General features: G+C 68.6%; 42 protein-coding genes, 1 tRNA gene and 1 pseudogene (1 of these 44 running past the window's edge). 25 read left to right on the forward strand and 19 right to left on the reverse strand.

The window, feature by feature from the left end; genetic code table 11:
- Positions 1-237: 237 nt before the first annotated feature.
- The gene (locus VI480_RS04305) at positions 238-1,611 is read right to left on the reverse strand and encodes an ammonium transporter (protein ID WP_323671584.1); all 1,374 of its coding nucleotides are present in this window, start codon (positions 1,609-1,611) and stop codon (positions 238-240) included.
- Positions 1,612-1,802: 191 nt separating this feature from the next.
- Positions 1,803-3,296 (reverse strand): choline-sulfatase, encoded by a 1,494-nt coding sequence (betC, locus tag VI480_RS04310; RefSeq protein WP_323671585.1) that lies wholly within the window; start codon positions 3,294-3,296, stop codon positions 1,803-1,805.
- Positions 3,297-3,507: 211 nt separating this feature from the next.
- On the opposite strand from betC, the gene VI480_RS04315 reads away from it, so the two are divergent.
- Positions 3,508-4,608: a glycine betaine ABC transporter substrate-binding protein gene (locus tag VI480_RS04315; protein ID WP_323671586.1), complete on the forward strand. Its 1,101-nt coding sequence runs from the start codon at positions 3,508-3,510 to the stop codon at positions 4,606-4,608.
- Between the two features lie 114 nt (positions 4,609-4,722).
- Complete coding sequence (gene betA, locus VI480_RS04320; protein ID WP_323671587.1) at positions 4,723-6,405, forward strand: choline dehydrogenase; 1,683 nt, start codon at positions 4,723-4,725, stop codon at positions 6,403-6,405.
- On the opposite strand, the gene VI480_RS04325 is transcribed toward betA, so the two are convergent.
- The gene (locus tag VI480_RS04325) at positions 6,357-7,061 is read right to left on the reverse strand and encodes a TetR/AcrR family transcriptional regulator (RefSeq protein WP_323671588.1); all 705 of its coding nucleotides are present in this window, start codon (positions 7,059-7,061) and stop codon (positions 6,357-6,359) included. The two genes, betA and VI480_RS04325, sit on opposite strands and share 49 nt — an antisense overlap.
- Before the next feature lie 76 nt (positions 7,062-7,137).
- Between VI480_RS04325 and VI480_RS04330 the strand changes: the two genes are divergently transcribed.
- Positions 7,138-8,166 carry a glycine betaine/L-proline ABC transporter ATP-binding protein gene (locus VI480_RS04330; RefSeq protein ID WP_323671589.1) on the forward strand — a complete coding sequence of 343 codons (1,029 nt, stop codon included), beginning with the start codon at positions 7,138-7,140 and terminating at the stop codon, positions 8,164-8,166.
- 58 nt (positions 8,167-8,224) lie between these two features.
- A complete protein-coding gene (locus VI480_RS04335) occupies positions 8,225-10,219 on the forward strand; it encodes an ABC transporter permease (RefSeq protein WP_323671590.1) in 1,995 nt (664 codons plus the stop codon).
- 49 nt (positions 10,220-10,268) lie between these two features.
- On the opposite strand, the gene VI480_RS15575 is transcribed toward VI480_RS04335, so the two are convergent.
- From VI480_RS15575 to VI480_RS04350, 4 genes and pseudogenes are all read right to left on the reverse strand, one after another.
- Positions 10,269-12,377, reverse strand: a complete 2,109-nt coding sequence (locus VI480_RS15575) for a sodium-translocating pyrophosphatase (RefSeq protein ID WP_416246639.1) — start codon at positions 12,375-12,377, stop codon at positions 10,269-10,271.
- Positions 12,378-12,413: 36 nt separating this feature from the next.
- Positions 12,414-13,694, reverse strand: a pseudogene (gene nhaA / locus VI480_RS15580) (Na+/H+ antiporter NhaA); the annotation flags it as partial.
- Between the two features lie 77 nt (positions 13,695-13,771).
- Positions 13,772-14,137: an STAS domain-containing protein gene (locus VI480_RS04345; RefSeq protein ID WP_323671592.1), complete on the reverse strand. Its 366-nt coding sequence runs from the start codon at positions 14,135-14,137 to the stop codon at positions 13,772-13,774.
- A gap of 60 nt (positions 14,138-14,197) precedes the next feature.
- On the reverse strand, positions 14,198-15,322 hold the full coding sequence (locus VI480_RS04350; RefSeq protein WP_323671593.1) for an LLM class flavin-dependent oxidoreductase: 1,125 nt from the start codon (positions 15,320-15,322) through the stop codon (positions 14,198-14,200).
- Positions 15,323-15,475: 153 nt separating this feature from the next.
- On the opposite strand from VI480_RS04350, the gene VI480_RS04355 reads away from it, so the two are divergent.
- Positions 15,476-16,183 carry a TetR/AcrR family transcriptional regulator gene (locus VI480_RS04355; RefSeq protein ID WP_323671594.1) on the forward strand — a complete coding sequence of 236 codons (708 nt, stop codon included), beginning with the start codon at positions 15,476-15,478 and terminating at the stop codon, positions 16,181-16,183.
- 19 nt (positions 16,184-16,202) lie between these two features.
- Here the strand turns inward: VI480_RS04355 and VI480_RS04360 are convergent, their stop codons facing one another.
- The 3 genes from VI480_RS04360 to VI480_RS04370 all read right to left on the reverse strand — a co-directional run bounded on the left by VI480_RS04360 (position 16,203) and on the right by VI480_RS04370 (position 19,953).
- Positions 16,203-18,236, reverse strand: coding sequence for a hypothetical protein (locus VI480_RS04360; RefSeq protein WP_323671595.1), 2,034 nt, complete (start codon positions 18,234-18,236; stop codon positions 16,203-16,205).
- Positions 18,237-18,335: 99 nt separating this feature from the next.
- A complete protein-coding gene (locus tag VI480_RS04365; RefSeq protein WP_323671596.1) occupies positions 18,336-19,799 on the reverse strand; it encodes a sigma 54-interacting transcriptional regulator in 1,464 nt (487 codons plus the stop codon).
- Positions 19,800-19,885: 86 nt separating this feature from the next.
- A tRNA-Tyr gene (locus VI480_RS04370) sits at positions 19,886-19,953 on the reverse strand.
- A gap of 105 nt (positions 19,954-20,058) precedes the next feature.
- Between VI480_RS04370 and VI480_RS04375 the strand changes: the two genes are divergently transcribed.
- From VI480_RS04375 to VI480_RS04405, 7 genes are all read left to right on the forward strand, one after another.
- Positions 20,059-20,637 carry a hypothetical protein gene (locus tag VI480_RS04375; RefSeq protein WP_323671597.1) on the forward strand — a complete coding sequence of 193 codons (579 nt, stop codon included), beginning with the start codon at positions 20,059-20,061 and terminating at the stop codon, positions 20,635-20,637.
- On the forward strand, positions 20,634-20,996 hold the full coding sequence (locus VI480_RS04380; protein ID WP_323671598.1) for a hypothetical protein: 363 nt from the start codon (positions 20,634-20,636) through the stop codon (positions 20,994-20,996). Before VI480_RS04375 ends, VI480_RS04380 begins: the two co-directional genes overlap by 4 nt.
- 165 nt (positions 20,997-21,161) lie before the next feature.
- Entirely contained in the window at positions 21,162-22,001 is an 840-nt protein-coding gene (locus VI480_RS04385) for a succinate dehydrogenase cytochrome b subunit (protein ID WP_323671599.1), read from the forward strand.
- 1 nt (position 22,002) lies between these two features.
- Positions 22,003-23,958, forward strand: a complete 1,956-nt coding sequence (locus VI480_RS04390; protein WP_323671600.1) for a fumarate reductase/succinate dehydrogenase flavoprotein subunit — start codon at positions 22,003-22,005, stop codon at positions 23,956-23,958.
- 35 nt (positions 23,959-23,993) lie between these two features.
- Positions 23,994-24,755 carry a succinate dehydrogenase/fumarate reductase iron-sulfur subunit gene (locus tag VI480_RS04395; RefSeq protein WP_416246640.1) on the forward strand — a complete coding sequence of 254 codons (762 nt, stop codon included), beginning with the start codon at positions 23,994-23,996 and terminating at the stop codon, positions 24,753-24,755.
- Positions 24,756-24,799: 44 nt separating this feature from the next.
- On the forward strand, positions 24,800-27,157 hold the full coding sequence (locus VI480_RS04400; protein WP_323671602.1) for a hypothetical protein: 2,358 nt from the start codon (positions 24,800-24,802) through the stop codon (positions 27,155-27,157).
- Positions 27,158-27,209: 52 nt separating this feature from the next.
- Complete coding sequence (locus tag VI480_RS04405) at positions 27,210-29,609, forward strand: hypothetical protein (protein WP_323671603.1); 2,400 nt, start codon at positions 27,210-27,212, stop codon at positions 29,607-29,609.
- 126 nt (positions 29,610-29,735) lie between these two features.
- Here the strand turns inward: VI480_RS04405 and VI480_RS04410 are convergent, their stop codons facing one another.
- A complete protein-coding gene (locus tag VI480_RS04410; protein WP_323671604.1) occupies positions 29,736-31,160 on the reverse strand; it encodes a PQQ-dependent sugar dehydrogenase in 1,425 nt (474 codons plus the stop codon).
- A 64-nt stretch (positions 31,161-31,224) separates the two neighbouring features.
- Between VI480_RS04410 and VI480_RS04415 the strand changes: the two genes are divergently transcribed.
- The 3 genes from VI480_RS04415 (at position 31,225) to VI480_RS04425 (ending at position 33,903) form a co-directional block, all read left to right on the forward strand.
- Positions 31,225-31,716: a pyridoxamine 5'-phosphate oxidase family protein gene (locus VI480_RS04415; RefSeq protein WP_323671605.1), complete on the forward strand. Its 492-nt coding sequence runs from the start codon at positions 31,225-31,227 to the stop codon at positions 31,714-31,716.
- A gap of 98 nt (positions 31,717-31,814) precedes the next feature.
- Positions 31,815-32,363 (forward strand): hypothetical protein, encoded by a 549-nt coding sequence (locus tag VI480_RS04420; RefSeq protein ID WP_323671606.1) that lies wholly within the window; start codon positions 31,815-31,817, stop codon positions 32,361-32,363.
- Between the two features lie 73 nt (positions 32,364-32,436).
- On the forward strand, positions 32,437-33,903 hold the full coding sequence (locus VI480_RS04425) for a flotillin family protein (protein ID WP_323671607.1): 1,467 nt from the start codon (positions 32,437-32,439) through the stop codon (positions 33,901-33,903).
- Here VI480_RS04425 and VI480_RS04430 read toward each other — a convergent pair.
- Together VI480_RS04430 and VI480_RS04435 are read right to left on the reverse strand one after the other, a co-directional pair.
- A complete protein-coding gene (locus VI480_RS04430) occupies positions 33,900-34,754 on the reverse strand; it encodes a TerC family protein (RefSeq protein ID WP_323671608.1) in 855 nt (284 codons plus the stop codon). The two genes, VI480_RS04425 and VI480_RS04430, sit on opposite strands and share 4 nt — an antisense overlap.
- 11 nt (positions 34,755-34,765) lie before the next feature.
- Entirely contained in the window at positions 34,766-35,653 is an 888-nt protein-coding gene (locus VI480_RS04435) for an HDIG domain-containing metalloprotein (protein WP_323671609.1), read from the reverse strand.
- Between the two features lie 145 nt (positions 35,654-35,798).
- Between VI480_RS04435 and dnaE the strand changes: the two genes are divergently transcribed.
- From dnaE to VI480_RS04460, 5 genes are all read left to right on the forward strand, one after another.
- Positions 35,799-39,419, forward strand: coding sequence for a DNA polymerase III subunit alpha (dnaE, locus tag VI480_RS04440; protein ID WP_323671610.1), 3,621 nt, complete (start codon positions 35,799-35,801; stop codon positions 39,417-39,419).
- A 168-nt stretch (positions 39,420-39,587) separates the two neighbouring features.
- A complete protein-coding gene (locus VI480_RS04445; protein ID WP_323671611.1) occupies positions 39,588-39,767 on the forward strand; it encodes a hypothetical protein in 180 nt (59 codons plus the stop codon).
- A gap of 107 nt (positions 39,768-39,874) precedes the next feature.
- Positions 39,875-41,944, forward strand: coding sequence for a threonine--tRNA ligase (thrS, locus tag VI480_RS04450; protein WP_323671612.1), 2,070 nt, complete (start codon positions 39,875-39,877; stop codon positions 41,942-41,944).
- Between the two features lie 13 nt (positions 41,945-41,957).
- Positions 41,958-43,142 carry a zinc-dependent alcohol dehydrogenase gene (locus VI480_RS04455; protein WP_323671613.1) on the forward strand — a complete coding sequence of 395 codons (1,185 nt, stop codon included), beginning with the start codon at positions 41,958-41,960 and terminating at the stop codon, positions 43,140-43,142.
- Positions 43,126-43,800 (forward strand): MIP/aquaporin family protein, encoded by a 675-nt coding sequence (locus VI480_RS04460; protein ID WP_323671614.1) that lies wholly within the window; start codon positions 43,126-43,128, stop codon positions 43,798-43,800. The genes VI480_RS04455 and VI480_RS04460 overlap by 17 nt, the downstream gene beginning before the upstream one ends.
- A 66-nt stretch (positions 43,801-43,866) precedes the next feature.
- On the opposite strand, the gene hemB is transcribed toward VI480_RS04460, so the two are convergent.
- Positions 43,867-44,847: a porphobilinogen synthase gene (gene hemB, locus VI480_RS04465; protein WP_323671615.1), complete on the reverse strand. Its 981-nt coding sequence runs from the start codon at positions 44,845-44,847 to the stop codon at positions 43,867-43,869.
- A 127-nt stretch (positions 44,848-44,974) separates the two neighbouring features.
- On the opposite strand from hemB, the gene VI480_RS04470 reads away from it, so the two are divergent.
- From VI480_RS04470 to VI480_RS04490, 5 genes are all read left to right on the forward strand, one after another.
- Positions 44,975-45,157 (forward strand): hypothetical protein, encoded by a 183-nt coding sequence (locus tag VI480_RS04470; RefSeq protein ID WP_323671616.1) that lies wholly within the window; start codon positions 44,975-44,977, stop codon positions 45,155-45,157.
- The gene (locus tag VI480_RS04475; RefSeq protein ID WP_323671617.1) at positions 45,141-46,070 is read left to right on the forward strand and encodes a DNA-formamidopyrimidine glycosylase family protein; all 930 of its coding nucleotides are present in this window, start codon (positions 45,141-45,143) and stop codon (positions 46,068-46,070) included. Before VI480_RS04470 ends, VI480_RS04475 begins: the two co-directional genes overlap by 17 nt.
- Positions 46,071-46,116: 46 nt before the next feature.
- Complete coding sequence (locus VI480_RS04480; RefSeq protein WP_323671618.1) at positions 46,117-46,785, forward strand: nitroreductase family protein; 669 nt, start codon at positions 46,117-46,119, stop codon at positions 46,783-46,785.
- 1 nt (position 46,786) lies between these two features.
- Positions 46,787-47,569 (forward strand): glucose 1-dehydrogenase, encoded by a 783-nt coding sequence (locus VI480_RS04485; RefSeq protein ID WP_323671619.1) that lies wholly within the window; start codon positions 46,787-46,789, stop codon positions 47,567-47,569.
- A 62-nt stretch (positions 47,570-47,631) separates the two neighbouring features.
- Positions 47,632-48,420 carry an SDR family NAD(P)-dependent oxidoreductase gene (locus VI480_RS04490; protein WP_323671620.1) on the forward strand — a complete coding sequence of 263 codons (789 nt, stop codon included), beginning with the start codon at positions 47,632-47,634 and terminating at the stop codon, positions 48,418-48,420.
- Positions 48,421-48,441: 21 nt separating this feature from the next.
- Here VI480_RS04490 and pyrE read toward each other — a convergent pair whose 3' ends face one another.
- The 5 genes from pyrE to VI480_RS04515 all read right to left on the reverse strand — a co-directional run.
- Positions 48,442-49,020, reverse strand: a complete 579-nt coding sequence (gene pyrE, locus VI480_RS04495; RefSeq protein ID WP_323671621.1) for an orotate phosphoribosyltransferase — start codon at positions 49,018-49,020, stop codon at positions 48,442-48,444.
- A gap of 246 nt (positions 49,021-49,266) precedes the next feature.
- Positions 49,267-51,984 carry a cell wall-binding repeat-containing protein gene (locus tag VI480_RS04500; RefSeq protein ID WP_323671622.1) on the reverse strand — a complete coding sequence of 906 codons (2,718 nt, stop codon included), beginning with the start codon at positions 51,982-51,984 and terminating at the stop codon, positions 49,267-49,269.
- Positions 51,981-53,588 carry a sigma-70 family RNA polymerase sigma factor gene (locus VI480_RS04505; RefSeq protein WP_323671623.1) on the reverse strand — a complete coding sequence of 536 codons (1,608 nt, stop codon included), beginning with the start codon at positions 53,586-53,588 and terminating at the stop codon, positions 51,981-51,983. Before VI480_RS04505 ends, VI480_RS04500 begins: the two co-directional genes overlap by 4 nt.
- 116 nt (positions 53,589-53,704) lie before the next feature.
- Complete coding sequence (locus tag VI480_RS04510; protein ID WP_323671624.1) at positions 53,705-56,005, reverse strand: cell wall-binding repeat-containing protein; 2,301 nt, start codon at positions 56,003-56,005, stop codon at positions 53,705-53,707.
- 1 nt (position 56,006) lies between these two features.
- Positions 56,007-57,671: the 3' portion of a cell wall-binding repeat-containing protein gene (locus VI480_RS04515; protein ID WP_323671625.1), read on the reverse strand. Its footprint extends 981 nt past the window's final position; only the last 1,665 of its 2,646 coding nucleotides appear in the window; its start codon lies off the right edge, out of view; the stop codon is at positions 56,007-56,009.

Raw genomic sequence — 57,671 nt, forward strand, 5'->3', positions numbered from 1 at the left:
ATCGAACCGAAACTACGACATGGGTGGAGAAACAGACGAACGAGCTGCGGAGGCGGCAGGAGACTCGGCGACGTTGCGACCTGCCGGATCGCTGGTCGCCGAGGGTTCTGCCGCCTCCGCAGCGGGCGCACCCAGGTGAGCGATCTCATAGACGCGGAGAGTCCCCGGGCGATAACCCGGGGACTTCCGCTGACAGCAGAGAAGGTGCCGCGAGGCGACTCAGCCCATGGCCGAGTGTCAGCCGCTCGAAACCACGTCGTCCAGCGCCATTCCGGGGCCCCCGTGTTCGGAAACGTCGAGGCCCACCATTTCCTCCTCCGCCGACACTCGCAGTCCGATGGTGGCCTTCAGGATCCCGAACAGGATCACCGAGGTCCCGATGACCCACACGGCCACGATCACCACCATCAGGAACTGCACGATCAGCTGCTCGATGCCGCCTCCGTAGAACAGGCCGGCGTTCTCCCGGCCCAGGAACGCATCGTCGTGCGTGGCAAACAGGCCGATGGCGAGCGTGCCCCAGATGCCGGCCGCGCCGTGGACGGCGAAGGCCCCGACCGGGTCGTCGATCTTCAGCTTGCGGTCCACGAAGCCGACCACGCCCACCACGATCAACCCGGCGATGAAGCCGGTGACGATGGCGGCCCAGGGCTCCATCGTGCCGCAGCCTGCAGTGATGCCGACCAGGCCTGCCAGCGCGCCGTTGCCTGCCATCGGCACATCGGGCCGGCCGGTGCGCAGCCAGTTCAGCGCCGTGGCACCGATGGTCCCGGCGCATGCTGCCAGCACGGTGTTCAGCGCCACGAACATCACGTTGGCGCTGGCTGCCAGCTCGGAGCCCGGGTTGAAGCCGAACCAGCCGAACCACAGGATGAACACGCCGAGGATGGCGAGCGTCACGTTGTGGCCCGGGATGTTGCGCGAGGTGCCGTCGGCCGCGTACTTGCCGATGCGAGGTCCGAGCATCCAAGCACCGACGAGGGCGATCCAGCCGCCCACGCTGTGCACGATGGTGGAGCCGGCGAAGTCGCTGTAGACGGCGTCGCCGATGGAGATGTTGGCGATGAGCCCGCCGCCCCACGTCCAGTGGACCACGATCGGGTAGATGATCGCCGTGGTCACGAGGCTGAAGATGAGGTAGGTGCTGAACTTGGTGCGCTCCGCCATGGCGCCCGAGGCGATGGTGACCGCCGTGGCGGCGAACACGGCCTGGAAGAAGAAGTTGGTGGAACCCGACAGGCCCTCGGAGATGTCGAACAGGTCGACGCCCGACAGGGCGAACGAGCCCCAGCCGAACGCGCTGTTGCCGTCGCCCCCGTAGGCCAGTCCGTAGCCGACGAGGAAGAACGCCCCGATGCCGATCGATGCGTCGGCGAGGTTCTTGGCCATGATGTTGGCCACGTTCTTCGAGCGGGTCAGGCCCGACTCGAGCATGGCGAAGCCGGCCTGCATCAAGAAGACGAGCACGCCGGCGATGAACACCCACAGGTTGTCCATGACGGCCTGCACCATCTCGGCGGACAGCGAGTCGTCCTGCGCGCCGGCTGGTCCGGCGAACAGGAACAGGCCGCCGAGGGCGCCCGCGACGGTGACGAATAGCTTGCGTTTCATGAAGATCCTCCCGTTGGCTGGCTGATGTGGGGGAACCTAGAAACGACGTGTTGCGCGGGAGTCACCCCGACATGACCGCTCGATGCACAGCGCGGGTCGGGGCTGTTGCCGAGATGTTTCGACTGGGTTTCCCGCTCCTGTTCCCCGTTCCCATGCGATTGGGCTCCCGGGCGAGTCGGAGCGCTTGCGGCCTAGTTCGCGGGGTAGCGGAGCTTGGGGCCGGCTTCGGCCCAATCCATGTGGTCGCGGATGTATTCGTTCGCGGGATCTCGGAGCGGCGAGTAGTCCCAGCCCTCACCGGCGGCGGCATGGACCACCCGGCGGGCGCGCTGGGAGGCCACCACTTGCTCGCGGATCGCGGCAGAGTCCCAGCGCTGGATGACCTCCGCGGCAAACGCAGCCGACAGGTCCGCCAGCTCGGGCGAGCCCGCCAGGTTCCGATGCTCCGCCGGATCTGCCGAGATGTCGTAGAGCAGCGGCGGATCGGTGTCGCAGTGGATGTACTTGTACTGGCCGCGGCGGATCATGAACACGGGATGCGAGGTCAGCTCGCCCATGTACTCGCCCACGGTCTCATCCACGGGATCGTCGCTCCCGGTCGCCGCGGGCCAGAGGCTGCGGCCGTCAAGCGGTGCGCTCAGCTCAGCCGGCGGACCTCCCGCGATGTCCATCAGCGTGGGGGCCAGATCCAGCAGGGAGCACACGTTGGGCACCGTTCCCACGGCGACGTCAGGCCCGGCCATCACCAGCGGGACGCGGGCCGAACGCTCGAAGAACGACATCTTGAACCAGGAACCTCGGTCGCCGAGCATGTCACCGTGATCGCTGGTGGCGATCACCACCGTGTCGTCGGCTCGGCCGGTCTCGTCCAGCACTCCCAGCAGCTCGCCCAGCCACCAATCGAAGTAGCTGGTGTTGGCGTAGTAGGCGTGGCGGGCGGTGCGGCACTGCTCCTCGGTCCATCCCCGGGTGTCGGCCTCGATGCCGGCGCGGATGCGCACGGTGTGCGGATCGAACTCAGCGGGCACCGGTCCCGGCAGGTCGATCTGGTCGTGGTCGTAGAGGTTCCACCACTCGGGCCGCGCCACATAGGGGTCGTGGGGGTGGATGAACGCCACCGCCAGGAAGAACGGGCGGTCGTCGGGCTCGCGGGCCAGGTCGTACAGGCAGCGGCGTGTGGCGAAGCCGACCTCGTCGTCGTAGTCGATCTGGTAGGTGGCGAGCGCCTGGCCGGCCTCAGAGAGGCTGTCCATGTTGTGGTACCACTTGCCGATCCGCTCGCCGGCCGCATCCCAGTCGGGCGTCCACGCGAAGTTGGCCGGGTAGATGTCGGTGGTGAGGCGCCGGCCAAAGCCGTGCAGCTGGTCGGGCCCGACGAAGTGCATCTTGCCCGACAGCACCGTCCGGTAGCCCGCCAGGTTCAGCCAGTGGGCGATGGTGGGGGCCGCGGCACTCCACTCCGACGCGTTGTCCCAGGCGCCGATCTGTGATGCTGCTCGGCCGGTCATCATCGAGTACCGCGACGGCGCGCACAACGGCGAGTGGCAGTACGCGGCATCGAACCGCACGCCACGCTCCGCGAGCGAATCCATCGACGGCGTCTGCACCACGGGGTGGCCGTAGGTGCCGGTGAAGTACGGCGCAAGCTGATCCGCCATGACCAGCAGGACGTTGGGTGCGGTCATCAAGTCGAACAGTACGCCCACCCGAACCCAACGCGCACCAGCGCGCGGTCAAGGCCAATTTCGGGCGTGCTAGTGTGTTGAAAACCGTCTAAATGGCCTGTTTTGATCAGGGACGGCTGGGACAGCCGGACCGGCGGCGGGCCGAGCGCCCTCGGGGAGGGCTGCCGGCACCTGCCGGCGACAGGCGGGAAACACACACCGGGGGGTGCCCATGTCCGAAACACGCAAATCCGGCGAACGAACTCGCCTGTCACGACTGCGCCAGAAGCGAGGACCCAGCGGCTGGCAGCTGCTCATCGCGCTGCTTGCAGCCATCGGGCTGCTCGCAGCGGCATGCACGGGCGACGACGGCGACGGCGCAGCCGAGGAGCCGGCCGCCACCACCGAGGCGATGGCGGAAGAAGAGCCGACCGAGATGCCGGCCGATGAGGGTCCGGACCTGGGCTCGCAGACCACGATCACCCTGGCCGCGAATCCCTGGAACGGCTCGGCCCTGAACGTGGCAGTCGCAGCCCAGCTGCTCGAGAGCGAGCTCGGCTACGACGTCGAGATCGTCGACATCGACGAGAACGCCCAATGGGCCGCGATCAACACCGGCGACATCAGCGCATCGCTCGAGGTGTGGCCGTCGGGCCACGCGCAGAACGTGATCGACTTCATCGACAACGCTGATGCCAACGTGGACCACGCGGGCCTGCTCGGCCCGGTCGGCAAGATCGGCTGGTTCACGCCGACCTACATGATCGAGCGCCATCCGGAGCTGGCGACCTGGGAAGGCTTCGCCGATCCGGCGCTGGCCGGCCTGTATGCCACAGCCGAGACCGGCGACCTGGGGCAGTTCCTGGGCGGTGATCCCAGCTTCGTCCAGTACGACGAGGACATCATCAACAACCTGGGCCTGCCGATGCAGGTGGTGTACGCCGGGTCGGAGGCTGCCATCCTGGCCGCCGTCGACGCTGCCTACAGCCGGGAGGATCCGATCCTCGTGTACCTGTGGACACCGCACTCGGCGTTCAACAGCTACGACCTCACCAACGTGCTGCTGCCCGAGTACAGCGACGACTGCTACGCCACGGCAGACGCCGGCGGCGTCAACTGCGACTATCCGGCCGATGTTCTGTTCAAGATCATCGATGCGAGTCTCGCCGAGAATGCCCCCGCAGCTGACGCCTTCCTGCGAGCCATGAACTACGACAGCGCCGACCAGATCTCCATGCTGGCCGCCGTCGAGGGCGAAGGCATGTCAGTCGACGATGCCGCTGCGGCGTGGATCGCAGACAACGAGGCAACCTGGAGCACCTGGCTTCAATAGCCCGTCAGCACTCAGATCCTCCTCCCAGGGCGCTGACCCGTCGGCGTCGGCCAACAGGCCGGCGCCGGCGGGGCCCGTCCTGCGGCTCCTTGAGGCTGTACCGCAGGTGATCCGGTGACTGAACCCCTGTACGACTTCATCATCGTCGGCGGCGGATCGGCCGGCTGCGCGCTCGCCAACCGGCTGAGTGCGGATCCCGCCAACAAGGTGCTCGTGCTCGAGGCCGGTCGCCGCGACTACCGGTGGGACGTGCTCATCCACATGCCGGCCGCGCTGGCCATGCCTATCGGCAACCGCTTCTACGACTGGCAGTACGAGACCGAGCCGGAACCGCACATGGGCGGGCGGCGGGTGTATCACGCCCGCGGCAAGGTGCTCGGCGGTTCCAGCTCCATCAACGGGATGATCTTCCAGCGCGGCAACCCGGCCGACTACGACAAGTGGGCCAGCCGGCCCGGCATGGCGACGTGGGACTACCGGCACTGCCTGCCGTACTTCAAGCGGATGGAGACCTGCCTGGCGGGCCCCGATGACTGGCGCGGCGGCGACGGCCCGCTGGTGCTCGAGCGGGGCCCGGCCACCAGCCCGCTGTTCGAGGCCTTCTTCGACGCCGTGCAGCAGGCCGGCTATGAGCTGACCGACGACGTGAACGGATTCCGCCAGGAAGGCTTTGCGGCGTTCGACCGCAACATTCACCGCGGCCGGCGCCTGTCGGCCTCGCAGGCCTACCTGCACCCGGTGATAAGGCGCCCGAATCTGGACCTCCGCACCGGCGCGCTGATCAGCCGGGTGCTCTTCGACGGCAACCGGGCGACCGGTGTCGAGTACCGGCAGAAGGGCCGGCGGGGCCGCACGCGGGCCGCTCGGGGCGGCCACGTGATCCTGTGCGCGGGGGCGTTCGGCTCGGCGCAGCTGCTGCAGCTCTCCGGCGTGGGCTCCCCCACGCTGCTGGGCCAGCACGGCATCGGAGTGGTGTCGCCCCTGGAAGGCGTCGGCGAGAACCTCCAGGACCATCTGGAGGTGTACATCCAGTACGCCTCGAAGCTGCCGGTGTCGATGCAGCCTCACCTGCGGCGCTGGCGCCGGCCCTGGATCGGCCTGCAGTGGCTGGCACGGCGGGGACCGGGGGCCACCAACCACTTCGAGGCCGGCGGCTTCGTGCGCAGCAACACCGATGAGGCCTACCCCAACCTCATGTTCCACTTCCTGCCGCTGGCCGTGCGCTACGACGGCTCGGCGCCGGTCAGCAAGCATGGCTACCAGGTGCATGTCGGGCCGATGTACTCCGATGCCCGCGGCTGGGTGCGCATCGGCTCAACCGATCCCGCCGTCAAGCCGGCGATCCGGTTCAACTACCTGTCCACTGCCCAGGACCGGCGCGAGTGGGTCGAGACCGTGCGTGTCACCCGTCACATCATGAACCAGCCGGCCTTCGCGGCCTACAACGACCGCGAGCTGTCGCCCGGCCCCGGCACCCAGTCCGACGACGAGATCATGGACTGGGTGGCACGCGACGCCGAGACGGCGCTGCATCCGGCGGGCACGGCGCGGCTTGGCACCGACGAGCTGGCCGTGACCGACCCGTCGACCATGAACGTGCTGGGCACCTCGGGCCTCAGCGTGGTGGACGCCTCGGTCATGCCCACAGTCACCAACGGCAACATCTACGCGCCGGTCATGATGATTGCCGAGAAGGCCGCCGACCTGCTGCTCGGGAACGAGCCGCTCGCGCCGCTGGATGTGCCGGTCTACGGCCGCGCGTGCGGGGGTTCCGCGCCGGGCGCGCCGCTGTCGTGACTGGCATCGTGATCGGAGATCATCGCCGAGACGAGGTCGAGCACCTCGTGGCGCTCCGCCTTGGTCGGGGGTGCGAGGCCGAACAGGTCGATGAGCCAGAGCCCGTCGCCCACGATGCGTGCGAGCAGGCCGGCGGTCTCGGCCAGCTTGTCGTCATGCATGAGGCGCTCCTGCCAGCGCTCGAACGTTGCCCGAGTGTTCGCCAGCAGCTCGTCGTCGAGCGCCGCGGCCGCCAGGATCGACGCCGAAGTGTCATCGGCGGCCTTGTACGGCTCGCGCACGTAGTCGAGGTAGGCGAGCGCGAACGTGCCGCGGGCCGCGGGGTCGGCGGCCCGGAACCGGGCTTCCCGTATGTCCAGCTCGTCGTCGAGGACCGCGAGCGTCTCGTCGAGCAGCCCGGCCATCAGGGCGTCCTTGGAGCCGAAGTGGTAGAGGAAGCCGCCCTTGCTGACGCCGGCCGCGATCGCGACCCGGTCGAGTGTGAGGTTGGCCGCACCATCGGTGCGGATGACCTCGATGGCCGCCTGCAGGATGCGCTCGCGGGTCTGCACCGCACGTTCCTGCACCGGGCCCGATCTCGAGACCGCGCTGTCTGCAGCAGTCGGCGTTGCGTCGCTGCCACCGGATGTCGCGTCGGGGGGGCGAGATCGTGCCACAGTCAGCACAGCGTATCGACACGCCAAACCCGTCCAAGCAGACGGTAACGCGGCACGCGGGGCACTGGGGGCAGCCATGGAGCCGATCGTCACGGTCAGCGGTCTGTGGAAGATCTTCGGCAAGAAGGTCGACGCTGCCCGCGAGCTCGCCGCTGGCGGCGCCGACCGGGAGCAGATCCAAGCCGAGACGGGCTGCCTGGTGGCGGTCCGCGATGTCACCTTCGACGTGCATGCCGGCGAGACGTTTGTGGTGATGGGCCTGTCGGGCTCGGGCAAGTCCACGCTGGTGCGCTGCGTGTCGCGGCTGATCGAGCCCACGTTCGGCCACATGGAAGTGTGCGGAACCATCCTGGCCGACGCCAGCGACACGGCGCTGCGCGAGCTGCGCCGCAGCAAGATGGCGATGGTCTTCCAGCATTTCGGCCTGTTCCCCCACCGGCGCGTGGTCGACAACGTGGCGTACGGGCTGGAAGTGCAGGGTGTTGCGCGTGACGAGCGCCATGAGCGGGCGCGCGAGGTGCTCAGCACTGTGGGGCTCGACGGCTGGGCCGACCACTACCCGCAGCAGCTCAGCGGCGGCATGCAGCAGCGAGTCGGGCTGGCACGTGCCCTCGCTGTGGAGCCCGAGGTGCTGTTCTTCGACGAGCCGTTCTCGGCGCTCGACCCGCTCATCCGGCGCGACATGCAGGACGAGCTGGTGACGCTGCAGCTCGAGCTGCAGCGCACCATCGTGTTCATCACCCACGACTTCGCCGAGGCACTGCGGCTGGCCGACCGGATCGCCATCATGCGGGACGGGGCCTTCACCCAGGTCGGGACGCCGCTCGAGATCTTGACCCAGCCCGCCGACGACTACGTGCGGGCCTTCACGCAGGATGCGCCGATCGCCAAGGTGCTCCCCGCGTGCTCCCTGATGCGACCGGTCGGTGACGTCGCCGTCGAGGAAGGCTGGCCGCGCACCACCGAGACCGCCACGCTCGAGTCGGCCCTGCCGTTCCTGCTGTCGGAGCATCGCCCGGTGGTGGTCTGCAACGCCGAGGGCGATCCCCTGGGCCTGCTCCACCAGGACGATGTCGCAGCGGTACTGGAGCAGAACCTGCGATGAGCCGCATCAGCAGAGCTCCAGTACCGCCATCAGACACAGCTCTGGAGCAGAACCTGCGATGAGCCAGACCGTCGCCGCCGAGCCTGGTGCCGGCGCCGACGCACCTGCTGCGCGGCGGCGGTCGCCGTTCGCCGTGGGGTTGGCTGCCGCCGCGGTCGCGCTCGTGATTGTCGGCTTCGTCGCATCGGTGGGCGCCTTTCCCGAGTCGTGGAACTTCGGCCTGGCCGACCCCATCGATCGCACACGGCGCTGGCTCATCAACAACCAGACGTCCCACTGGCTGTACACGGTGCTGCTGAACCCGCTCACCGATCTCGCCGATGCCGGCATCCGCCGGCTCGAGGCAATCCTGCGGTGGTTCCCGTGGTACGTGTACCCGGTCTTCTGCGGCCTCGGGCTGTGGCGAGTGCGCGGCCGGCTGGCGGGCGCGCTCGGCTTCTGCGGGGTGGTGCTCATCGGCATGACCGATCTGTGGCAGCAGGGCTTCGCCACGCTCGCGCTGATGGGCGTGGCGGTGTTCCTGTCACTGCTGGCGGGCATCCCGCTGGGCATCGCCGCATGGCGCAACGACCGGTTCGCCGGCGTGCTGCGCCCGACGCTCGATGCCATGCAGACCATGCCGGGGTTCGTCTATCTCATCCCGTTCGTGCTGCTCTTCGGCATCGGGCGCGTGCCGGCGCTGATCGCGACGGTCATTTTCGCCCTGCCACCGGTGGTGCGGCTCACCGATGTCGGCCTGCGCAACGTGCCCGGGTCGATGGTGGAAGCCTCGGAGATGTTCGGCGCCACCGACCGCCAGACGCTGCGGCTGGTGAGGATCCCCGCCGCTCGCCCGGCGATCCTGGCCGGCACCAACCAGACCACGATGCTCGCCATGAGCATGGTGGTGATCGCGGCATTCATCGGCTCGGGCGGTCTCGGCCAGGACGTGCTGCGAGCCATGCGCGACATCGACGTCGGCGAGGCCTCCGAGGCCGGCATCGCCATCGTCATCATGGCGATCATCCTGGATCGCTTCACCCGCGGCATCGCCACGCTGGGCGAGCGCGGCCGCGGCCAGGGCACGAATGCGCATGCAGGCGATTCGCTGCGGGCCGCAGACACCGTCACGATCCGCTGGATCGCGGCCGCAACGGCTCTGGTGGCGCTGGTGGGCGGCATCGTGGGTCACAACAAGTTCCCCGAATGGCTGCAGTGGCACTACGCGCCGTACATCAACGACATCACGGCGTGGGCTCGCGACAACCTCTACGACATCGGCTCGTCGGGCATCGGCACCGGGCCGCTCAGCGACTTCATCACCGTCTATATGGTGACGCCGCTGCGGGAGCTGCTCTCGTCGGGCATTCCCTGGCCGGCCATGATCGGGCTCGGCGTGCTGGGCGGCCTGCTGGCTCGCGGCGTCACGCTGGGGCTCGGCATCGGCATCGCACTGTTCCTGATCGGGTGGCTCGGCATGTGGGAGCTGTCGATGGACACGCTGGCCCAGACGCTGGTGGCCGTGGCCGTCACGCTGGCGATCGCAGTGCCGCTGGGGATCCAGGCCTCCCACAGCGACCGCTTCCAGAAGCTGATCGACCCGGTGCTCGACTTCCTGCAGACCATTCCCAGCTTCGTGCTGCTGGTGCCGGTCATCACGCTGTTCCACGTGGGGCGGATCCCGGGCATCATCGCCTCGGTGGTGTACGCGCTGCCGGCCGCGGTGCACTACACCGATCTGGGGTTCCGCCGGGTTCCCGCCGAAGTGCACGAGGCCGCCACGAGCTTCGGCGCAACCCGCTGGCAGCGCCTGCGGCGCGTGGAGCTGCCGCTGGCAGCGCCCGAGCTGATGGTGGCGGTGAACCAGGTGATCATGCTGGTGCTGGCCATGGTGGTGATCGCCGGGCTGGTCGGCGGCGGCGGGCTCGGGCTCGAAACCGTGAACGCGCTGCGCCGCAGCGACGCCGTCGGCAGGGGCTTCGAAGCCGGCATCGCGATCGTCCTGCTGGCAGGAATCCTCGACCGCCTCACCAGAGGCGTCGCAGACCGCCTCCGTCCACCCCCCGGCGCCTGAGCGTCAACCGCGGGTCGGCGCGCCGAGCCGATCGTCGCGGCGGGTCGATCTAGAGGAAGGCGGGGACGAAGACCAGGCTGACGATGGTCATCACCTTGATGAGGATGTTCATCGCCGGGCCTGAGGTGTCCTTGAACGGGTCGCCGATGGTGTCGCCCACCACGGCCGCCGCATGGGCATCGGTGCCCTTGCCGCCGTGCGCGCCCGCCTCGATGTACTTCTTGGCGTTGTCCCAGGCGCCGCCCGAGTTGGCCATGTAGATCGCGATCAGGAAGCCGGTCACCACCGCGCCGGCCAGGAAGCCGCCGAGCGCGTTCACGTCGATGAAACCGATGACCAGCGGCAGCACTACCGCCAGGCCGCCCGGCAGCAGCATCTCGCGCAGGGCCGCCTGGGTGGAGATGTCCACGCAGCGGCGGCTGTCGGGCTTCACGCCCGGCTCGCCCTCGCGCAGCCCGGGGATCTCGGCGAACTGCCGCCGGACCTCCACGATCATCGCCTGCGCTGCCCGTCCCACCGAGGACATCGTGAGCGCCGCAAAGATAAACGGCGTCATGGCGCCCAGGAACAGGCCGATGGTGACCGCCGTGTCGTTGATGTCGAGGAACACCTGGTCGCCGGCGGTCAGGCTGAACGACTTGAACAGCGCCAGCGCCGTCACCGCAGCCGAACCCACCGCGAAGCCCTTGGCCACCGCAGCGGTGGTGTTGCCCAGCGAGTCGAGGCTGTCGGTGACGCCCCGCACCTCGGGCGGCAGCTCGGCCATCTCGGCGATGCCGCCGGCGTTGTCGGCGATCGGCCCGTAGGCGTCCACAGCCACGATGACACCGGTGACCGCCAGCATGCCGATGGCCGCCAGCGACACGCCGTACAGCCCGATCACATCGCCGGCCTCGCCGAACGCCAGACCGCCGAACAGGTACGACAGGCCGATCATCGTCACCACCAGCGCGACGGCCGGCAGCGTCGAGAGCTTGCCCTGCGCGATGCCTTCGATGGTGACGGTTGCGGGGCCGGTCTCGGACTGCTGGGCGATGCCCTTCACCGGCCGGAAGTGCTCGGAGGTGAAGTACTCGGACGTGAAGCCGATGGCCCAGCCGCCGAGCAGCCCCACGATGATGGTGAACGCCAGGAAGATGGGGGCGCTGAGCTCGTATTCGCCCACCGTCGGGCTGCCGCTGAACAGCACCAGCGTGCCGACGATGGCAAAGACGACCGTCAGCGCCATGGCCACGTACTGACCGGTGTGCAGCTGCCCCGACAGGCTGCGGCCTTCGCGGCCGCGCACGAACAAAGCGCCGATGATCGAGGCGATCATGCCGAGCGCCCCGATCAGGATCGGGTACATGAGCAGCCCTTCGGCATCGCCGAAGCTGCCGGCCAGGCTGTCGCCCTCGAGGAACACCGGGACCAGCAGCGAGGCCAGCACCACCGGTGCCACGATCGACCCGGCGTACGACTCGAACAGGTCGGCGCCCATGCCGGCAACGTCGCCCACGTTGTCGCCGACGGCGTCGGCAATGGTGGCCGGGTTGCGCGGGTCGTCCTCGGGAATGCCAGCCTCCACCTTGCCGACGAGGTCACCGCCGACGTCGGCAGCCTTGGTGTAGATGCCGCCGCCGATGCGGGCGAACAGCGCGATCGAGCTGGCACCCAGCCCGAACGCAGCCACCACTTGGAAGGCCTGGTCGACGCCCAGCCACTTCACCCACAGCAGGTAGTTGATCGAGATGCCCAGCAGCGCCAGGCCGGCCACGCTGAAGCCCATGACGGCCCCGCCCTTGAACGCCAGCGGCAGTGCCTTTGCAGCACCTTGGCGAGCAGCGTTGGCCGTGCGGGTGTTGGCCGCGGTGGCGATGCGCATGCCGACGAAGCCCGCCACCGACGACAGCACTGCACCCATCAGGTAGGCGAAGCTGGCTGCGGGGCGGCCGTCGATCGGCACGATCAGCAGCAGCACGAACATGGCCGCTACGAACACCGATACCCAGCGGTATTCCCGGCGAAGGAACGCCATGGCGCCCTCGCGGATGGCCGCGCCGATCTCGCGCATCAACTCGGTGCCCTGCTCGGCCCGCAGCACCACCTTGGCGAAGTAGTACGCCAGCAGCAGCGCCAGCACGGAAGCGATCAGGGCCAGATACGGAACAGCAGTCACATGGCCGTGCTCGCCCGAGAACCGGAGGAATGCGAGCGCAGCGATGGCAGCGCAGGCCGAAGCGAACAGGATGCCGATCTTGGCGAGATCGGTGATGCCGCCATCGTCGAACGCCAGGCCGGTGATGAAGATCGACACGGTGAACCCGATGCCAGCAGCAAAACCCATCCCGATGAACTGCGGCCAATTGAGCCCGGGAGGCAGCTGGAAGCCGAAGCGCGTCGCCACCCAGGTGAACGCGGCGATGCCGACCGGTTTGCCGATCACGAGGCCGAGCACGATGCCCCACGTCACCGGCGAGCCGGCGGCGTCCGCCAAGATGTCGCCCGACAGCGGCACGCCGGCGTTGGCCAGGGCGAAGATGGGAACGATGAGGAACGCCGTGAACGGATGCAGCATCGTCTCGAGCCGCTCGGTCATCGGCACCGATTCCTGCACCACGAACGCCGCCTGGTGGACCTGCTCGATGTTGGGGCTCGCCGGCAGGTCATCGACGTGTTCCTGCGCGGCAACGCGGCTGACCAATGGCTTGGCAGGCGTCAGCAACCCCAGCGCCACCCCGGCGATAGTGGCGTGCACACCCGACTCCAGCGTGGCGTACCAGGCCACGATCCCGATCACCCAATAGACCGGCAGCGCCCACACCTTCATCAGCGTCAGCAGCCGGACCAGCACCAGCATCGCGCCGGCGAGTGTCAGCCACCGCAGGTCGAGATCGCCGGTGTAGAAGATCGCGATGACGGCGATGGCCCCGATGTCGTCCACGATCGCGAGCGTCAGCAGGAACAGCTTCAGCATCGGCGGCACCCGGGAGCCCAGCAATGCGACGATGCCGACGGCGAAGGCGATGTCGGTGGCCATCGGGATTCCCCAGCCCGAGGCGGCCGGGCCCGAAGGGTTGAACGCGAAATACAGCAGCGCCGGCACGACCATGCCGCCGATGGCAGCGATGGCCGGCAGCGTCGCGGCCCGCACGCTCGAGAGGTAGCCGGTCACCAGCTCACGCTTGATCTCCAGGCCCACCACGAAAAAGAACAGCGCCATGAGGGCGTCGTTCACCAACTCCCGGAGGTCCAGCGGGTGGACGTGGAAGCCGCCGACCGAGATGTCGATGTGGTGGTGCCAGAAATCGAAGTACGTGTCGCTCCAGGGCGAGTTCGCCCAGATGAGCGCTACTGCCGTCGCCAACAGCAGCAGCATGCTGCCGGCCACCTCGCGGTGGATGAACTTCAGGATCGGCCGCGCTACGAATCGGGCCAGCCAGCGATCACCGCCTGCGAACGTCTCCCGCTGGTACAGGTACTCCGGGCCCGCCATACGGCCGCACAGGATACGGCCCGTTATATCGGGGTCCTGCCGCAGGCCACGCTCCACGCAGGCGTGCCTGCCGGTATTCAGCGATTCGACAGGCGCTGCAGAGCTGCTGGCAGCCCAGTGGTCACGTCGAAGAGCGAATCCACGTCGGTTTCGGACAGCGTCGCGGCCACCCCGGGCGTGCTCACCACGAGCGCCAGACCGCCGTCGCCCGCCCGGCAGCGTCGACGCGCGTCGAGCAGCACGCCGAGCGTGACCGGCTGCAGGACATCCACATCGGACAGGTCGATCACCAGCCGCGGCTGTGTGCCCGCTGTCGCCAGCGCCGAGCGCAGCGCGCTGTCCAGCGACGCGATGGCAGCCAGATCGAGTTCTCCGCGCGGCGTCACCACTACAACGGCGGTGCCGTCGGCAGCCGTCACCGTGCGCTCAGCGAAGCCCAGCATCAGGCCGACTGTGCTGATCGTCGTGGTGGAGTCGACAGGTGCATAGAACCAGCCGGGGGCTCACGCAAAGCGGGGCATCACCTTGTCGCTGATGAGCTCGAGCGATGCGTTGATCTGGTCGGCGGAGTGAATGCCCTGGGGCACCAGGAAGAACGCTTCCTCGATGCCGAGCACCGTCTGCGCCTCCTCGATCTGGCGGCTGATCGTGTCGGGGCTGCCGACGAGCTGCAGCGGCATGCCCTGGCCGAACTGGATGGCCCACTGGTTCCAGAACCACTCCATGTCGGAGAACAGCTCCCAAGCCTGGGCGTCGGTGGGCGCGCACACTGCCACCCCGCCCCAGCCGCACTCGTGGCCGCGGGGCTTCTCCACGCCGTGCTGCGCGGCCTCCTCGCGGTACGCCTTCCACAGGGCCTCGCAGAACTCCATCTTGTCGCTCAGCACGATCGGCGTGCCGCCGTAGCGGGCCCAGAAAACCGCCGAGTCCATCGACATCGTGAATCCGCCGTACAGGGGCGGGTGCGGCGACTGCAGCGGCCGCGGGGCGATGCCGACCTCGTGGATCGTCATGTCGGGGTCGACCCCGGCGCCGTAGTCGGCATAGACGGTGTGGGTGTGCGGGTTGAGGTTGTCGTTGGGGAACCGCCAGAACTCGCCCTCGTAGGAGAACGTGTTGTTCTTCAAGGCGGTGAGCACCACATCCACGAACTCCTCGAAGAAGCGGCGGTTGTAGGCGTCTTCGTCGGTGCCGCGGTTCCACTTGCCCACCGCTGCGAGGTCGGGGCGGATCTTGAACTGGTCCACCCAGCGGTGCTGGTAGCCGCGCACCACGCCGAAGCAGAGCCGCCCGCCGGTCATGTGGTCGAGGGTCGCCACCTGCTCGGCGACACGCATCGGGTTGTGAGTGGTGGACACGTAGCCGCAAGCGATCGGCCGCAGCCGGCTGGTGTGCTGGGCGATCCAGCTCGCCATCAGGTTGAGGTCGTTGGAGATCTCGAAGCCCTCGATCTGCAGATGGTGCTCGGGGTGGCCGAAGCCGTACCAGCCGTTGTCGTCGGCGAAGCGCGCGATCTCGGCAATCTCGCCGAGCATGCGCTGGTAGTAGTCGTTGTTGAGTCCTGCGAGGCCGGCTTCCAGCTCATGGCGCCGGCCGATCGTGCAGTACATGAACAAGCTGAACTTCACCCTGGCTCCCGCTGCCTCGTCCCCCGGCACGATCCGGGCTTCCCCGCGGAGTGTAGGTGAGTGTTCTCTGGAGAGGCCCGGGAGCCGCCGTACGCTCGCTCGGGCAGCCGACCACTGCATGAACGCCTGTTCAGGACTAGGTTTCTCCGAGGCATGGAAAGCACCGAGGCAGCCGTTGGCAGCTCGGCCGAGCCGGATACTGCAGACAGCACCGTTGCCGCTGACGCCGACGAGAACGGCGGCAACGGGAACGGCAATGGCCGGCGGATCCGCAAGGGCGAGCGCAGCCGTATGCGCATCTTGGATGCCGCCGCGCGCCTGCTCTCGTGCCGCGGCTACGCCGCCACCACCCTGACCGACATCGCCGGTGCTGCGGAGATGCAGGCCGGCAGCCTCTACTACCACTTCGACTCGAAAGACGCGATCGTCGAAGAGGTGCTGAGCGTGGGCATCGACCACGCCCGCGCTGCGATCGATGCAGCGCTGGAAGCGCTGGGTCCTGAGGCACGGGGTTCCGACCGTCTGGCCGAGGCCATCGTGGCCTACGTCAACTGCATCGTTGCCGAGAGCAACTTCACGGTGGCCAATATCCGCTGCTTCAACGAATCGCCCCCGCAGACCCGCGAGAGCCTGGCGGTGCCCCTGCGTGAGTTCACCAACCTCTGGGTCGGCCTGCTGGCAGAAGGTCAGGCCGACGGTTCGCTGCGAGCCGACACCAACGCCAAGGTGCTCGCCCGGATCATGATCTCCGGGCTCAACTCGCTTGCCAGCTGGTATCGCCCCGGCGGCGAACTGCGCCTCGAAGACCTCGCCCGCCAGTTCGCCGACATGGTCCTCGACGGCCTGCACCCCGCCGACTGAGCCGGCGGGAACGCAGCAGCTACAGGCGGCCGCTGGTGATGAGCTTGCGGCGGTGCTCGAGGAAGTCGACCAGCACGTAGTCGCCCAGGTTGTGGGGGCTGGTGAAGAAGGCCCGCCCGCCGTTCATCTCGGTCATCTTCTCCACGAACGCCCGCAGGTAGCTGTTGGGGTCGAGCATGAAGACGTTGATGCGGATGTCTTCGCGGGTGGCCCGGGCCACCTCCAGCAGCGTGGCCTCGATGGTCTCGCGCACCGGCGGGTAGGCGAAGTACGGCCGGCCGTCGCGTGCCAGGTGAGCGGTGGGCTCGCCGTCGGTGATCATGATGATCTGCTTCGAGCCGGTCTGGCGGGCCAGCAGGCGCCGGGCGATCATGAAGCCGTGCTGCATGTTGGTGCCATAGGCGAAGTCCCACGACACCTCCGGCAGCTGGGCGGCGGTCAGCTCGGAGGCTGACTCGGCGAAGCCCACGATGCCCAGGTAATCGCGCGGGAACTGCGTGGAGATCAGCGAGTGCAGCGCCATTGTGACCTTCTTGGCGGGCAGGAAGTTGTCGCGCATCGGCATCGACAGCGACAGGTCCAGCATCAGCACCGTCGAGGCGCGCGACAGCAGCTCAGAGCGCTCGATCTCGAAGTCGTCCGGCGTCAGGCTCACCGGCGTGCCGGTTCCCTGGCGGGCCACGGCGTTGCGCACGGTGCGCTCGATGTTCAGGTTGAACGTGTCGCCGAACTCGTAGGGCTTGGTCTCGTACGCGAACTCGTGGCCGACGCCCGACTTGCGCACCTGGTGGCTGCCGACCTTGTCGTCCATCAGGCGGTTGAACAGGTCGCCGAGCGCGTTCTGCCCGATGCGCCGCAGCGCACGCGGCGTCAGCTCCAGGCGGCCTTCAGTGTGCTGCGCGAGGCCTGATTCCTCGAGCATGCGCGCCATCTCGCTGAGCCGTTCGAGTGCCTCGGCCGACTGGTCGCCGAGCAGCTCGCGCACCCGCTCGGGATCCACCTCCGCCAGCGCCGAGGGGCTGACGGCGCCCTGCAGCATCTCGGCCAGCGCGTCGAGGTCGCCGAGCTGGGCGAGCACGTCGGCCGCCTGCGACATCGACAGCGGATCGTCGCCGCCGAATTGGTAGTTGCGGTCCCAGCCCATGTCGGGGAACGCCTGCTGGAGATTCTGCGCGAGCTGCTGGGCCTGCCACTGCAGGTCCATGTCGTCCATGAGCTGCGCTGCCAGGTCGGCGAGCTGCTGGCGCTGGGCCGGCGTCATCGAGTTCAGCATCGAGGCCATGGCCGCCATGCGCTTGGCCATGATCTCGAGCAGCTCGTCGAGCGTCTGCGGGTTCTCGGGGAAGAAGTCGCCGTAACGATCCATGAAGCCCTCGAAATCGGGCTCCTCGCCGCGGGCACGCTGCTCGAGCATCTGGTTGAGCTCGGCCATCATGTCCTTGGTGCGGGCCAGATCTTCGGGGCTCATGTTGCCCATGGCGCCGGTCATCTGGTCGAAGTAGCTCTGGGCGACTTCCTGGCGCAGCCGCTCGACGAGCTCGTTGAACTGCTCGCGGGCCTCGGGCGACTCGAAGTCGTAGCTCTGCAGGCCGCGCATCTTCCCGGCCAGGTCGGGGGGCAGCATGTCGAGCTGCAGGTTGCGCTCGGCGGCGCTGGACTGGGCGATCTCTTCGCGGCGCTCGTCGCCGCTGTCGGCCGCGTCCAGCGCGAACTCCTCCAGCGCCTCGCGTTCGGTGTCGGTGATCTCGTCGAGCTCGCGGGCGATGTCGTCGTACACGCCGCCGAGGTCGAACTGCTCGAGCATGTCCTTGCGCCGGTCGCGCAGCCGCTCGATCATCTCGCGCAGGCCTTCGAGCCGGTTGCCCTCGGAGTCGGTGAAGCCCTGCTGCATGAGCCGGCGCAGGGCGGCATTGAGATCGCCGTGATACAGCAGATCGTCGGTCATCTCGGCGAAGAGGCTCTCGGCGTCGAAGTCGAAGCCGGTCTGGGTGCCGTCCCACGCGGAGTAGCGGAACCGGGCGCCCTCGCGGCGGGCCCGACGCCAGCGAATCACTGGGCTTCCTCCGTCGGACGCGTCTGCTGCGAGCAACTCGGGAATCCCGCACGTCCCTGCATGAGACTCACTCTGTCACGACGGCGGGTGCAACCGGGCCTAACCGCGTGAGCGGTAGGTCGCCCGGGCGCCGACGTGCTCCTTGTTGAGCCGCTTCGACAGGTGCAGGCCTTCGAGCACCAGCTCGACGGCCGAGGCCAGCACTGCGGGCGCTGCGCCTTCGTCCGACTGCGGATCGGCTGCGGCGGCTACCAGCGACTCAGCGGCGACGGCCAGCGCCTGATTGCCGGCGAGCAGCTCCATGTAGGCCTCTGAGCCCAGGTCGTCGCCGGTGTGCACCACCTTGCCCTCGCCGAAGCTGGCAACCACATCGCTCAGCTCGTCGGGCGAGAAGCGATTCTTGAACACTTCGAGCACGGCCGCCTTGAGCATGGTCTCCACGATCTTGCCGTCGCGCCCCTCCTCCATCGACTCGATCTCGATCTTGCCGGCGGTAGAGCTCATGAGCGATTCCAGATCGCTGACGCGGGGCACCACGTACCGCTCGCCGCGCTGCAGCGCCCGGCGGGTGGCGTTGGCCGCGAGCGTCTCGGTGTTGGTGACGGTCATGCGCACCGACACGCCCGAGCGCTGGTTGACCTGGCTGCTGGCACGGGCCACATGGCTGAAGGTGGCCACGATCTCGGCCATGAAGTCGGGCAGCGTCACGATGACACCCCCTGGCACGCCTTCGCCCATCCCCACATCGATCCCCTGCAGGTCGAGCGGGCGGGCCTCCGCCGACGCGATGTCCATCTCGGTGTCGACATCGAGCGGGTAGTGGGTGCGGATCTGCGCGCCGAAACGGTCTTTCAGCGGCGTGATGATGCGGCCCCGGTTGGTGTAGTCCTCTGGGTTGGCGGTGGCCACCAGCAGCACGTCGAGCGGCAGGCGGATCTTGTAGCCGCGGATCTGCACGTCGCGTTCCTCGAGCACGTTCAGCAGGCCCACCTGGATCCGCTCGGCGAGGTCGGGCAGCTCGTTGATGGCGAAGATGCCGCGGTTGGTGCGCGGCACCAAGCCGTAGTGCAGCGTCAGCTCGTCGGACAGGTACCGGCCCTCGGCCACCTTGATCGGGTCGACCTCGCCGATGAGGTCGGCAATGGACGTGTCGGGCGTGGCCAGCTTCTCGCCGTAGCGAATGCTGCGATGCGCCCAGGCGATCGGAGTGTCGTCGCCGTGCTCGGCAACCAGATCGAGCGCATGCCGCGACACCGGGTTGTACGGGTCGTCGAAGATCTCGGAGCCCTCGATGTAGGGCATCCACTCGTCGAGCAGGTTCACCAGCGAGCGGATCATGCGGGTCTTGGCCTGGCCCCGCTCGCCCAGGAACACCACGTCGTGGCCGGCCAGCATGGCGTTCTCGAGCTGGGGCAGCACAGTGTTCTCGTAGCCCAGCACTCCTTCGAACAGCGGCTCGGACGCGGCGATGGCCTTCGCAGCATTCGCACGCATCTCCTCTTTGACCGGCCGGGAGACCCAGCCGATCTTGCGCAGTTCGCCGAGCGTGGTGGGTTGCGTCATGGCGGGCAACCTAGTGGCTGGTGGCTTCAGACGGCGTTGGCGCAGGTTGGTTGCACCCGGCCGCTGGCCGTGCATAGTGTGGCCGGTGGAGGCAAGGGGACTCGAACCCCTCGGGAGTGGGTTTACAGGCCTTCCCGGCCACCCGGCTGCCCCCATGGAACGAAGCCCACACAGCTCCGCTCCTCGAAGACCCCCGCTCGGCTCGCTGGGCGGGGGTCTTGCGTGACATCAGGCGACGTCGACCCCCGGCCGCTGGTGGTTGGACGCTGGCCTCGCTGACGAAAGCGCCGTGCTCTACCGGCGGCGATTCGAGCTTCCGGCGGAGCTGGCGGCTGGGCTCGGCAGCCCCGACGGCAACGCGGTCGGTGATGCGCGCTGGTGGTTCGTTGCGAGCGGGCTGTGCGAACTGGGCCACCTGTGGCTCGACGGCACCTACCTGGGTGACCTGCGCGGGCGCCACGCAGAGCACGCCTTCGAGGTGAGCCATCTGCTGCGCGCCGGCCCCGAGCACCTGGCGGCGGTCGAGGCCTCACACGGGGCCGTCCGGGTGCCCCAGAGCGAGGACGCGCAGGCGCAGATTGAGCGGACCGGGCCCGCGCGCATCCAACGCGTCCGCGCGCTGGTCATCGAGGCCAGCCCCGATCGGGCCGTGCTGCGCATCGCCGCCACTGTCGACAGCGCCGGCACGCATCGCAGCGAGATCACCACGACGGTGCTGCCCGCTGGTCACCCCGACGCCGGTTGGTCCCAAGACGCCACCCGTCAAGTCGCATCGGTGGGCGACGGCCTGGCCCTGTCCGAGCCGGTGCTGGCGCGAGGCCGCAAGGGCTGGCAGTGAACGGCGAGCCGCACCGTGACGGGCTCGACGCCCTGCGCGTCATCGAGCACGAGCTGAGCCATCCCGGCTTCTACGAATCAGCGAACACCGACGGCCGGCTGCTGTGCCAGCAGGTCACGCTCGATCCCAGCGTGTTCACCGGCGCAGAGCGCGGCCTGCGCGCGCTCGCCGCGCAAGCCGCCGCAGCCGCAGCCGATCACGCCGGCCACCACCCCAGCGTCGCCGCCTGGCAGCAGGTGCCTCCCCTGGGACGGAGACAGTGGCCACGCGCGATGGGCCGGTGGGCATACCGCACCATGGCAAGCGCCATGCATGCGGCCGATCCCACGCGCCCGGTGCTGCCTCCAGACCGTCGCTGAGGATCTGAACCCGCGAAACCTGGACCCCTTCGGGTGAGCGCCGGCGTAGCGAAGCGAAGCCTCGGCGCTCGCGAGGAATCTGCAAGTACCGTACGGCCCTGGCGCGGACGGCCCCAGTGGCAGACCGCGCCTGTCGCCGCACCACGCCACGCACGGGAGGAACACATGGCGCCGACTGCCACGCAGGCCGCCGGGTCTGCACCGGTGTTCAAGACCAAGCGCCCGCTGCCGTTCCCGCTGAACATCTACCAGTCAGCGATCGGCCGCAAGTGGGTCATGGCGTGGACAGGCATCGGGCTGCTGGGCTTCGTGATCGTTCACATGATCGGCAACCTGCACCTCTACGAGGGTCCCTCTCGGATGTACGAGTACGCCGAGACGCTGCGCGACCTCGGCGGCGGGCTGCTGCCCCGCACGCTGCTCCTGTGGATCATGCGGGTGGGGCTGCTGGCCATGTTCGTGGTGCACCTGCATTCGGCCTACACGCTGAAAGAGCGCAGCCGGCTGGCCTCCGAGCGGGCGGGCTTCGTGGGCGGCGCCAAGAAGTACGCATCCAAGCGCGACTACATCGCCGCCAACTACGCCTCGCGCACCATGCGCTGGACAGGTCCCATCGTGGGCCTGTACGTGCTGTTCCATCTGGCCGATCTGACATGGGGCTGGTGGCTGGGCGACGCGTATGTGCGGGGCGATCCGTACCACAACGTGGTGGAGTCGCTGTCGAGCATCCCCGTGGCGATCCTGTACGTGGTGGCCAACGTGGCGCTGGCCGTCCACATCTTCCACGGCACCTGGAGCATGTTCCAGAGCCTCGGTGTGAACAACCCGCGCTACAACGGCCTGCGCCGCAACCTGGCCACCGTGCTGGCCGGCGTGGTGCTGGTGGGCAACCTGTCGTTCCCGGTGCTGGTGCAGGCCGGCCTGGTCGACGAGGACAATCGGCAGTGCCCGGTCAACGACACCACCGGCCTGGAGTGTCTCGAGAAAGAAGCAGGGGCGCACTGACATGGCTGAATCACACAGCGGTGGGAATGGCGCAGTGAACGGCATGCTCGACTCCCGCGTGCCCGACGGGCCGATGGCCGACAAGTGGACCGACCACAAGTTCTCCATGAAGCTCGTCAACCCGAACAACAAGCGCCGCTTCGAGATCATCGTGGTGGGCACCGGCCTGGCGGGCGCCTCCGCGGCGGCATCGCTGTCGGAGCTGGGCTACCGGGTGAAGGTGTTCACGTTCCACGACTCGCCCCGCAGGGCGCACTCGATCGCTGCCCAAGGCGGCATCAACGCGGCGAAGAACTACACCAACGACGGCGACTCGGTGCACCGGCTGTTCTATGACACCGTCAAGGGCGGCGACTACCGCAGCCGTGAGGCCAACGTGCACCGCCTGGCCGAGGTGTCGCTGAACATCATCGACCAGTGCGCTGCCCAGGGCGTGCCGTTTGCACGCGAGTACGGCGGCCTGCTCGACAACCGATCGTTCGGCGGCGCGCAGGTCAGCCGCACGTTCTACGCCCGCGGCCAGACCGGCCAGCAGCTCCTGCTGGGCGCCTACCAGGCGCTCGCCAAGCAGGTGGCGGCGGGCAGCGTCGAGCTCTACACGCGCACCGAGATGCTCGACCTCGTCACCAAGGACGGGCGGGCCTGCGGCATCGTCACCCGTGACCTCATCTCGGGCGAGATCGCCGCTCACACCGGTCACGCCGTGGTGCTGGCCACCGGCGGGTACGGCAACGTCTATTACCTGTCCACCAACGCCATGGCGTGCAATGTCACCGCCGCGTGGCGGGCGCACCGGCGGGGCGCCTACTTCGCCAACGCCTGCTACACGCAGATCCATCCCACCTGCATCCCCGCCAGCGACGAGTTCCAGTCGAAGCTGACGCTGATGTCGGAATCGCTGCGCAACGACGGCCGCATCTGGGTGCCCGAACAGCTCGACGACGCCCGCTCGCCGGACCTGATTCCGGAGTCGGAGCGCGACTACTACCTCGAGCGCAAGTACCCGGCCTTCGGGAACCTGGTGCCGCGCGACGTGGCCAGCCGCAACGCCAAAACCGTGGTGGACCAGGGCAAGGGCGTAGGGCCGCTGCGCAACGGCGTGTACCTCGATTTCTCCGAGGTGATCGAGCGCGACGGCCATCCCGCCGTGGCGGCGAAGTACGGGAACCTCTTCGACATGTACGAGCGCATCACGGGAGAGAACCCCTATGCAGTGCCGATGCGCATCTACCCGGCCATCCACTACACGATGGGCGGGCTGTGGGTCGACTACCACCTGATGACCACGGTGCCCGGCTGCTACTCCATCGGCGAGGCCAACTTCTCCGACCACGGGGCCAACCGGCTGGGCGCCTCGGCGCTCATGCAGGGCTTGGCCGACGGCTACTTCGTGCTGCCGTACACGATCGGCGACGACCTGGCGGCCCGCCTGGGCGAGCCGGTGGTGCCGCTCAGCGACCCGGTGTTCGCCCAGGCAGTGTCGGAGGTGAACGACGCCACGCAGCGGTTCCTGTCGATCGGCGGCACCCGCTCGGTGGACTGGTTCCACCGGGAGCTGGGCAAGATCGTGTGGGACTACATCGGCATGGAGCGCACCTCCGCCGGCCTCGAGAAGGCCCTGTCGGAGATCCCGGCGCTGGAGGCCGAGTTCTGGGCCGATCTGCGGGTGCCGGGCTCGGGGGCCAACCTGAACTCGAGCCTGGAGAAGGCCGGGCGGGTGGCCGACTTCTTCGAGCTGGCCAAGCTGATGGCCCGCGACGCGCTCGTGCGCGAGGAGAGCTGCGGCGGCCACTTCCGGGCCGAGCACCAGACGCCCGAGGGAGAGGCGCAGCGCGACGACGAGAACTTCGCCCACGTCGCCGCTTGGGAATGGCACGACACCGGCACGGTGCAGACCCGTCACGTCGAGGAGCTGGAGTTCACCGAAGTGGCACTGACACAGCGGAGCTACAAGTGAGCGGGACGAACGGCCAGGCCAGCCACGGCGGCACCTTGAGCCTCACGCTGCGCATCTGGCGCCAGGACGGACCCGATGCGCCGGGACGGTTCCACACCTTCGACGCTCCGAACATCAGCGAGGACATGTCGTTCCTGGAGCTGCTCGACATCATCAACGAGCGGCTCATCGAGGGCGGCGACGTCCCGATCGAGTTCGACCATGACTGCCGCGAGGGCATCTGCGGCATGTGCAGCCTCATGATCAACGGTCGGGCGCACGGGCACGAACTGGCCACAACTACCTGCCAGCTGCATATGCGCAAGTTCACCGACGGCGACGTCATCACGGTGGAGCCGTTCCGGGCGAAGGCTTTCCCGGTGGTGCGCGACCTGGTGGTTGACCGCAGCTCGTTCGATCGCATCATCGAGGCCGGCGGCTACATCTCGGTCAACACCGGCGCGGTCGGCGACGCCAACCAGACGCCGGTGCCGAAGGAAGCCGCCGACACCTCGATGGACGCAGCTGCGTGCATCGGCTGCGGGGCGTGCGTGGCGGCCTGCCCCAATTCGGCGGCGCAGCTGTTCACCTCGGCGAAGCTGGCGCATCTCAACCTGATCCCCCAGGGCCAGCCCCAGCGCTGGGAGCGCACCGAGGCCATGGTGGAGACGATGGAGCAGTTCTTCGGCTCGTGCACCAATCACGGGGAGTGCACTGAAGCCTGCCCGAAGGAGATCAGCCTCGACTTCATCGCGTTCATGAACCGCGACTACGTCAAGGCCAAGATCAAGAATCGCAAGCTGACCGGCCAGGGCTGAGCCGGTCAGGCACCGCTCGCAGGCGTGGCTAACGTGCCGCGTTCGTGGAGACTTCGTCCGTGACGCGCCAAGGCCTGCCCCGCTCGAGAATCGTCAAGGCGGCAGTGGCGCTGGTCGCGGCGCTGGCGCTTGCTCTGCCTGCCGTGCCGGCTGCGGCGCAGCGTGCATCGAACCTGGTGCGCAGCGGGCCGAATCTGACGCTGGTGGTGGCGAGCTGTCCCGGCCCCGCCGACAACGCGGTCGCCGAGGCGCTCGCGGCCCACGCCCGCAACGCGGCAAAGGTGTGCGTCGATCCGAGCGGCCTGTCTCCGGACACCGCCGCGCTGATCGCCGACTTCGCACCCGACCGCGTGATCGTGGTGGGCGGCGAGGTTGTGGTGCCGCCTGCAGTGATGGCCGAGCTGACGGAAGCCGTGCGAGCGGCGTACCGCTGGGCAATCGTCGAGCGCCTCGACGGCGCCACCCGGATCGACACCGCCGCACTGGCGGCGCGCGTGTCGCTGGAACACCCCGACGTGGCTGGCCCCAACGCGGTCACCCTCATCGTGGCCAACGGCTGGAACGGCAGCGAGGTCCGCACAGCGGCCGACGTTGCCGAGCAGATTGCCGATGCTGCCGTTGCCTACATCTCGCCTCGCACGATTGCGGACGGTCTGCCCGCCGCCACGGCTGCACTGATCGCCGACTACCGGCCTGCCCGGGTCGTCGTGGTGGGCCTGCCAGACGAGGCGGGGTCGGTCACCGAGGCGGCAATCGAAGCAACGCTCGACGCACACGAGCTGACCGTGGACATTGAGCGAGTCGCCGAAGCCGGCGAACCTCGCTTCTTCACTCCCGAGGCGTCGCCGACGGTCGAGCGGACCCGCGAGATCTTCACGTCCATCGTCGAGGGCACGCACCGGCCCGGAGCGGTGACCGACGAGCAAGCACCGGTCCTGGCGGCGAGCTCGGCGCGCGGCCGCCTGGGCTCGGGGCGCGGACACCGGCTCTGGACGGTTCGCGCTGACGGCTCGGGGCGCCAGCTGCACTCGACAGAACACCGGGGCTGGGCGTGGAACCCGAGCAGCGGCCAGTTGAGCTGGACCGGCCTCGACGGACGGCTGCGAGTCTCCGGGCTCGCCGGCGACGACAGCGTCCTGTTCGAACCGGGTCAGTACCCGGTCTGGTCGCCCGATGGCAGCCACGTCGTCACCTTCAGCTTCGCTGGACCCTCCGCATTCGGTGCCCGCAACCGCACGACGGCGCACATTGCCACCGCGGCCGGGCGAGGTCTCCGGCGAATCGGCCTGGTCGACTACCGCACGTTCCTCTATGCAGACTTGCCCCTGTCGGCATGGTCTCCCGACGGGAAGCACTTCGCCTACGTCGAGCTGGTCGCCGAGGGCGACACCGGCGACACGACTCCGGTCGCCCGCATCTGGTCGACCGATGCATCGGCGCCGGCCGTCACCCTGGGCCCCGACGTGACCTTCCTGGGTTGGTCGCCCGATGGCAGCCATTTCGCCTACGGCACCCCGAGCGACTGCGACGGCAACGGGCGAGACGAGAGCCAGATGCTATGGATCGGGACGACCGACGGCAGCGACGCCCGCGACCTGGGCTTCATCCAGCGCATCCAGTGGCGCCTGCTGTACATGTGGTCGCCCGACGGCGCCCATGTCGCCTACGAGTCGCTCGACCCGGCCGACTGCTCGCAGCACCTGAAGGTGACCACGGTCGGCGGCGAGGCCACTGCGCTCGCGCCGATTGCCGAGGGCCGGCTGCTCGGCTGGTCGCCCAACGGCACCCACTTGGGCTACGGGATCACCGTGGGCACGCCGGGCAAGGGTGTGCCGCTGCGTGAGCATGCGTGGGTGGTGCGGCTCGACGGCAGCGATCGGCGCGAGCTCGGCGAGGCCAGGCCCACCGTGTTCGGGTCGGTGCTGTGGTCGGCCGACGGCGAACACCTGGCGTACACCGAGACGCTGCGTGACCCCAACGGGAACGTCATCGGCGGCCGGCCGGTCGTACAGCGGGCTGACGGCATCGGCGGGCCGGCGGTCCTCGCCGAGCGGGGGAACGTGGTGGCCTGGTCGCCGGTCGACCAGCGTCTCGCGTACGTCTCGCACCTCGACGAGTACGGCGACGACGCAATCGACCGGCGTGCGCTGCGCGTTCACACCGCCGGTTCGGCGGATGCCGACGTGACCCTCGTGTACGAGCTCTCAGACATCACGCTGGGCGGTCGGTGGTCGCCCGACGGCGACTACATCGGGTACGTGTCGGGTCCCACCGAGCTCCTCCTGGACTGGTTCATCAACCGCCGGCGCGGCTCGGATGCGTGGGTCGTGGCCACGAGCGAGCCGCGCTGGACGCATCGCGTGGTCACCGACATCACCTGGGGCGAATGGCAGCCCCGCTGAGCATCGGCCGCAGCCCAGTCGCTCGGCAACCCAGCGATAGCATTCCGCCCCGATGAAGATGTTTCATGCATATGCGAGTCCGCACGCACTGCCGGGTCGGCGGCGCGGGAGGCGGGCGCGAGCTGTCGCTGCAGCAGTGGTGCTCGCAGCCCTGCTGGGCTCCGTGCTGCTGGCGACGCCCGCAGCGGCGCACGAGTCACCAGCGAATCTGGTGCGTCATGGACCCAACCTGACGCTGGTGCTGGCGAACTGCGAACGCTCGGCCGACACGGCAACAGCCGCGGAGCTGGCTCGCCATTCCCGCAACGCGGCCGTCGCGTGTGTGGGCGCCGACGGGGTGCCCGCCGAGCTCACGGCGCTCATCGCAGAGTTCGAACCTGACCGCGTGATGGTTATCGGCGGCCCGGCGGCGGTGCCGCCGGCGGTCATGGATGAGTTGACCGCAGCAGTGCGTTCGGCTTACCGCTGGGCCGTGATTCAGCAGCTTGACGGCACCACTCGTACCGAGACTTCTGCTGCAGCCGCCCGCATCGTGCTGGACACGCCTGAGCGCGTGGGCCCCGACACCATGGTGCTGATCGTGGCCGACGGCTGGAACGACGCTGACATCAATACTGCGAGGGAGTTCGCCGCAGGTTTCGAAGATGTCGCGATCACCTACTTCTCGCCCGGCACCATCGCCGACGGGCTGTCCGAGGCCACGGCGTCGCTGATCGCCGACTACCGGCCGGCGCGGATCATCTTCGCCGGGCTCGCCGACGAGCACGGCCTGGCCGCGGAGGCGGCGGTCGAAGCGGTGCTGGAAGCGATCGAGTCCGACGTCTCGGTGGAGCGGGTTGCGCTTGCAACCGACACGCCGTCCCCCGCCGTGGAGGTGGCAACGCTCACCGGCAACGCACGCACAACGTTCGAGGCCATCAGCAGGGGTGAGCGAATTCGACCCGCTGTCGCCGACGAACACGAGCGTCCGCCATTCCTGGCGCTCACCCAGGCATCGGGCATCCGGGGCATCGGCTCCACGCTGTTCACGGTTCGGGCCGACGGCAGCGAACGCATCCTCCGCAGCGTCGACCACAACGGCTGGGAATGGCACGACGGCGACGGACGGCTGACATGGGCCGACGATGAGAAGCAGGTGCTGGTGGCAGCGCCCGATGGCGAGGCTGAGCTGGCAGTGCCCGAGGGCACGTGGCCCTGGCGGTCGCCCGACGGCGAGCACCTCCTCGTCTGGAACAACGCCGACACCAACGACAACGACCGACTCGATTCCTTCGAGGCCCTGCTGTTCGACGCCGACGGCACTCCGCAGCGCAGCTTGGGCCAGATGGATGTGCGCACCTGGTACTACGGCGACATCCGCGACTTCATCTGGTCGCGTGACAGCACCTACATGGCCTACGTCACCGACCACACCGATCCCGAGACGGGCGAGGACGTCAACGAACTGCGCATCGAACCGACCGACGGCAGCACCCCGCCGGTCACACTCGCCGACGATGCCGTCATCCTGCGCTGGTCGCCGGACAGCAGGCACCTTCTCTACGCCACCCCGCACGAATGCGAGGCCGACCCGACCCATGAGGGCTGGAGCTTGTGGATCGCGTCTGCCGACGGCAGCGAGACACGCGAGATCGGCCCGGTCCATTACCACGCCTGGAGCCTGGTCATCGTCAACCCGTGGTCGCCTGATGGGAAGCACTTCGCGTACGAAGCCATCGATTCAGACGACTGCTCGGCGGAGTTGCGCATCGAGTCGGTGGACGGCGACGCCGAACCGGTGCGCATCGCTGAGAAGGTGGAGTTCCTGGGGTGGTCGCCCGACAGTGCCTACCTCGAGTACGGGGAAGCAACCGACCGCCCCGTGACCGACTACATCCTGCCCGAGCTGTCGTGGGTGGCCCATCGCGACGGGAGTTCGAAGCGGTTCATCGGCGAGGTTTCCCCGTCCGTCTATGGCTGGATCTTCTGGTCGGAGGACGGCACGTACATCTCATACAGCGAGATAGTGCGCGATGACGACGGCAACATCACAGGTTTGGTCGCCCGCGCAGAGCGAGCTGATGGCACGGGCGAGGTGACCACGCTTGCGGAATCTGGCAATTCGCTGTCGTGGTCCGATGACGACCGAGTCGCGTATGTCGCGCAGCATGATGACGACGGCGACGGTGTGCCCGAGCGGGAGGCGCTCTACCTTCACACACCGGGCTCGCCCGATGATGACGTGGAGCTCGTGCACACGCTGCCTGCACCGACACGGGTCGCGATCTGGTCGCCCGATGACAGCCATCTCATCTACGGATCGGGCTCTATCGAGTCGCTCATCGGCTGGATCCGCGATCGCGGGCGCGGTGTGAGCGTGTGGGGCATCGAGACCGGTCAACCCCGGTGGATGCATCGCCTCATCACCGACGTCACTTGGGGCGACTGGCAGCCAGCGGGCGACACCGAGTAAGCCCGCCGTATGGGCCCGCTGCGGCGGGGGCAGGAGATTCTGCGACCAGCGATCCAGCAGGTCGCAACGTCGCAGAATCTCCTGCCCCCGCCACTGCTACCTCGTAGTGTTTCTCCGGCAACGCTGCTACGGAATGGTTGTCTGCTGTAGGCGGAACACTGTGCCGGCGGCGCTGAGGGCGTAGAGCTCGCCAGCGGCGTCCTCGCCGAAGGACACGAGCGTGTTGCGCGGCACTGACACGCCGAGGTCGATGCGTTCGGCGGTGCCGTCGGCGCCGCGGACGAGGCCCCACAGGTCTCCTGTGCAGTAGTCGCCGAACACGTACGTGCCTTGCAGCGCCGGAATGGCACTGCCCCGGTAGACGTAGCCGCCTGTCACTGAACAGCCGTCGTCGTGGGTGTAGGTGTAGACGGGGAAGACGAGATCGGTGGGCGCCTCGCCGCGCGAGAACCGCTCGTTGCCCTCGAACAGCGGCCAGCCCAGGTTGGCGCCCGGCGACCAGCCATCGGCAGCGGGCAGCACGTGAATCTCCTCGATGCGGTTCTGGCCCACATCGGCGATCCAGAGGTCGCCGGTGAGCCGGTCGAACGAGAACCGCCACGGGTTGCGGGCGCCGTACGCCCACACTTCGGGTGCGTCGCCGGAGGGGAACGGGTTGCCCGCGGGAATTCCGTAGCCCTGCCCCGAGGCGGGGTTCGGGTCGATGCGAGCGATGGTGGCCAGCAGCGTGGAGTGGTCCTGGCCCTGGCCGAAGACGTCGTCCGCGCCGCCGCCGTCGCCGAATCCGATCCACAGGTTGCCGTCGGGCCCGAAGGTGAGGTCGCCGCCGTTGTGGTTGCACGCCGGCTGATCGAGCGCCAGCAGCACGCGGCGCCGGTCGGTCTGGGGCGTCTCGCCGTCCATCGGCATCACGGCGACGCGGCTGTTGCGGGCCGTGTCGGTGTAGCTGAGGTAGAGCTGGTCGCCGTCGGGCGAGAAGGTGATTCCGAGCAGCCCGTTCTCGCACCCTTGGCTGACTCTCGAACCGATGTCGGCAACGAGCTGCGGAGCGGCCCCGGCGTCGGCCGCACCCTCGGCGTCTCGGCCGTCGGCGGGGTCCAGCAGCCACACCTGACCGGTCAGCGTGGCCACATACCGCTGGCCCGTCCCGGGCCGGGCTGCGAGCGCAATCGGCACCGGCACGTCCGCGACGGGCGCGAGCGCGAACCTGGTCTCGGTGAGCAACGGGGCGGCGACGGGCGGGGCGATCGTCGGCGGTGTCGACGACGCCGGTGCGGTGACCGCTGTGTCCGAGGCACCGGCGGTGCCAATCGCTTCAGCGGAATCGGCGGGAACGGCAGGACTCGCCGTCGCCGAGGCTCCGCCCTTCGTGCCGGCCGGCGGGATGGTCTGCAGAGCTGGGGGTGCAGTCACCGCAGGCGCCGCTGGGGCAAACGCGGGGTCCACCGTCTCCACGAACGTCCGCCCGGCACCATCGCCAGAGGTCGTAGCGCACGCACCAGCCAGGAGCGCGACCGCAATCAGCGCTGCTGTCGCTCGTGCCGGCCTCACGGTGGCCGACCGTACCCACAGCGCTGGTGCAGAATCACGCAGGACGAACAGCGGAGGTGGCCAGATGGGCGCGCAGGGCGGCGATGTGAGCTGGGGCGGCTTCGCTGCCGCGTGCCCCGAGCTGGCCCACAGGGTGCAGCAGCGATTCGGGAGCCACCTGCATGCGGTGATGGCCACGCTGCGTCGAGACGGCTCACCACGGATGTCCGGCATGGAAGCCCCCATACGCGACGGCCACCTCTGGCTGGGAATGGACCGTAACTCGACCAAGGCCGCCGACTTGCGGCGCGATCCCCGGTTCGGGCTGCACTCAGCGCCCGAGAGCGGGGAACTGAAAGCAGGCGATGCCCGCATCGAGGGCACGGCGGTGCCCGCCGACGACGCCCAGCTCGACACATTCCTGCGTGGGCATCATCACGAGATCGACGACGCGACCCCGATGGCACTGTTCACGGCCAGGATCGCCCGGGCCGTGCTGGTGCGCGTCGACGGCCAGCATCTCGTCGTGGAGACGTGGACGCCAGCTGGCGGCCTGACCGAACGCAGGATCAGCTAAGGCTCGCATTCGCTCAGCCGGAGCCAGCGCCGCGTCCCGTCGGGCCTGCAGAACTCTCGCCCGGCGTTACTGCCTAGAGTTCACCCCAGGAGGCTGACATGGGCGATTGGTGGCAGGCGCTCACAGGCGATCTGCAGATCTTCTATGCGATCGGCTTCATCGCGAGTTTCCTTCTCCTCGGGCAGCTGGTGCTGCTCGCGTTCGGGGTAGGCACCGACTTCGACGTCGCCGAGGATGATTCGACTGGCGGGTTCCTGTCCATCCGCTCGCTGGTCGCCTTTGCATTCGCATTCGGTTGGACCGGCGTGCTGATGAAACAAGGCGGCAGTTCGACGGTGGTGGCGGTGGTGGTTGCGCTCGCCGTCGCGTTCGCCGTCTTTCTGGGCGTCGGCTTCTTGTGGCGCTCATTCTCGAAGCTCGGCGAGAGCGGCTCGGTCGACTACCAATCCGCGGTCGGCAAGCACGGCACCGTCTATCTGACGATCTTGGCGAACCGTGCAGGGCCGGGCAAGGTCGAGGTACTTGTTCAAGGACGCATGCGGGTGATCGACGCCTACACCGAAGCAGACGACGATCTCGCGGCACAAACCCGGGTCGAAGTGATCGACGTCATCGACCCGGCGACCGTGCTGGTAGCGCCTCGTTAGCCTGCGCGACTGCAACAACTGCAATTGCAGGATCGCTCACGCGGTCGTCACGGCAAACGACTGAGAGGTAGTCATGGCCGTCATCGCACTCGCAGGTGGCCTGTTCGCCATCTTCCTGATTGCCCTGCTGTGGATTTCGTCCCGGTACAAGCGCTGCCCGTCGGACCGGGTGCTGGTCGTCTATGGACGCATCGGCGGAGAGGGTCAGTCTGCGCGGTGCCTGCATGGCGGCGGCAATCTGATTTGGCCCATCGTTCAGGGCTACGCCTACTTGGACCTGACGCCCATCCCGATCGAGATCAAGCTCCAAGGGGCGCTGTCGCAGCAGAACATTCGAGTCAACACGCCAGCGACGTTCACGGTCGGCATCTCCACCGAGCCAGGCGTCATGCAGAACGCCGCCGAACGTCTGCTCGGGCTCTCTCTCGTGGAGATCGAGAACTTGGCGCGCGACATCATCTTCGGCCAGATGCGTGTGGTGATCGCCACCATGCCGATCGAACAGATCAACGCCGACCGCGAGCAGCTCATCACCAACATCACCGAATCGCTCGAACTCGAGCTGCGCAAAGTTGGCCTGCGCCTCATCAACGTCAACATCCAGGACATCACCGATGAGTCCGGCTACATCGACGCCCTGGGCCGCGAAGCCGCAGCCCGTGCGATCAACGAAGCGAAGATCAAGGTGGCCGAGCAGGAGCGCGACGGTGACATCGGCGCGGCTGAGGCACAGCGCGAGCAGCGCATCCGCGTGGCGCAGGCCAACGCGACCGCAACCGAGGGCGAGAACGAATCGCACGTCGTGATTGCGCGCTCTGCCAGCGAGCGACGACAGCAGGAAGCCGAAGCCGAGCGCGCCGCCAACGCCGCCGAACGCGTCAGCCAGGCCCAGGCCGAGCAGGAATCGTTCGCCGCTGAGACGGAGGCCGAACGGGTCCGGGCCGAGCGTGACAAGGCCGCGCAAAAAGCGGACGTCGTGGTGCCGGCCCAGGTAGAGCGCGAGCGGGTGAGAACCCTGGCCGAAGCCGAGGCTGACCGCACCAGGCTCGTGAAGGCCGGCGAGGCCGACGGTCAGCGACTGCTCATGGAGGCCGAGGCGCTGGGCTTGCTGGCACTGCTCAGCCGGAGGGCCGAGGGCCTGGGTGCGCTGGTGGCAGCCAGCGGCGGCGCGGCGCAGGAGGCCGCTCTGCTGCTGATCGCCGAGCAGCTGCCGAACCTCGTGGCCGAGCAGGTGAAGGCGATCTCGAACCTGAAGATCGACAAGATCACGGTCTGGGATTCAGGCTCGAATGGCGATGGGCAAGCTGGCACTACTGCGAATTTCGTCTCGGGTCTCGTGGGCGCACTGCCGCCGCTGCATGAGGTCGCGAGTCAGGCAGGCATCAAGCTGCCGCAATTCCTCGGCGAACTCGACGATGACAAAGCACTGGACCGCCTGCGTGAGCTGGCCGAACAGCTTGGAGACCGCTCGGCGGACGCACGAATCAGCGAAGTTGACGTGGTCGGCGAAGACGAGGGCGAGAGCGGCGCTGGCGCCTAGGGCGCGGTGTCTGGTTCATCGGCAGGCGTGTCGCCGCCGTCGCTGTCAGCATCGGCAGATGAGAACTCCGGCATCCGGCGCTCGTGGAACTCGACGGGCGGCGTGCTGGACCGGCGGTTGCGCTTCATCCGCAGGTTGAGCGCTTCCACCAACACCGCGAAGCCCATCGCGAAGTAGATGTAGCCCTTGGGAATGTGGAAATCGGCGCCTTCGGCGACCAGCGACATGCCGATGAGCAACAAGAAGGCCAGCGCCAGCATCTTCACTGTCGGGTGCTTGCCGACGAATCGCATCACCGGGCCCGACGACCACAGCATCACGCCCACGGCGATGACGACCGCAGCGATCATCACGCCCACCCGGTCGGCCATGCCCACCGCAGTGATGACCGAGTCGAGGCTGAACACCAGGTCCAGCACGAGGATCTGGATGATCACCTTGGCGAATGATGTCGAGGCCTTGCCCTCATCGCCATGGTGATCGTCGCCTTCGAGCTTGTGATGGATCTCGAACGTCGACTTGCCCAGCAGGAACAGCCCGCCGCCCAGCAGGATCAGGTCGCGCCCGGATAGCTCGTGGCCGAACACCGAGAACAGCGGCGCCGTCAGCCGCACGATCCACGAGATGCCGAGCAGCAGGAGCACCCTCATGGCCATGGCCAGCGAGAGGCCTACAACGCGCGCGCGATCAGCGGGTGAGCGCTTGGCGCCGCCCGCGGTGTCTGATGGCGAGCCCTCAAGACGGCTCGCCAGAATCGAGATGAAGATCACGTTGTCGATGCCGAGCACGATCTCGAGCACCGTCAGCGTGACCAGAGAGATCCAGACCTCAGGATTCGCGACCCAGTCCACGGGCGCCGACGCTACTGCTGCGTCTGGGCAGCCCACCAGTCATCGAGACGGCGGCGCACCTCGGCGTCGCCGAGCTCGCCTTCCGTGCGGCGCAGCTCGAGCAGGAACTTCATCGCGCGGCCGACCTCAGGGCCGGGCTCCAGGCCCAGATGGGTCATCACCTCGTCGCCGTTCAGCTCGGGCCGCAGCTCCTTTTGGGCCTGCTCGCGGGCCAGCCGTGCGATGCGCACTTCGAAGCGGTCGAGCGCGTCGTGCAGGGCCTCGATCCGCTTCACATTGCGTGACGTGCAGTCGCTGCGGACCATGTCGTTCAGGTCGCCCAGCAGCGGGCCGGCGTCGCGGGCGTAACGGCGCACCGCGGCGTCGGTCCAGCCGGTGTCGTACCCCTTGAAGCGGCCCGACAGGTGCACGAGGCGGGCGACCTCGTCGGTGATGTCGGCGCCGTAGCCCATCTTGGGCATGCGCTTGCGGGTCAGCTTGGCGCCGACGGCCTCGTGATTGCGGAATGTCACGCCGCCGTGATCGAACGAGCGCGTCAACGGCTTGCCGATGTCGTGGAACAGAGCGCCGAGGCGCACCCGCAGGCGGGGCGGGCTCTGGGCCACCACGGCGATCGTGTGGGCGAGCACGTCCTTGTGCCGGTGGATCGGGTCCTGCTCCAGCGCCAGCGCCGGCAGCTCGGGGAGGTGCTCGTCGGCCCAACCGCTGTCGACCAGCTCCCACAGGCCCGGGCGCGGATCGTCGACCACGAGCACGCTGTTCAGCTCGTCGCAGGGCAGCACGGCGCCTGCGTCGAGCTCCAGCTCATCGACCGTCAGCTCGTCGGCAGCTGAGCCGTCGGCGTCAGCGCTCTCGTGCGCGCCCGGCGCGCTGTGCGGCGCGCGTTGCGAGGTGGCCATGCCTCCATGATGCAGCCCGGCGGGCGGCCGTCCAACCATGTTTCTTGGGGTTTTGCGCACCTTGCGTCGTGAGCTGCCCGCGGGTTCGCCGCGCGCCAAGGCGACCGGTCTATGTTCGACAAACGGGCAATTCGAGGGTCGGTTGATGCCAGATCTGACCCCGAGCGAGGCAGCCCGCCGATACACCCGCAAGGAGCAGCGCAGCGTGGCAGCGTCGTTCGTGCACCTGCACACCCACACCGAGTACTCCCTGCTCGACGGCGCGGCGCGCGTCAATGAGGTGGTCGCGGCGGCGGCAGCTGACGGCCAGCCGGCGCTGGGCATCACCGACCACGGCAACATGTACGGCGTCCTCGACTTCTACCGGGCCTGCAAGACGTACGGCATCAAGCCGATCATCGGCACCGAGGCCTACATGGCGCTCGAGAGCCGCCACGAACGCCCGAAGCGGAACCGGGCGAAGAATGCCAAGGTCGACGACACCGGCGACGACGGCAAGGGCAGCGGAAAGCTCTACTACCACCTGACCCTGCTGGCCCACAGCGACGCCGGCTACCGCAACCTGCTCAAGCTGGCCAGCCGGGCCTTCCTCGAGGGCTACTACTACAAGCCCCGGATGGACTGGGAGCTGTTCGCCGAACACTCTGAGGGGCTCACGGCCACCACCGGATGCCTCGCGAGCGTCGTGCAGCAGGCGTTGCTCAACGATGACTACGAAGAGGCCCGCCGCCGGGCCGGACGCCTGCAAGACATCTTCGGGCGCGACTCGCTGTACATAGAGCTGCAGGACCACGGCATCGGCGCCCAGCGAGACAACAACCCGCAGCTGCTGCAGCTCGCCCACGATCTCGGCGCCCCCCTGCTCGCCACCAACGACCTGCACTACACGCACCAGCACGATGCCCTCGCGCACGACGCGCTGCTGTGCGTGCAGACCGGGTCACTGCGCAGCGACCACGACCGCTTCAAGTTCCACGGCGACCATCACTATCTCAAGTCGGCCAAGGAGATGCGCGAGCTGTTCAGCGAGTTCCCCGAGGCGTGCGACAACACGCTGGCGATCGCGGATCGGGCCGAGACCAACATCGAATTCGGGCAGGTGCTGCTGCCGCACTTCGAGGTGCCAGCTCCTCACGCCGATGCCGACGCCTACCTGGAGCACCTGGCGTTCGAGGGGGCGAAGCGGCGCTGGGGCTCGAACGTGTCCGAAGACACTGCCGCGCGCATCGCCTATGAGCTGCGGGTCATCTCCGACATGGGCTTCAGCAGCTATTTCCTGATCACCTGGGACCTCATCCGTCATGCCCGCGAGAACAACATCCGGGTGGGGCCGGGCCGGGGCTCAGCGGCCGGGTGCGTGGTGGCCTACTGCCTGGGCATCACCGACCTCGATCCCATCAAGTACGGCCTGCTGTTCGAACGGTTCTTGAACCCGGCTCGCATCTCGATGCCCGACATCGACATCGACTTCGACGACCGCTACCGCGACGAGATGATCCGCTACGCGGCCCAGAAGTACGGCCACGACCACGTCGCGCAGATCATCACCTTCTCCACCATCAAGGCACGAGCGGCGGTGCGCGACGCGGCCCGTGTGCTGGGCAAGCCGTATTCGCTCGGCGACCGCATCTCCAAGGCCATGCCGCCGCTGATCATGGGGCGCGACACCCCGCTGGGCGCCTGCCTCGAACCCGACGACAAGCACGCCGACGGGTATGCAGCCGCTGCCGAACTGCGCACCATGTACTCCACCGACGAAGAGGTGCGCGAGGTGGTGGACGTGGCCCGCGGGCTCGAGGGCCTCATCCGGCAGGACTCGGTGCACGCCGCCGCGGTGGTGATCAGCCCCGAGCCGCTCACCGAGTACCTGCCCATCCAGCGCAAGCCCGAGTCGGGCACCGACCCCGAAGAGGCCCCGATCGTCACCCAGTTCGACATGGGCGGCGTGGAAGACCTGGGCCTGCTGAAGATGGACTTCCTGGGGCTGCGGACGCTGTCGATCATCGACGATGCAGTGGGGCTCGTCGAGCGCAGCAGCGGCACGCAGCTCGACATCGACGCGGTGCCGCTGGACGACGCCGCCACGTTCCAGTTGCTGTGCGCCGGCGACACGATGGGCGTGTTCCAGCTGGAGTCGACACCGGTGCGGTCGCTGCTCCAGTCGATGCGCCCCACCCGGTTCGAGGACATCTGCGCGCTGGTGGCGCTCTACCGGCCCGGGCCGATGGCCGCCGACATGCACAACAGCTATGCCCACCGCAAGAACGGCCGCCAGCCCGCGACGCCGCCGCACCCCGATCTCGCCGAGCTGCTCGACGAGACCTACGGGCTGATGATCTACCAGGAGTCGATGATGCGGGTGGCCCAGGAGATCGCCGGCTACTCCATGGCCGAGGCCGACGATCTGCGCAAGGCGTGCGGCAAGAAGAACCGCGAACAGATCGCCGAGCACCGCACCAAGTTCGTGGAAGGCAGCGTGGCGAAGGGCTACACGGAGGACCTGGGCAAGCAGCTGTTCGACATCATCGAGCCGTTCGCGGACTACGCATTCAACAAGAGCCACGCCTTCGCCTACGGGCTGATCGCCTACCAGACGGCCTACCTGAAGGCCAACCACCGCACCGAGTTCCTGGCGGCCGTGCTGACCGGCTCGAAGCGCAACATCGACAAGGCCGGCGTGTACCTGGCCGACTGCCGCCAGTCGGGGATCGACGTGCTGGTGCCCGACATCAACCGCTCCGAGCTCGACTTCACCGCCGACGGGCGGACGATTCCGTTCGGGCTGTCGGCGGTGCGCAACGTGGGCGAGAGGGTGGCCGTGCCGATCCTGGATGAGCGTGCGGCCAACGGTCCGTTCGCCGACTTCGAGGACTACTGCATGCGTGTGCCGCGTGAGGTGCTCAACAGGCGGTTGACCGAGTCGCTCATCAAGGCGGGCGCCTTCGAGACGTGCGGGCACAGCCGGGAGGGGCTGCTCCGCGTGTTCGAGCAGATCGTCGAGTCGGCGCTGCGACGGCGAGAAGAGGCTGCAGCCGGGGTGCAGTCGCTGTTCGGCGGCGGCAACGGCCAGGCCAGTGGCGGCGGCGACGCCGACGGGCCGGACTTCGACGAGCGCATCGAGGTGCCCGACATCGAGGCCTCCGAGCGCGACACGCTGGCGTGGGAGAAGGAGCTGCTCGGGCTGTACGTGTCAAACCATCCGCTGCGCGGCGGCGAGGCACAGCTGCGGCGCGCGACCGACTGCCAGATCAGCGGCCTGGGCGACCTGCCGCCCAACCCCGACGGCGGCCAGCAGTGGGTGACGCTGGGCGGCGTGGTGCAGAGCCTGCAGCGGCGCTACACGCGCGGCGGCGATCCGATGGCCCGGTTCATGCTCGAGGACCTGTCCGGCTCGATCGAGGTCACCCTGTTCCCCAAGGGCTTCGCTGCCGCCGGTGCCACGCTGGCCGAAGACGCCGTAGTGCTGGTGCGGGGCCGCCCCGACCGTCGCGGCGAGGGAGAGACGGCGTTCCTCGCCAACGAGGTGGAGGCGCTGGAGCTGCGCAAGGGGCCCGTGCCGGTGTCGCTGGATGTGGAGCGGGTGGACATCGACGACCACTGGCTGGAAGCGCTCGAGCAGATGCTGTCGGACTACCCCGGCGACGCGCCGGTGCATATACGGGTGGGCGACTCGGTGGTGCAGCTGCCGGAGTCGCGCTGGGTGGATGCCCGCACGCTCGCCGGACCGATGCGGGAGCTGTTGGGCGCGGATGCCGTGCGCACCTAGCCGGTGGCGTGGAGCGGTCTCGGTCAACGGGTGCACAAGCGTCAGGATTCCGCCGGCAATCCCTCAGCCATGACCGAGTCAGACCACTAGTCTTGCCCGTTGGTTGCGCGAGCAGCCGGTCCCCCGAGCCGCGGCATCGGCCGCTGAACAGCTTCTTCAGGAGAACGCATGAGCGACGCCGATACCCGCAAGGTCGACGGAAAGACGCTCGAGGACCCGCACAAGATGATGGTCCCGTTTGCGAAGTTCAAGAGCTTCGAGTTCGCCGACAAGCTCTGGGTGCTCGGCGGGCTGCTCTTCCTGATCATCCTGATCAACATCGTCTTCTCCGGCGGCACCGGGGGCTAGTCGCTGCGGTCCCTCACCCGCCCCATGACGTGCGCTCGATGCAGTTCGGCTTCCGCCACGTCGCAAATAACTCGCAATCGCAGGGCTGAGGCGAGGAAACTGTCTCTATGAGCGGTGACGGGGCCGACCCAGGCGACATCGGCGGCGGGCATGCCGCGGTCACGGTGGTGCTGCCCGACGGGCAGTCGCGTCAGCTGGCTGCGGGTGCGACCGGCGCCGATCTTGCTGCGTTGCTGGGGCGGCGGGCGGCCAAGGACGCGCTGATCGCCGTTGCCGACGGCGAGCAGCTGGACCTGAACCGGCCCCTGCCCGACGGCGCTTCGGTGTCGCTGGTGTTCCCGTCGTCGGACGAGGGGCTCGAGGTGCTGCGCCACTCCACCGCCCACGTGCTGGCCCAGGCGGTGCTGCGGCTGTACCCGGGTGCCACGTTCTCGATCGGGCCGCCGATCACCGACGGCTTCTACTACGACTTCGACCTGGGCCTCGACGACGGCGGGCGGCCGCGCACATTCTCCGACGAGGATCTCGACGCGATCGAGGCCGAGATGCGGGCCATCGTGGCGGCTCGCCAGCCGTTCATCCGCGCCGAGGTGGACCGGGCGGCTGCCGATGAGCTGTTCGCTGCGCACCCCTACAAGATCGAGATCCTCGACGGCGAGGCTGACGACCCTGCGTCGGGCCCCGAAGGCGGGGTGATCACCACCTACCGCAACACCGACGAGTTCGTGGACCTGTGCCGCGGCCCGCACGTGCCCGACACCGGGCGGCTGAGTCACTTCAAGCTGATGCGGGTGGCGGGCGCGTACTGGCGGGGCGACGAGAACCGTCAGATGCTCCAGCGCATCTACGGCACCGCGTGGGGCTCGAAGGCCGAACTGGCTGCGCACTTGGAGCGGCTGGAGGAGGCCGCCAAGCGCGACCACCGCCGGCTCGTGACTGATTTGGACTTGCTGAGCTTCCCTGCCGAGCTGGGCGGCGGGCTGGCCGTATGGCACCCCAAGGGTGCGGTGATCCGCAGGATCATGGAGGACTACAGCCGCGACCGCCACGAGACGGGCGGTTATGAGTTCGTCTACACGCCGCACCTGGCCAACGCCCAGCTTTTCGAGACCTCAGGGCACCTCGACTTCTACGCCGAGGGCATGTACCCGCCGATGGAGATGGACAACGGCGTCTATTACCCCAAGCCGATGAACTGCCCGATGCACTGCCTGATCTTCAATCAGCGCCAGCGCTCGTACCGGGAGCTGCCGCTGCGGCTGTTCGAGCTGGGCACCGTGTACCGCTACGAGCGCTCGGGCACCTTGCACGGGCTGATGCGGATCCGGGGGTTCACCCAGGACGACAGCCACCTGTACGTGGCGCCCGAGCAGCTGGGCGACGAGATCGAGCGCCTGCTGGACTTCGTGCTGTCGGTGCTCGAGGCGTTCGGCTTCGAGGACTTCGAGTTCAAGCTGTCCACCCAGGATCCCGAGAAGTACGTGGGCGACGACGAGGGCTGGCAGCGGGCGACTGCGGCGTTGCGGGCCGCCTTGGATCGGCGTGACCACGACTACACCGAGGCCGCAGGCGAGGCGGCCTTCTACGGACCGAAGATCGACATCGATGTGCTGGATGCGATCGGGCGCTCGTGGCAGCTGTCCACCATCCAGGTCGACTTCAACCTGCCCGAGCGGTTCAACCTGCGCTACACCGGCGCCGACGGCGAGGTGCACCGGCCGATCATGATCCACCGGGCGCTGTTCGGATCGATCGAGCGGTTCTTCGGGGTGCTGGTGGAGCACTATGCGGGCGCGTTCCCGCCGTGGCTGGCGCCGACCCAGGCGGTGGTGCTGGGCGTGCGGGCCGACCACGACTCGTTCGCCGAGTCGGTGGTGACCCAGCTCGGCGAGGCGGGCTTCCGGGCCGAGACCGTGCCGGCAGATGATCCTCTGGGCGCTCGGATCAGGCGGGCCAAGCTGGAGAGAGTGCCCTACGTGCTGGTGGTGGGCGACGACGACGTGGCGGCGGGCACCGTGGGCGTGAATCCCCGTGGCCAGCCGGTGCGCCGCGACGTGCCGCTGGCTGAGTTCATCGCACAACTGGCCGACGAGGTGAAGCGCAAGACCGCCGACGTCAGCGGCGCAAGCAGCACAGGTGCCGATGACGGCGCTGCGGCCGTCTCGGCAGGCGACTGAGGGTCGGGCGGACGTGAAGGCGCTGGTTTTCGAGCGCAAGGAGCTGCGGTTTGCCGCGGCGATGGCCGCGGGGAAGCTGAAGCCGGGCTCGGGAGCGGGCGTGGGCCCGTTGCGTCTGACCGAGATGGACCCGCCGGAACTGCCCGGCGACGGGTGGCAGTACGTACGGCCGGCGCTGTCGGGCATCTGCGGTTCCGACTTGGCGACGGTGGATGGGAAGGTGTCGCGCTACTTCGAGCCGCTGGTGTCATTCCCGTTCGTACCGGGCCACGAGGTGGTGGGTCACACCGACGACGGCACCCGGGTGGTGCTCGAGCCGGTGCTGGGCCACGAGGCGCACGGCTTCGCCCCGCCGTGGCCCGACGCCGCTCCTGCCGACGGCGACGACTACGGCCACCTGATCGGCGGCGAGATCGAGGCCGGTCTGCAGACTGGGTCGTGCGCCTCGACCGGCGGAGGCTGGTCGGAGATGTTCGCGGCGCACGAGTCCCAGCTGCATTCGCTGGGATCGCTGGGCCCCGAGGACCTGTCCGACCATGCCGCGGTGATGATCGAGCCGACCGCGGCGGGCGTGCATGCTGCGCTGCGGTCTGGCGTCACCGAGGGCGGTACGGCAGCGGTGATCGGCGCCGGCACGATGGGCCTGGTGGCGGTGGCTGCGCTGCGCCAGTGCACCGGTGTCGCGGCGATCGTGGTGGGCGCCCGCTACAGCCACCAGCGCCGCCTGGCCCGTGAGCTTGGTGCCGACTTGGCGGTGTCGCCCGACGAGCTGGGCCGGGCCGTGCGCCGGGCCGCCGGCACCCGCGTGATCGGCGAGACGCTGGGTTCGGGCACCCACGTCACGATCGACGCCGTGGCCTCGTCAGAGTCGCTGACCGACGCCATCGCTCTCACCCGCCCCCGCGGCCGCGTGGTGGTGCTGGGCATGCCCGCCAACGTTGAGCTCAACCTGTCGGCCCTGTGGCACCGCGAGACCGAGCTGGTTGGTGCGTATTGCTACGGCACCGAGCCGAGGCTGGACGGGGGCCACACCTTCGAAGCCGCGATCAAGCTGGTGCGCGACTGCAACCTGGAACGCCTGGTGTCCGAGCTCTACCCGCTGGAGGACTACCGCAACGCCCTCGAGCACGCCGCCAACGCCGGCTCCCGAGGCTCCACCAAGATCGCCTTCGACCTCCGCGGTGACGGCGCTGCGTAAGACCACTGCGAGCCGGCTGACCTCGGAGTTCGTGGGGACGGGCTTCCTGCTGCTGAGCGTGGTGGGCTCGGGGATCATGGCCGAGCGGCTCAGCCCGAACGACCTGGGGCTGCAGCTGCTGGAGAACTCGATTGCGACAGCAGGGGCGCTGCTGTGCCTCATCCTGCTGTTCGGGTCGACGTCGGGGGCGCACTTCAACCCGGCGGTGACGCTGTGGGCGCGCCTCGCCGGCGACCTCGACAACCGGATGGCAGGGCTGTACGTGGTGGTGCAGACCGCCGGCGCGATCCTGGGTGTGATCGCCGCCAACGTGATCTTCGAGCTGGATGCCGTGTTCTGGTCGACCAACGACCGGATCAGCGGGGCTGCGTTCCTGTCGGAGATCATCGCCACCTTCGGGCTGGTGATCGTGATCATCGGCGTGGTGCGCTCGGGCAAGGCCCAGTTCGTGGCCTTCGCCGTGGCCGCCTACATCGGCGGGGCGTACTTCTTCACCTCCTCCACCAGCTTCGCCAACCCGGCGGTGACCGTCGGCCGCATGTTCTCCGACACGTTCGCCGGCATCGCCCCCGCCAGCGCACCGCTGTTCATCGTGGCGCAGTTCATCGGGGCGCTCGGCGCCATCGGGGTAGCACGCATCACGCACCCGCAGCGCTGAGCCGCCATTGCCTCCCGCTCGCGATCGCTTCGCTCGCGGGCCGCTCAGGCCCAGGGCTCAGCCTCGCTACTGCAGGCTCTCGGCGAATTCGCGTGCGAGGTAGGTGAGCGTCAGGTCAGCACCGGCCCGCTTGATAGCCGTGAGGTGCTCAACCGCCGTGGCCGCCCCGTCGATCCAGCCGTTCGCGGCCGCTGCCTTGAGCATCGCGTACTCGCCCGACACGTGGTAGGCGGCCAGCGGCAGGTCGAAGCGGGCCCGGGCTGCAGCGATCACGTCGAGATACGCCAGCGCCGGCTTCACCATGATGATGTCGGCGCCCTCGGCGATGTCCAGCTCGATCTCGGCCATGGCCTCGCGGGCATTGGCGGGATCCTGCTGGTAGCCCTTGCGGTCGCCGCCCCCGGTGATGGTCACGTCGACGGCGTCGCGGAACGGCCCGTACTCGGCCGATGCGTACTTCGCCGAGTAGGCCATGATCGGCACGTGCTCGTAGCCGTTGCGGTCGAGCACCTGGCGGATCGCCCCGACCTGGCCGTCCATCATCCCCGACGGGCCCACCATGTCGGCACCGGCCTCGGCCTGGGCCAGCGCCACCCGCTGGTACAGCTCGAGCGTGGCGTCGTTGTCGACGTGGCCATCGTCGGACACCACGCCGCAGTGGCCGTGGTCGGTGTACTCGTCGACGCACAAGTCGGCGATGATCGCCAGCTCGGAGCCGTGGTCGTCACGCAGGTTGCGCAGCGCCACCTGCACCACGCCGTCGGGGTTCCAGGCCTCTGAGCCCACCGGGTCCTTGCGGGCGGGCAGCCCGAACAGGATCACCCCGCTGATGCCCAGATTGGCCAGCTCGTTGACTTCCTTGCGCAGCGATTCTTGGCTGTGCTGCATGATGCCGGGCAGCGAGACGATCTGCTGCGGATCGTCGATGTCCTCACGCACGAACAGCGGCGCAATGAGGTCGCTGGGAGTGACGGTTGTCTCCGCAACAAGCCGGCGCAGCGCCGGAGTGCGACGCAACCGACGAAGGCGGCGAGCCGGAAAGGTCACCCCGCCATGCTATTGCGCTGCTGCGCCGGAGGAACCGACTGAGGGAAGTGCGATTGCCGGCTACTGCGCGACGGAGGGCGAGGGCGGTGGCGTGACATGCCGTGGCGAGCGGCATAGGTTCGCTGGCGTGGAGATCGGGTCTGAGGGCTGGTGCGCGGCGATGTCCGCGGTGCTTGCGGGCCTGGAGCTGCCCGAGGTGCGGGCCACGGTGGAGCAGCGGATCGGCGACGGCAACGGCGGGCCGGTGGTGGCCTACCGGCTGGTGATCGACAGCGGGCGGGGGTTGACGCCTCGTGCCGGAGATTCCTGAGATCCGGGCGCATGCTGAACGACTGGAAACTCTCGCTGCCGGCGAGGTGCTGAAGCGGGTGGAGCCGCTGTCGTTCACGGCGCTCAAGACCGCCAGCCCGTCACCCGATGACGCCGTCGGCTGGCCGTTGCGCAGCGTGGGCCAGCGGGCCAAGTTCCTGCTGCTGCGGTTCGCTCCCCCAGCGAGCGACCCCGCGGCCGATGGGCTGACGTTCGTGGTGCACCTGATGCAGGGCGGGCGGCTGCGGGTGCTGGAACCTGGTGCGAAGCGGCCGCGCCGGCCCCGTGACGGGCTGGCCCGGTTCGAGTTCGAGAGCGGGGTGGGGCTGATGCTCACCGAGCCCGGCACGCAGAAGCGGGGCGGCGTGTGGGTGCTGGCGGGCGACCCGACCGCAGATGGCCTGGTCGCCGGACGGGCACCTGAGAGCGCCGATACAGCATCGATAGCAGCCGCCAACCCGCTCGCCGGCCTCGGGCCCGAGGCCACCGACATCGACGCTGCAGCCATGGCCGAACTCATGGCGGCGCATCCGTCCCGCCTGCACAACTTCCTGCGCGACCAGCGGGCGATCTCGGGACTCGGGCGGCGGTTGGCCAACGAGATCTGCCACCGGGCCAAGCTGTCGCCGTTCGCACCCACCGGCCGGATGGACTCAGACGGCGTCGAAGCAGTTGTGGCTGCGATCGGCGCCGTGGTCGACGAGTCACTGGCCGCCGAGCGGCAACTCCCCCAGATGAGCCGATCGGCCGAGCGGCCCTCGGCAGTGCACAGCCGCACCGGCGAGCAGTGCCCGGTCTGCGGCGACGTGGTTCGTGCCGTCGAGTATCGCGACTACTCGGTCAACTACTGCGCCGGCTGCCAGACCAGCGGCCGCATCCTGGCCGACAACACCACCAGCAAGTTCCTTCGCTAGCTGCACCCCCGGTACGCGGAACGGGCGCCGGTTACGCTCCTGCGCCATGACTGAATCTGGACTGAAACTGGGCCTGTCGGCCGACGAGGTGCTGCAGAGCACCCGAGCCGTGCGCAAGCGGCTCGACTTCGACCGGCCGGTGCCCGAATCGGTGCTGCGGGAGTGCGTGGAGATCGCCGTGCAGGCGCCGACGGGCTCGAACATGCAGGGCTGGCACTTCGTGTTCGTGACCGAGCGCGACAAGATCGAGGCCATCTCGGCGCTCTACAAGCAGGGCTTCGACGCCTACCGCAATAGCCCCATGTACGCGGGCCGGGTAGGCACTGGCCTGGGCGCCCAGCGAGAGGCCCAGCAGGCTCGGGTGACCTCCTCGGCGGAGTTCCTGTCGGAGAACATGCACCGCAGCCCGGTGCTGTTCCTGCCCTGCATCACCGGCCGCACCGACGATGCCCGCATGATGGTGGGCCAGGCCGGCTCGATCATCCCCGCAGCGTGGAGCTTCATGCTGGCCGCCCGCGAGCGGGGCCTGGGCACCTGCTGGACCACCCTGCATCTCGGCTACGAGCGTGAGGCCGCCGAGATCCTGGGCATCCCCTATGACAACGTGCGCCAGTACGCGCTGAGCCCGGTGGCCTACACCGTCGGCACCGACTTCAAACTGGCCACCCGCACTGATCTCGACTCGGTGATGAGCTGGAACTCCTGGAGCCGCTGAGATGGCTGGTGAGTCGAACGCAGCGCTGTTCGACTTGTCGGGCCGCGTGGCGGTGGTCACCGGCGGGTCGCGCGGGCTGGGCCGCGAGATGGTGCTCGCGTTCGCCCGCGCCGGGGCCGATGTGGTGATCGCCTCGCGCAAGCTCGACAACTGCGAGGCGCTGGCTGCCGAAGTGCGCGACATCACCGGGCAGCAGGCGCTGGCGGTGGAGTGCCACGTGGGCTACTGGGACCAGAACGACGCCCTGTGCGAGCGCGTCTACGACGAGTTCGGCCACTGCGAGGTGCTGGTGAACAACGCCGGCCTGTCGCCGCTGTATCCGTCGCTGTACGAGGTGTCCGAGGGGCTGTTCGACAAGGTGATCGACGTGAACCTGAAGGGGCCGTTCCGGGCTTCGGCGGTGTTCGGCAAGCGCATGTACGAAGCGGGCGGCGGCTCGATCATCAACGTGAGCTCGGTGGCGGCCGTGGCGCCCTCGCCCAACGAGACGGCTTACGGGGCGGCCAAGGCGGGCATCCACGCCATCACCCAGTCGTTCGCCCGCGAGTATGCGCCCCGCGTGCGGGTGAACTGCATCATGCCTGGGCCATTCCTTACCGACATCTCGAAGGCCTGGGACATGGAGGCGTTCAACGAGCGCGCCGAGAACGAGATCGCTCTGGGCCGCGGCGGCGAAGCCGACGAGGTGGTGGGCGCAGCGCTCTACTTCGCCTCGGAGGCATCGAGCTACACCACAGGCTCAGTGCTCAAGATCGACGGCGGCACCGCCTGGCAGACCGGCTGAGCAGCACTGCGAAGCCGACACAACAGCATTCAACGAAGACGGATTCAACGAGGAGAATTGCCGTGGGCACGACGAAGCGACTGTCGACATTGAACCGGTCGATCGAGGGCCGGGTGGCGCTGATCACCGGTGCCGGAATGGGCCAGGGCCGGGCCACGGCCCACCTGTTCGCCGACGAGGGGGCGCACGTTGCGGTCACCGACCTGGGCCAGGCCGAGGTGGACGCCGTAGTGGCCGAGATCAACGACGCCGGCGGCTCCGCGGCGGGCTGGACGATGGACGTGGCCAACCGCGACAGGGTGAACCAGGTCACGAACGAGGTGGCCGAGCGGTTCGGCGGCATCGACCACGTCATCAACAACGCCGGCATCTCGCGCTTCTCGCCGATCGACGCCGAGGACTACGAGGACAACTGGGCCATCTCGCTCGAGGTGCTGCTGACGGCGCACACCTACACGGTGCGAGCGGCGCTGCCGTACCTGCGCCAGTCCGATGCGGCCCGCATCGTGAACATCGCCTCCACCGAGGGATGGGGCGCGACCAAGTTCGGCTCGCCCTACACCGCCGCCAAGCACGGCGTGATCGGGCTCACGAAATCGCTGGCGGTGGAGCTGGGCCGCGAGGGCATCACGGTGAACTGCATCTGCCCCGGCCCGATCCGCACCGCCATGACCGCCGACATCCCCGACGAGCACAAGACGATCTTCGCCAAGCGCCGCACCGCCCTCGGCCGCTACGCCGAGCCCGAGGAAGTGGCCCACGGCACGCTCAACTTCTGCCTGCCGGCCAGCCAGTACATGACCGGCGCAGTGCTCCCCGTAGACGGCGGCCTCCTCATCAAGAACGCCTGACCCGTCTGGCGACCGCCAGTCCTAAGCGGAGCTGGCGGTTTCGGTGCCGATGGCGGGGATGCCCATGTCCTCGTAGGTGGCCATCGGGAAGTAGGGCACGCCGAGATCGTCGAAGGAGCGGCGGGCGTCGTCGCCACGGTCGGCCAGCGTGACGGCAGCCACGACCTGCGCGCCAGTTGCCTGGACGCTCTCATATGCCTTCAGGATCGAGCCGCCCGTGGTCACCACGTCGTCGATCAGCAGCACCCGGTGGCCTTCGCCTATCCGGGTGCCCTCGACCAGCCGGTTGGTGCCGCGGCCTTTCGCCTCTTTGCGCACGATGAACCAGTTCGCCCCGCTTACCACGGCGATAGCGGCGCACAGCGCATCGGCGCCCAGGGTCAGGCCGCCGACGGCGTCGAACTCGACCCCCGCGTCGGTCACTCGCTCGGCGATGGCCTCTGCCGCCAGCCGCAGGTCGTCGCCGGCGCCCAGCGCCACTTTGCCGTCGATGAAGTAGCGGGAGTAGTTGCCCGACGCGAGCTGCACCGGTTCGGGCAGCTCCGTGAGGCCCTGGGTCCGCAGTATTTCCAGCAGCTTCATCCGCGCATCAGTGCTCATCGGGGCCACACAGGACTTTCAGGATTTTGTGCTCGCCTGGGATGGCCCAGGACCGTCGCACGGATTTTGTAGTTGACGCGAGAGGCGATGCCCAGCGAGGATTGAACCATGTCTCAGCGTGGCACACGGCCCAAAGCGACCGAGGGAAGCGCCCAGTTGCCGACCATTCGTCTTGGCCGGCCAGTCACTGCCGACGATGTGCGATCGCTCGAAGATGAGTGATCCTCTGAGCTGTTCCCGGATGCCTTAGTCGGACGGCGGCAGCGGCTTGTTGATGAAGGCCTCGGGCCGCCACGAGAGCTTGTCATCAGCAGTACCGGCCGAATTCACCGTCAGTGTCGCCGTGAAGCCGCCAGCGCCGTAGGCGTCGGACGTACCGGCTCGCAGAGGATCGAACGGCACTCCCGCTTCGCGCATCGGCGGCGGTTCCTCGTCGCTGACAGCCGGCGACGGCGGTCCGTACACCAGCGATGCCCACGTGCCCGACGTCAGCACCGTCGCACCGCGAAGGTGCCACACACCAGACTTCAGGACTGCTTCACCTTGGGCGGAGCCGATGAGCGTGCCGCGCTCAGTGCGGATGTGCCACGTTGCGGTGAACGTGTCGGGCACGCCGTTGGGCGCACTCGACGCCGGCGGTGCTGCGCCCCGGTACAGGTGCAGCACGATGCGGGTGTCCACGATGGACTCGGCACGTGAGCCGAGCATCGCCCGGTCGGTCACGGCCCCCGTCTGGAACAGCCAGCGGGTGTGTCCCCCCTCCGGCGGATCGAGCTCGCTCGGCGTGCCGATGGTGGAGGGCTCGTTGGCATCGATCGGCCCGGTAAGCGAGAAGCGTTGGCCTGTATCTGCGATGAGCATCAGCGAATCGGTCGACGCACCGCTGGGGCCGACACCACGCGCCACCAAGGGTGCAGTCACCACCTCGGCAGGGCCGATGCGCACACAGGCCGGCGCGCCTCGACCGGCTGATCGGACAACGCCATCGGAGTCGCCGAGATACCAGCCTTGCTTCGGCACTTCCACGACAGCGCTCGTGCCCTGAGCTTCGGCCACCAGCCAGCGAGCATCGCCGTAGGTGCCGCGCGGCATGCACACCTGCACGCCGACACCGTCGTCGCTGTGAAAGATCGGCGACATCGGCATGGTCGTGGCGAACGCGCCGACTCCGAAGTCGACTCCCGGTGTGGCCTGCACGCCGTAGGGCGAGAACGGGTCGGGCGTTTGAGCCCCCACAAGCACCGGCGATATCCGCTCGTCCGCGATCAAGTTGCCGGCCAGCGCGGCCGAGACTTCGCCGAGCAAGCTGGGCGTGATCACGCCCTGCCCGCCGAACGCCACGGCGAAGCCCGGCGCCGGGCACACGTCGCTGGCCAGCGCCTTGGCGTAGGCCACCGGGTTGGCTTGACTCTCGCAGGCCTCTGGTGCGGCGAAAGCGTCGAGCAGGAATGCGGCCACCGGGTCTGGCAGGTGCTCGGCGCCAGCGGCCACCAGCAGCATGGGCACCGCACTGCGGGTGGGCCGCTGGGGCATCTCCGCATCAGGCTTCGACACCACCGCGGGCTGCGACACATCCACTAGCGGCAGCATCCGCTCCGGCGCGCCGGCCGAGGCGGTGGCTGTGGCCGCCCCGCACCATGGACCGGCGCTCAACGCGTCAGCCCAGCCACGCTGCTTGCGGCCGCTGTCCGACGACGCCACCAAGCACACGATCGAGGAAGCAAAGTCGTGACCGGAACCGGTCGGCCACCAGCCGCCGAAGTGCTGGGCCATAGCCACGCTCGTGGCGTACCGGTCTGCGCCGGAAACCCGGACCGTGTTCGCACGTGCGAGTCGAGCGGCAGACCGGACGGCCGGCTGCGACAGCCGCTCCAAGCCTCCGAGCACCACGATGTTCTCGACATCGAGCAGGCTCAGCGCGGTCGCGGTCTCTGTGGGCAGCTCGTCGGTGCCGTTGTGTAGCAGGACTGGTACCTGCCAGTAGCCCGTCCACCACCCCGCCGCGATCGCATCTATGCCGTCGATGCCGTCGGTCAGCACCACGGTACGGCCGAGCAGGCGGCACTCCTCAGGGTTCTCCCGCCACTCCACCACCGAGTTGGCCCAGAAGCCCATCTTCGCGGTGCCGTCGGCGGCCGAGGGATCGGCGCAGCCGGTGGCGCCTTGGGGCACAGGCGCCGTGCCCAATGCCGTTGCCACGGCCGCAGCCGTGCCGAAACGGTTCGAACCGCGGACGCGGAACACCTCGGTGTAGCCGATGGACACCAGCTCGGCCTCAATCTCGGGCGCAACCGCGGCGGTGCCGCCGACGATGATCGCCTGCCTCGCTGTCTTGCACCCACCCGAACGCAGATCCTGGGCCGCCAGCCGCACGGGCACGGCAAGCGCCGTGGCACCGGTGCGTGCGGACGGCGTCAACAGGATCGGCGCAGCGAAGGTGTCCACACGAGCGAATCCGCCGGGCGGATCGAAGAGCGGGTCCGCTGCAGAGGACCGTTGCAGGTAGGGCTCGGTGGACCGGCCGGTGGGGTCCGACAGCGAGGACGCCGCCAGGGCATCTGCAGGCGAGTCCCCGGCGACGACGATGATCGCCTTGGGGCAAACGCCGACACCCCACCAGCCCCGCGCCTGGCTCAGGCTGCGCACGCCGCCCGAGGAAGGATCAGGCGTCTCGAAAGGAAAACCGCCCTGGCCGCGCAGCACCAAGGCCGTCGCCAGGGAGGTCTGGTAGCGGTCCCAGCCCGAGATGCGCAGTGCGTTGGGCCAGCCCTCGATCTGGGGTGCGGCCAGGAACGAACTGGGCCACTGCGTCGGTGCAACCGGGCCTGCCGCGACCGCCGTGGGCTCGGCCGCGCCCGCAGCGGCGCCTGCCAGCACGCCGCCGAACAGCAGCAGTGCCGCGAGCGCGCCACGGATCGTGCCACGTCGGGGTTGCGCCGAGAGGCCCCGGCGCCGGTAAATCACGGGCTGAGCGTAAGCGTGAGCGACTGCAAAGTGCCGTCATCGGCGAACATCAGCGTGCCGGACATGGAGCCTCGCTCGGCCAGCGGCAACGCGTCGCTCTGGGTTGCCGTGAACAGGCCGTCAAGCGGCAGGGAACCGTCGACTGCGGTGCCGCGTGCCGCCAAGCGCATCTCGACGGTCTCGCCGTCGCCAGCATCGAGCACCAGCAGGGCGCTGAATCGCTGATGCGCCTCGGGATCGGAGGGGTCCGCCGCCGACAGCGACGCACTGCTCGGCGCTATCACGCTCACCGACTCCGTGGCGGTGGTGACGTCCTCGGTGGTCACGTCACCGTCGACCGTGGTGGTGGTCGTCGTGACGGTCATGGTGAGCATGCCGCTCACATCGAAGCGATCAGCGCCCGCAGCGGCGAACGTGAGCTCGCCGCCATCGATGGACCCTGAGGTCGTCGTTGTCACCGTCGGCGCCGCCACAACGACGGTTTGCTCGATCTCATCCGCCTTGTCGACGTTGACCGTGGCGGCAGCGGCCGACGCGGCTGGCGTCGCCACGGAAGCGGCTGCCGAAGCATCCTCGCTCGGCGCAGTTACTGCTTCGACGCCTGCCTCGCTTGCTGCTGAAGCAATCACCGGCTCGGCAATCGCCGGTGCCGTGTCGGATCTTGCGGCAACGCCTTCGGCACTCGGCAGGGCAGGCACCACGACCGGCGCGTCGGGTGCCGACGCACCCACCACGAACGGCGTCAGCGCCTCCATGACCGAGTCGGGCAGGACCCGATCGGCCGCCCTGTGCACCGGCGAGTCGACGGTCGGGGCGATCACCGCAGTCGCCAGCCCAAAGCCGACTGCGGCCTTCGCCACTACCGGCACGCCGACAGTCGCGGCGTTCGCGGTCGCAGCGGCCGCACGCGAGGCCATCGGAGCTGCCTCGGTCAACATCGGCATGGCCGAATTCAGCGCAGCGCGGCCGGCACCGGGCGAGGACTGGCTTGTCACCGCTGCAGCGGCCCGCTCTCCCCGGCGCAGCAGCCCGATGAGTGCCACCGGCGCCGCCGCAGCGAGCTTGAGCGCAGCGCGCACTGCGTTGCGGGCACGAGACACTCGCGCCCGGGCGTTTTCCTCGGACACCCCAGAGACTCGCGCCACCTCCTCGTAGGAGAGCTCGTCCACGAAACGCAGCATCAGCGCTTCGCGGTACTGCTCGGAGAGGCCGTCGACGGCATCCATCAGCTCGGTGTCGTCGATGTCGAGACCCAGCTCTGCCTCGGTGTCGGGCGGCGGATTCAGGGCGCGGTCGTTCGATGCCCAGCGCTCGGTCTTCTCGTTCGCGCGACGCTGGCGGTTGCCTTCGTCGCTGCAGACGTTGGAGAGGATCCGGTGCAGCCAGGGGCCCACTCGATAGTTCCCGTTGAAACGCGGCATGGCCCGCAGGGCCCGCGCCAGCGCTTCCTGGACAGCGTCCTCGGCTGCCTCTGGGCAGCCCAAACGGCGGCGCGCGTGACCGAGCAGCTGCGGCCGGTACTCGCGTACCAACTCGGCGAACGCTTCGTCGTCGCCGGCCTGGTAGGCGAGGACCAGATCTCGATCTTCAAGTCGCAAAGCCATGGCAAATGGGAAGGCGCGGGGCCTTCGATACAGCCGATGCTACAGCACCCCCCTCTGAGCCCTGCCGTCACATATTGACTTTGCCAGGAGTTAGCGCCGGGAGTCAGGCAAGGCGGTCAGCGACCGTCGAGCGCCTCCCGCTTGAACGCCGCGGCGTGTGCTTGGCTGGCGTTGCCGGCGAAGTCAAAGGCGGCACCAGCTCGGGCGATCAGCGTCGAGCCGACGGACGGCAGCATGGCAGCAGAGGGCGCAGCCAGCCGGGCGACGAGCGTGCCGTCCGATTGCCGCCACGTCTGGTCGCATGCAGCAGTGCCCGCACGAGTCCACACGCTGGTATCGGACGCGCCGACAAGGCTGACGCCTGCGTTCGCGGCGCCGGCGCCGGCGCCGTCAAGGGAGTAGTCGGCGAAACCGTCACCGTCACTGTCGACCTGCAGCTTGCCGACGTCGATGGTGTGGTCTGCAGGGCCAACGCCGCAGCCCTGTACCGCTTCGGACCAGTGCAAGGTGACATCGACAGCGGCCGAGCCGTCGGCGCGGCGCACAGGCTGGCTCAACGACACGACGCTGACTCGCGGCGGGACGGTGTCGGCGGCAACGGTGTGCGTCACTGCGGAGTTTGCGTTGCCAGCGCGATCGCGCAGCTTGCTGGCAGCGAGCGAGATCTTGTCACCCGGTGCCAGCCATGGAGGCTGGGTGAACGGCAGGCTGGTCGAGCCGTAGCTGTCGTGTTCGGGGAAGTCGAAGCTGACCCGGAAGCCGGTGTCGCCTCGCTGCACGCTGGCGGTCTCGATCAGACGGCTGCGTCCTCGTGTCAAGGTGACCCTGATGGTTCCGTCCGTGAGTGCCTCGTTGGAGCGCACCCAGACCGTCTTGCGGCCCAAGGCCGCGAGCACCTTGAGCTGCGGCCGCCCGGTATCGGCGCGCACGATCAGCTCCGCACCCTCGTTGACGGCGGCCCCGTCGGTCGAGCGAATCGAGCGCTCGTTGACGCCCAACCGGTCCCGCACAGCGACCGGTGTCTCGCAGCCGATCGGCACCGACGCGGCGTCATACGGGCTCGCACCTGCCAGCAGGATCACTGCCCACCTCGTTGCGGGTCCTTCCGCAACCACGACTTCGGCAAGGCGACCCGGCAGCGGCTCCCCGTCGAAGCTGTAGCTGCCCGTGTCCCCGGCGTCAGCGGTGCGAACCGGCTCGGAGAAGTCGATACGCCAGTGGCACGCGCCCTCGGTGGCCGAAATCACCGCAAAGACCGGCTGGCCTTCGCTGAGTCTGCCTGCCGACGCGGCCGAGATGGCCGCTGCCTCCACACGACTGGATACGGCCGCTGTGCCGCCAAAGACGGCGAGCACCAGACGGCCTTCGGCATCGCCCGTCACCGCTTCGGACGCAAGCACCGACGCCGTCTCGCGAGACAGTCGCAGGCGCTCAGTAAGCAGCAGCGGATCGCACCGCTCACCCAGCAGCGGTGCGCTGGCGACGGCATCAGCGGCGCCGAACCCTGCCGCCAAACCCACGCCGTCACCGTCGAAGCACGGCACCGGTCCCTCAGCACCCAGCAACTCGAGAGCTACGCGGCTCGCCGTGCCATACCGGTTCGCGCCAGCCCAGCGCTCGGTCGAATCGACATGCAGGCGAACCTGGTTCTCGATTCGCGCAGAGACTGCTGCTGTGCCGCCCAGGATGATGACGTGGTCGACGTGGTCGTCCAGGAACTCGGCCAAGTCGGGATTCAGCGCTGTGCCGTCGCTGAACAGCAGCGGGAAGCGACCCCGGTAGGCAACCGGTCCGGCCGCCAAACCGTCGGCGGCTGCGGCCGCGGTGGCCAGCAGCGCCGTGCGGCCGCGTCCCGCGGCAACTCCGGCATCACCCAGGTGGCGCGCGACCGCGAGGGCAGTTTCTGCGCAGCCCGAGCCGCCCAGCCGGTGAGGTGTCGACCCGGTGAGCCGCCGGATCTGCTCGGCGACCGCCGGTGACACTTCGTCGGTGCCGCCCACGATGAACACGTCGCTGAAATCGGCTCCTCTCAGGAATCTGGCAGGTGCGAGCGAAAGGCGATCGGGTTCGGTCAGCAGCGCAGGTGCTCGCTGCACAGACGCCAGCGGGGCGGCCGAGAGTGCGCAGGCCGCATGCTGTTCGGCACCTGAGGTCACGATCACCGAGTCGGTGTCGCCGCCGATCTCCGCGAGGTAGCGCACAGCGATCTCCACCGCGGTCTCGTAGCGGGTGGGGCCGGCCAGCCGCTCCGCCTCCACCTCGGCAGCGGCGGCGCCGGCGGCGGCATGACCGAACGGCAACGAGACGGCCAACAGCGCTCCGCACGCCAGCGCAGCAAGTGTTGCTCGAGCGGGCACTGCTTGGCCGAGTTCTGCTCGACGAGGCTTCGACACCTGGTGGGTTCGTGCTCGCGTCATGTCAGTCCACCGGCACGCTGGGGTCGTAGCGGATCGACAGCCAGCCTTGAGCAATGTTGGTTCTTCCGCCGTAGTCCCTAGCGGCGGCGCCGCTGACGAACACCAGGTCGCCCCGTGCAGGCAGCCGGCTCACGCTCGCCGCGTTGACCGTCATGTGGATCACCTGGTCGGGTGCGTCGAAGTGGAGCCTGCAACCGTCGCGGGCCACGATCAGCTTGGGCACCAAGTCAGCGACCAACGGGATGCTCGTACACGCGACAGCATCGGCTCCGAGGGGCGCTGGAGGGTCGGCCGCGTCGAGCAGTGCCGCCACGGGATCGCCGAAACGCACTCGAAGACCCACGGCGGTGCCGCCTCCCGAGAGCTGTACGCCTGCCTGGACAGTGCCGCCGATGCTCCCGCCGGCAGCATCGGCACCCACCACTTCGACGACGAAGTTGGCAGCAAAGTCTCGGTCGTCGCTCAGTGCCTCGGCAAGCTCGGTGAACGTGGGCTCGCCGGCCAGAATCCGGTACGCGATGACGCGCGTCGTGCGGTTCACCAGCACAGTGATGCACTCCTCGTCCGGATCGGAGCAGTCGACGTCTTCGGCGTCGGAGTCATCGTCGCTCTCGGGCAGTCCAACGCCGTACACGCGCCAATCGTTGCCGCGACCACCCGACGCCAATCCGTCGCTGCGTGCAGTGACAGTAAGCGCTCCGCTTGGCGTGGCATCGAGCTGCGTAGAGGCGGTGAGCGTCACCCTGGCTTGGTTGGTGGAGTCGACATCGCCGACCGTGACGGTCTCGATGCGGAAGTCGACGCTCGGCTCAGCCACGACGTGAAGATGCCGGGGACTGGCGCGGCCGTCCTCGTCTAGGAAAACGCCCCGCGACACGGTGATGGCGTCACCCTCCTCCAGCGTCGTGCCGTCCAGGGCGAACACGTAGCGCTGATGCTTGGCTCGCGTGCCGGCGGCACCCGGACTCGGGCCAGCAGGTGCCGGGTCGAGATCCAGAGGCTTGCGCGTGCCATCGCCAGCCACGACAGCGATGCGCTCCGCAACCTCAGCCGGCGTCAGCACCGCGGGCTCGTACGGGTGCTCCTCGATCACCAGCACTGCGAACCGGTCGTGCCCGGCCGGGGCGATGATGCGGACCTCGGGAGCGTCCAGATCGGCAGGCTCGTCGGGCTCGGGAATGACCAAGGAGAAGCGGGCCGTCGGCCGGGGGCTGTTGTTGGTGCCGATGCGCTGGCCGCCGGTCACGGCGATCACGTCCTCGGCATCGAGAAGCCGGTGATCTCGATCCAGCGTCACGGTCACGCTCTTGCCGCGGACGCGCACGCTTGCGCACCACTCGTCGGGATCGGCAGGCGAAGCAGCACACAGCTCGGACGACGCTGCTCGCACCGGTTCGGAGTTGACGCTGAACATCCTCACATCCGGCTCCAGCGCTCGGGCGGCCTTCTTCGAGTCGATGTCGCTCGTGAAGGTGACCGTGAATTGGTGGGCCGTCTCGGTGACCGGGTCGAGCTCGACGCTGATGCGCCCGCCGATCGGAATCAGCGTGGTGGCCCGCTCGAAGAACTGCGTCACCACCTCGGCTAGCACCACGGCGGTGCCGCCGAACACGGTGACCTCCAGGGCATTGTCGGCATCACCGGTCACGTAGTCATCCGAGCGCAG

The sequence above is a fragment of the Candidatus Poriferisodalis multihospitum genome (genome assembly GCF_028283155.1).
GTDB classification, from domain to species: domain Bacteria; phylum Actinomycetota; class Acidimicrobiia; order Acidimicrobiales; family Poriferisodalaceae; genus Poriferisodalis; species Poriferisodalis multihospitum.

Coding starts and splice junctions, on each gene's coding strand:
- VI480_RS04305 (WP_323671584.1), bottom strand. CDS start 1,611: ATGAAACGCAAGCTATTCGTCACCGTCGCGGGCGCCCTCGGCGGCCTG.
- betC (WP_323671585.1), bottom strand. CDS start 3,296: ATGACCGCACCCAACGTCCTGCTGGTCATGGCGGATCAGCTTGCGCCG.
- VI480_RS04315 (WP_323671586.1), top strand. CDS start 3,508: ATGTCCGAAACACGCAAATCCGGCGAACGAACTCGCCTGTCACGACTG.
- VI480_RS04330 (WP_323671589.1), top strand. CDS start 7,138: ATGGAGCCGATCGTCACGGTCAGCGGTCTGTGGAAGATCTTCGGCAAG.
- VI480_RS04335 (WP_323671590.1), top strand. CDS start 8,225: ATGAGCCAGACCGTCGCCGCCGAGCCTGGTGCCGGCGCCGACGCACCT.
- VI480_RS04345 (WP_323671592.1), bottom strand. CDS start 14,137: ATGCTGGGCTTCGCTGAGCGCACGGTGACGGCTGCCGACGGCACCGCC.
- VI480_RS04355 (WP_323671594.1), top strand. CDS start 15,476: ATGGAAAGCACCGAGGCAGCCGTTGGCAGCTCGGCCGAGCCGGATACT.
- VI480_RS04365 (WP_323671596.1), bottom strand. CDS start 19,799: ATGACGCAACCCACCACGCTCGGCGAACTGCGCAAGATCGGCTGGGTC.
- VI480_RS04385 (WP_323671599.1), top strand. CDS start 21,162: ATGGCGCCGACTGCCACGCAGGCCGCCGGGTCTGCACCGGTGTTCAAG.
- VI480_RS04390 (WP_323671600.1), top strand. CDS start 22,003: ATGGCTGAATCACACAGCGGTGGGAATGGCGCAGTGAACGGCATGCTC.
- VI480_RS04405 (WP_323671603.1), top strand. CDS start 27,210: ATGAAGATGTTTCATGCATATGCGAGTCCGCACGCACTGCCGGGTCGG.
- VI480_RS04415 (WP_323671605.1), top strand. CDS start 31,225: ATGGGCGCGCAGGGCGGCGATGTGAGCTGGGGCGGCTTCGCTGCCGCG.
- VI480_RS04420 (WP_323671606.1), top strand. CDS start 31,815: ATGGGCGATTGGTGGCAGGCGCTCACAGGCGATCTGCAGATCTTCTAT.
- VI480_RS04425 (WP_323671607.1), top strand. CDS start 32,437: ATGGCCGTCATCGCACTCGCAGGTGGCCTGTTCGCCATCTTCCTGATT.
- VI480_RS04435 (WP_323671609.1), bottom strand. CDS start 35,653: ATGGCCACCTCGCAACGCGCGCCGCACAGCGCGCCGGGCGCGCACGAG.
- dnaE (WP_323671610.1), top strand. CDS start 35,799: ATGCCAGATCTGACCCCGAGCGAGGCAGCCCGCCGATACACCCGCAAG.
- VI480_RS04445 (WP_323671611.1), top strand. CDS start 39,588: ATGAGCGACGCCGATACCCGCAAGGTCGACGGAAAGACGCTCGAGGAC.
- thrS (WP_323671612.1), top strand. CDS start 39,875: ATGAGCGGTGACGGGGCCGACCCAGGCGACATCGGCGGCGGGCATGCC.
- VI480_RS04480 (WP_323671618.1), top strand. CDS start 46,117: ATGACTGAATCTGGACTGAAACTGGGCCTGTCGGCCGACGAGGTGCTG.
- VI480_RS04485 (WP_323671619.1), top strand. CDS start 46,787: ATGGCTGGTGAGTCGAACGCAGCGCTGTTCGACTTGTCGGGCCGCGTG.
- pyrE (WP_323671621.1), bottom strand. CDS start 49,020: ATGAGCACTGATGCGCGGATGAAGCTGCTGGAAATACTGCGGACCCAG.
- VI480_RS04505 (WP_323671623.1), bottom strand. CDS start 53,588: ATGGCTTTGCGACTTGAAGATCGAGATCTGGTCCTCGCCTACCAGGCC.
- VI480_RS04510 (WP_323671624.1), bottom strand. CDS start 56,005: ATGACGCGAGCACGAACCCACCAGGTGTCGAAGCCTCGTCGAGCAGAA.